42 protein-coding genes and 1 rRNA gene (1 of these 43 running past the window's edge) are annotated in these 45,725 nt (G+C 73.5%); 33 read left to right on the top strand and 10 right to left on the bottom strand.

Annotated elements, in window-relative coordinates; translation table 11 throughout:
- Positions 1-173: 173 nt before the first annotated feature.
- The 3 genes from rrf (at position 174) to IO30_RS0119695 (ending at position 2,828) form a co-directional block, all read left to right on the top strand.
- Positions 174-282: ribosomal RNA gene (gene rrf, locus IO30_RS0119705) — 5S ribosomal RNA — on the top strand.
- A gap of 222 nt (positions 283-504) precedes the next feature.
- Entirely contained in the window at positions 505-1,908 is a 1,404-nt protein-coding gene (locus tag IO30_RS42060; RefSeq protein WP_157853341.1) for a hypothetical protein, read from the top strand.
- Between the two features lie 23 nt (positions 1,909-1,931).
- On the top strand, positions 1,932-2,828 hold the full coding sequence (locus tag IO30_RS0119695) for a tetratricopeptide repeat protein (protein ID WP_202205051.1): 897 nt from the start codon (positions 1,932-1,934) through the stop codon (positions 2,826-2,828).
- A gap of 67 nt (positions 2,829-2,895) precedes the next feature.
- On the opposite strand, the gene IO30_RS0119690 is transcribed toward IO30_RS0119695, so the two are convergent.
- Positions 2,896-4,167, bottom strand: coding sequence for a DUF1015 family protein (locus IO30_RS0119690; protein WP_031144814.1), 1,272 nt, complete (start codon positions 4,165-4,167; stop codon positions 2,896-2,898).
- A gap of 88 nt (positions 4,168-4,255) precedes the next feature.
- On the opposite strand from IO30_RS0119690, the gene IO30_RS0119685 reads away from it, so the two are divergent.
- The 4 genes from IO30_RS0119685 to IO30_RS0119670 are packed head-to-tail and all read left to right on the top strand — an operon-like array spanning position 4,256 to position 8,348.
- Entirely contained in the window at positions 4,256-5,317 is a 1,062-nt protein-coding gene (locus tag IO30_RS0119685) for an HAD-IIA family hydrolase (protein WP_031144812.1), read from the top strand.
- A 48-nt stretch (positions 5,318-5,365) separates the two neighbouring features.
- On the top strand, positions 5,366-6,418 hold the full coding sequence (locus tag IO30_RS0119680) for a FecCD family ABC transporter permease (RefSeq protein WP_031144810.1): 1,053 nt from the start codon (positions 5,366-5,368) through the stop codon (positions 6,416-6,418).
- Positions 6,415-7,500, top strand: coding sequence for a FecCD family ABC transporter permease (locus tag IO30_RS0119675; RefSeq protein ID WP_031144809.1), 1,086 nt, complete (start codon positions 6,415-6,417; stop codon positions 7,498-7,500). Before IO30_RS0119680 ends, IO30_RS0119675 begins: the two co-directional genes overlap by 4 nt.
- Positions 7,497-8,348, top strand: coding sequence for an ABC transporter ATP-binding protein (locus IO30_RS0119670; protein ID WP_202205042.1), 852 nt, complete (start codon positions 7,497-7,499; stop codon positions 8,346-8,348). Before IO30_RS0119675 ends, IO30_RS0119670 begins: the two co-directional genes overlap by 4 nt.
- Here the strand turns inward: IO30_RS0119670 and IO30_RS0119665 are convergent.
- Positions 8,345-8,692 carry an SCP2 sterol-binding domain-containing protein gene (locus IO30_RS0119665; protein ID WP_031144806.1) on the bottom strand — a complete coding sequence of 116 codons (348 nt, stop codon included), beginning with the start codon at positions 8,690-8,692 and terminating at the stop codon, positions 8,345-8,347. The two genes, IO30_RS0119670 and IO30_RS0119665, sit on opposite strands and share 4 nt — an antisense overlap.
- Positions 8,693-8,756: 64 nt before the next feature.
- Between IO30_RS0119665 and IO30_RS0119660 the strand changes: the two genes are divergently transcribed.
- From IO30_RS0119660 to IO30_RS0119640, 5 genes are all read left to right on the top strand, one after another.
- Entirely contained in the window at positions 8,757-9,044 is a 288-nt protein-coding gene (locus tag IO30_RS0119660) for a hypothetical protein (RefSeq protein WP_031144805.1), read from the top strand.
- Positions 9,045-9,051: 7 nt separating this feature from the next.
- Positions 9,052-9,867: a TlyA family RNA methyltransferase gene (locus tag IO30_RS0119655; protein ID WP_031144804.1), complete on the top strand. Its 816-nt coding sequence runs from the start codon at positions 9,052-9,054 to the stop codon at positions 9,865-9,867.
- Positions 9,864-10,820 (top strand): NAD kinase, encoded by a 957-nt coding sequence (locus IO30_RS0119650; RefSeq protein ID WP_031144803.1) that lies wholly within the window; start codon positions 9,864-9,866, stop codon positions 10,818-10,820. Before IO30_RS0119655 ends, IO30_RS0119650 begins: the two co-directional genes overlap by 4 nt.
- Positions 10,821-10,938: 118 nt before the next feature.
- The gene (gene recN / locus IO30_RS0119645; RefSeq protein ID WP_031144801.1) at positions 10,939-12,663 is read left to right on the top strand and encodes a DNA repair protein RecN; all 1,725 of its coding nucleotides are present in this window, start codon (positions 10,939-10,941) and stop codon (positions 12,661-12,663) included.
- 249 nt (positions 12,664-12,912) lie between these two features.
- The gene (locus IO30_RS0119640) at positions 12,913-14,025 is read left to right on the top strand and encodes a glycosyltransferase family 4 protein (protein WP_031144800.1); all 1,113 of its coding nucleotides are present in this window, start codon (positions 12,913-12,915) and stop codon (positions 14,023-14,025) included.
- A gap of 37 nt (positions 14,026-14,062) precedes the next feature.
- Here IO30_RS0119640 and IO30_RS0119635 read toward each other — a convergent pair whose 3' ends face one another.
- The 3 genes from IO30_RS0119635 to IO30_RS0119625 form a co-directional block, all read right to left on the bottom strand.
- Positions 14,063-15,685 carry a PucR family transcriptional regulator gene (locus tag IO30_RS0119635; RefSeq protein WP_031144799.1) on the bottom strand — a complete coding sequence of 541 codons (1,623 nt, stop codon included), beginning with the start codon at positions 15,683-15,685 and terminating at the stop codon, positions 14,063-14,065.
- A 22-nt stretch (positions 15,686-15,707) separates the two neighbouring features.
- Positions 15,708-17,090 (bottom strand): FAD-binding oxidoreductase, encoded by a 1,383-nt coding sequence (locus IO30_RS0119630; protein WP_031144797.1) that lies wholly within the window; start codon positions 17,088-17,090, stop codon positions 15,708-15,710.
- Positions 17,091-17,214: 124 nt separating this feature from the next.
- The gene (locus IO30_RS0119625) at positions 17,215-19,044 is read right to left on the bottom strand and encodes a glycoside hydrolase family 15 protein (RefSeq protein WP_031144796.1); all 1,830 of its coding nucleotides are present in this window, start codon (positions 19,042-19,044) and stop codon (positions 17,215-17,217) included.
- A gap of 435 nt (positions 19,045-19,479) precedes the next feature.
- Here IO30_RS0119625 and IO30_RS0119620 point away from each other — a divergent pair, with 435 nt between their 5' ends.
- The 14 genes from IO30_RS0119620 (at position 19,480) to IO30_RS0119555 (ending at position 35,799) form a co-directional block, all read left to right on the top strand.
- Positions 19,480-21,132, top strand: a complete 1,653-nt coding sequence (locus tag IO30_RS0119620) for a CTP synthase (protein ID WP_031144794.1) — start codon at positions 19,480-19,482, stop codon at positions 21,130-21,132.
- A gap of 82 nt (positions 21,133-21,214) precedes the next feature.
- A complete protein-coding gene (locus tag IO30_RS0119615; RefSeq protein WP_037894600.1) occupies positions 21,215-21,847 on the top strand; it encodes an NUDIX domain-containing protein in 633 nt (210 codons plus the stop codon).
- 127 nt (positions 21,848-21,974) lie between these two features.
- Entirely contained in the window at positions 21,975-23,978 is a 2,004-nt protein-coding gene (locus tag IO30_RS0119610; RefSeq protein ID WP_031144792.1) for a tetratricopeptide repeat protein, read from the top strand.
- Positions 23,979-24,130: 152 nt separating this feature from the next.
- The gene (gene ald, locus IO30_RS0119605) at positions 24,131-25,246 is read left to right on the top strand and encodes an alanine dehydrogenase (RefSeq protein WP_031144791.1); all 1,116 of its coding nucleotides are present in this window, start codon (positions 24,131-24,133) and stop codon (positions 25,244-25,246) included.
- A 368-nt stretch (positions 25,247-25,614) separates the two neighbouring features.
- Positions 25,615-26,733: a ParA family protein gene (locus IO30_RS0119600; RefSeq protein ID WP_078904110.1), complete on the top strand. Its 1,119-nt coding sequence runs from the start codon at positions 25,615-25,617 to the stop codon at positions 26,731-26,733.
- Entirely contained in the window at positions 26,718-27,227 is a 510-nt protein-coding gene (locus IO30_RS0119595) for a hypothetical protein (protein ID WP_078904109.1), read from the top strand. The genes IO30_RS0119600 and IO30_RS0119595 overlap by 16 nt, the downstream gene beginning before the upstream one ends.
- A 942-nt stretch (positions 27,228-28,169) precedes the next feature.
- Positions 28,170-29,345 carry a segregation and condensation protein A gene (locus IO30_RS0119590; RefSeq protein WP_237403315.1) on the top strand — a complete coding sequence of 392 codons (1,176 nt, stop codon included), beginning with the start codon at positions 28,170-28,172 and terminating at the stop codon, positions 29,343-29,345.
- Positions 29,342-29,974 (top strand): SMC-Scp complex subunit ScpB, encoded by a 633-nt coding sequence (gene scpB, locus IO30_RS0119585; protein WP_031144786.1) that lies wholly within the window; start codon positions 29,342-29,344, stop codon positions 29,972-29,974. Before IO30_RS0119590 ends, scpB begins: the two co-directional genes overlap by 4 nt.
- A complete protein-coding gene (locus tag IO30_RS0119580) occupies positions 29,974-31,446 on the top strand; it encodes a pseudouridine synthase (RefSeq protein WP_031144784.1) in 1,473 nt (490 codons plus the stop codon). Before scpB ends, IO30_RS0119580 begins: the two co-directional genes overlap by 1 nt.
- 132 nt (positions 31,447-31,578) lie before the next feature.
- A complete protein-coding gene (gene pnuC / locus IO30_RS0119575; protein ID WP_031144783.1) occupies positions 31,579-32,187 on the top strand; it encodes a nicotinamide riboside transporter PnuC in 609 nt (202 codons plus the stop codon).
- On the top strand, positions 32,184-33,263 hold the full coding sequence (locus IO30_RS0119570) for an AAA family ATPase (RefSeq protein WP_031144782.1): 1,080 nt from the start codon (positions 32,184-32,186) through the stop codon (positions 33,261-33,263). The genes pnuC and IO30_RS0119570 overlap by 4 nt, the downstream gene beginning before the upstream one ends.
- The gene (locus IO30_RS0119565) at positions 33,260-34,003 is read left to right on the top strand and encodes an NUDIX hydrolase (RefSeq protein ID WP_031144780.1); all 744 of its coding nucleotides are present in this window, start codon (positions 33,260-33,262) and stop codon (positions 34,001-34,003) included. The genes IO30_RS0119570 and IO30_RS0119565 overlap by 4 nt, the downstream gene beginning before the upstream one ends.
- Complete coding sequence (locus tag IO30_RS0119560; protein WP_031144779.1) at positions 34,000-35,028, top strand: ADP-ribosylglycohydrolase family protein; 1,029 nt, start codon at positions 34,000-34,002, stop codon at positions 35,026-35,028. The genes IO30_RS0119565 and IO30_RS0119560 overlap by 4 nt, the downstream gene beginning before the upstream one ends.
- A gap of 3 nt (positions 35,029-35,031) precedes the next feature.
- Positions 35,032-35,799: a nucleotidyltransferase domain-containing protein gene (locus IO30_RS0119555; RefSeq protein WP_031144778.1), complete on the top strand. Its 768-nt coding sequence runs from the start codon at positions 35,032-35,034 to the stop codon at positions 35,797-35,799.
- Here the strand turns inward: IO30_RS0119555 and IO30_RS0119550 are convergent.
- From IO30_RS0119550 to IO30_RS0119540, 3 genes are all read right to left on the bottom strand, one after another.
- Entirely contained in the window at positions 35,796-36,485 is a 690-nt protein-coding gene (locus IO30_RS0119550) for a nucleotidyltransferase domain-containing protein (protein ID WP_031144776.1), read from the bottom strand. The genes IO30_RS0119555 and IO30_RS0119550 overlap by 4 nt on opposite strands.
- A 29-nt stretch (positions 36,486-36,514) precedes the next feature.
- The gene (locus IO30_RS0119545) at positions 36,515-36,988 is read right to left on the bottom strand and encodes a Rieske (2Fe-2S) protein (protein WP_031144774.1); all 474 of its coding nucleotides are present in this window, start codon (positions 36,986-36,988) and stop codon (positions 36,515-36,517) included.
- Between the two features lie 81 nt (positions 36,989-37,069).
- A complete protein-coding gene (locus IO30_RS0119540) occupies positions 37,070-37,411 on the bottom strand; it encodes a DUF952 domain-containing protein (RefSeq protein WP_031144773.1) in 342 nt (113 codons plus the stop codon).
- Between the two features lie 137 nt (positions 37,412-37,548).
- On the opposite strand from IO30_RS0119540, the gene IO30_RS0119535 reads away from it, so the two are divergent.
- From IO30_RS0119535 to der, 5 genes are all read left to right on the top strand, one after another.
- The gene (locus IO30_RS0119535; RefSeq protein ID WP_031144771.1) at positions 37,549-37,989 is read left to right on the top strand and encodes a YidB family protein; all 441 of its coding nucleotides are present in this window, start codon (positions 37,549-37,551) and stop codon (positions 37,987-37,989) included.
- Between the two features lie 150 nt (positions 37,990-38,139).
- On the top strand, positions 38,140-39,228 hold the full coding sequence (locus IO30_RS0119530) for a prephenate dehydrogenase (protein WP_031144770.1): 1,089 nt from the start codon (positions 38,140-38,142) through the stop codon (positions 39,226-39,228).
- 151 nt (positions 39,229-39,379) lie between these two features.
- Positions 39,380-40,087: a (d)CMP kinase gene (gene cmk, locus IO30_RS0119525; protein WP_031144769.1), complete on the top strand. Its 708-nt coding sequence runs from the start codon at positions 39,380-39,382 to the stop codon at positions 40,085-40,087.
- Positions 40,088-40,139: 52 nt separating this feature from the next.
- Complete coding sequence (locus IO30_RS0119520; protein ID WP_234321760.1) at positions 40,140-40,727, top strand: lysophospholipid acyltransferase family protein; 588 nt, start codon at positions 40,140-40,142, stop codon at positions 40,725-40,727.
- Positions 40,728-40,802: 75 nt separating this feature from the next.
- Positions 40,803-42,263, top strand: coding sequence for a ribosome biogenesis GTPase Der (der, locus tag IO30_RS0119515; protein WP_031144767.1), 1,461 nt, complete (start codon positions 40,803-40,805; stop codon positions 42,261-42,263).
- Between the two features lie 13 nt (positions 42,264-42,276).
- On the opposite strand, the gene IO30_RS0119510 is transcribed toward der, so the two are convergent.
- Both IO30_RS0119510 and IO30_RS0119505 read right to left on the bottom strand, forming a co-directional pair.
- Complete coding sequence (locus IO30_RS0119510; RefSeq protein ID WP_031144766.1) at positions 42,277-42,714, bottom strand: hypothetical protein; 438 nt, start codon at positions 42,712-42,714, stop codon at positions 42,277-42,279.
- A 198-nt stretch (positions 42,715-42,912) separates the two neighbouring features.
- Positions 42,913-43,725 (bottom strand): hypothetical protein, encoded by an 813-nt coding sequence (locus tag IO30_RS0119505; RefSeq protein ID WP_031144765.1) that lies wholly within the window; start codon positions 43,723-43,725, stop codon positions 42,913-42,915.
- Between the two features lie 295 nt (positions 43,726-44,020).
- On the opposite strand from IO30_RS0119505, the gene IO30_RS47640 reads away from it, so the two are divergent.
- On the top strand, positions 44,021-44,785 hold the full coding sequence (locus IO30_RS47640; RefSeq protein ID WP_078904766.1) for a LysM peptidoglycan-binding domain-containing protein: 765 nt from the start codon (positions 44,021-44,023) through the stop codon (positions 44,783-44,785).
- A gap of 72 nt (positions 44,786-44,857) precedes the next feature.
- Positions 44,858-45,725 carry the 5' portion of a helix-turn-helix transcriptional regulator gene (locus IO30_RS46005; RefSeq protein ID WP_031144762.1) on the top strand. The gene runs 113 nt beyond the window's last position, so 868 of the gene's 981 nt are visible here — the first part of the coding sequence; the start codon lies at positions 44,858-44,860; the stop codon falls past the right edge of the window.

The following is a 45,725-nucleotide window of genomic DNA, read 5'->3' as shown; positions in this document are numbered from 1 at the left end:
AGGCCAGATGTGGAAGCCCGGTAACGGGTGAAGCTGACTGGTACTAATAGGCCGAGGGCTTGTCCTCAGTTGCTCGCGTCCACTGTGTTAGTTCTGAAGCAACGAACGGTTGCTGGTTTCTAGAGCTAGAACATAACTACAAAGTGTGCTTGTTCGCTCGAAACCGATAGGGTTTCGGTGGTCATAGAAACGCCCGGTTACATTCCGAACCCGGAAGCTAAGCCTTTCAGCGCCGATGGTACTGCAGGGGGGACCCTGTGGGAGAGTAGGACGCCGCCGAACAATCTTTCAAAGGACCCCTGGTCCAGCGTTCAACGCTGGACCAGGGGTCTTTTTGTTTTTCACCTCTTTACGCCGAAGCGCGGCCATGGGTTGGTTGCGCGAGAATGACTAGCGGTACCCCGAAGACAGGAGTCACACCCATGTCCAACTCTCCCGACGATCGTCCGGAGCGCGAGCCTCGGCGCAACGACGGCGGTGACAGGGGCGGCTACCGCGGGGGCCGTGACGACCGTGGTGGCGACCGTCCCCCCTTCCGTCGTGACGACCGTGGTGGCCGTCCCGCCGGCGGCGGTGGCGGCGGTTTCCGCCGTGACGACCGCGGCGGCCGCCCGGCCGGTGCCGGTGCCGGCGGCGGTTTCCGTCGCGATGACCGTGGCGGCAGCGACCGTCCGTCCTACCCCCGTCGTGACGACGACCGTGGCGGTCGTCCCACCGGTGGTGGTGGCGGCGGTTTCCGTGGCCGTGACGACCGCGGTGGCGACCGTCCCTCGTACCCGCGCCGCGACGACCGCGGTGACCGTCCTTCGGGCGGTGGCGGCGGTTTCCGTCGCGATGACCGTGGTGGGGACCGTCCGTCCTTCCCGCGTCGCGATGACCGCGGTGAGCGTCCTTCGGGCGGTGGCGGCGGTTTCCGCCGTGACGACCGTGGCGGCAGCGACCGTCCGTCGTACCCGCGCCGTGACGACGACCGCGGTGGTCGTCCCACCGGTGGCGGTGGCGGCGGTTTCCGTGGCCGTGACGACCGCGGTGGCGACCGTCCCTCGTACCCGCGCCGTGACGACCGTGGCGGCGACCGTCCCACGTTCCGCCGCGATGACCGTGGCGGCAGCGACCGTCCGTCCTTCCCGCGTCGCGATGACCGTGGTGGCAGCGACCGTCCGTCGTACCCGCGTCGGGATGACGACCGCGGTGGGTTCCGTGGCGGTCGTGACGACCGTGGCGGCGACCGCCCGTCGTACCCCCGTCGTGACGACCGTGGCGGCAGCGACCGTCCGTCGTACCCCCGTCGTGACGACCGTGGCGGGGACCGTCCGTCCTTCCCGCGTCGCGATGACCGTGGTGAGCGTCCTTCGGGTGGTGGCGGCGGTTTCCGTCGTGACGACCGTGGTGGCAGCGACCGTCCGTCGTACCCGCGCCGTGACGACGACCGTGGTGGGTTCCGTGGCGGTCGTGACGACCGTGGCGGCGACCGTCCCTCGTACCCCCGTCGCGACGACCGTGGCGGCAGCGACCGTCCCTCCTACCCGCGCCGTGACGACGACCGTGGCGGTCGTCCCACCGGTGGCGGTGGCGGCGGTTTCCGTGGCCGTGACGACCGCGGTGGCGACCGTCCGTCGTACCCGCGCCGTGACGACGACCGCGGTGGGTTCCGTGGCGGTCGTGACGACCGTGGCGGCGACCGTCCCTCGTACCCGCGTCGCGACGACCGTGGCGGCAGCGACCGTCCCTCCTACCCGCGCCGTGACGACCGTGGCGGCGGCGACCGCGGCGGTTTCCGTGGCGGCCGTGACGATCGCGGTGGTGACCGCGGTGGCTACCGTGGCGGTCGCGATGACCGTGGCGGCGACCGCGACTTCCGCGCCGACCGGGACCCGGTCAAGCGGCTTCCGATCGACGAGGACGTGACCGGTTTCGAGATCGACGCCGACGTGCGTCAGGAGCTCCTGAGCCTGCCCAAGGGCCTGGCCGAGGAAGTCTCCAAGAACCTGGTCATGGTCGCCCGGCTGATCGACGAGGACCCGGAGCAGGCGTACGCGTACTCGCGCATCGCCCTGCGGCTGGCCTCCCGTGTCGCCGCCGTGCGCGAGGCCGCCGGCTTCGCCGCGTACGCGACGCAGAAGTACAGCGAGGCGCTCGCGGAGTTCCGCGCCGCCAAGCGCATGACCGGTTCCGTCGAGCTGTGGCCCGTGATGGCCGACTGCGAGCGCGGCCTCGGCCGTCCGGAGCGGGCGCTGGCCATGGCCGGCGAGCCCGAGGTGCAGAAGCTGGACAAGGCCGGCCAGGTCGAGATGCGTCTGGTCGCCGCCGGTGCGCGCCGGGACATGGGGCAGCTCGAAGCCGCCATCGTGACCCTGCAGAGCCCGGAGCTGGCCTCCAGCTCCGTCCAGCCGTGGACCGCGCGCCTGCGCTACGCCTACGCCGACGCCCTGCTGGCGGCCGGTCGTGAGGACGAGGCGCGCGAGTGGTTCGCGAAGACCGTCGAGGCCGACAAGGACGGGGCGATGGACGCCTCGGACCGGCTCGCCGAGCTGGACGGGGTCGAGTTCGTCGACGCCGCGATCGACGACGAAGACGACGATGAGGACGACGGCGAGGACGCCGCCGAGGTCGCGGCGGCCGAGCGCGCCTCCGACGTCGCCGAGTACTACGACGAGGACGACGACGAGTACGAGCCCCTGGAGCAGTCCGAGGACGACTCCGAGGACGACTCCGAGGGCGACTCCGACGTCCGGGACGACTTCGACGCCGACGCCGACGCGGACCTCACCGACGAGGGCGTCGTCATCGAGGACGACGAGCTGGACGCGGGCCGCGACAAGGCCTGATCGCCAGTGACATGAGAAAGGGCGGTACCCCCTCGGGGGTGCCGCCCTTTCTCATGTCCGGGTGCGCTCAGTCCAGGCTGCGCAGGACCAGGCCGGTGGCCGGCTTCGGGCCGAAGGAGGTCGACTTGCGCGGCATGGTGACGCCCTGGCGGGCCAGGTCGCGCACGACCTCCTCCCGTACGGGGTGCAGCAGGACGGCGGTGCCGTTGTGGCGCTCGGCCATGGCCACGGTGGCGGCGGCGTCGTGGATGTAGGCGATGTGCTCGGGGGCGTCGGGGACGCCCCACAGGCCGTCGAGCAGGCTGGCGTGCAGCACGGTGGCGTCCAGCCGTCGCCAGGCCTCGGGGCGGTCGCGTCGGACGGTGCGCTCCAGGAGGGCGGGAGCGGGGTCGGTGACCAGGTGGAAGCTGCCGTCACCCGTGAGGAGGAAGGCGTTGCCGCGTTCCGACGCGTCCGCGAGGGCCTCCAGGGCCAGCGGGAGCGGCCCTTCGACGGGGCGCACCCGGAAGTGGCCGTCGAGGGCGGCGAGGGCGTCCGCGACGGGCAGGCGGCGCAGCATCCGGTGGATGGCGCGGACCTGGAGGGGGTAGCGGGCGGTGTCGACGAGGAGGACCAGGCCGAAGTCCCAGGCGGTGGGGGAGGCGTGCTCCTCCTGGAGGCGCAGGTACGTGGCCCAGCGGTGGTGGCCGTCGGCGATGAGGGCCTGGCGGTGGCCGAGGTCGGCGGTGACGGCAGCCAGTTCGGCGGGGTCCGTGACGGCCCACAGGCGGTGGCGGAAGCCGTCCTCGGTGGTGGTCTCCAGCAGCGGGGCGCGCCGGGCGGTGTCCGCGACGACGCGGGCCGCGGCGGCCTCCGGCTCCTCGCTGCGGTAGGTGAGGAGCAGGGGTTCCAGGTTGGCGGAGGTGGCCCGCATCAGGCCGGCCCGGTCGGTGACCACGTCCGGCATGACGTCCTCGTGGGGGAGGACGATGCCCGCGTCGGCGGTGGACAGGGCGAGGGCTCCGATGACGCCGCGCTGGAGCAGGCCGGCCTTGTACTGCTCGTAGACGTAGAGCGCGGGTTCCGGGTCCGCGCTGAGGACGCCGGTGGCGAGCCAGTCGCGCAGGGTCTGCGCGGCCTGCTCGTTGCGTGCGGCGGGGGTGTCGGCCTGCGGGAGGATCAGGCGGACGATGTTGTGCGGGTCGGCGGATTCGAGGTAGTCGACTCCGTCGGGGCGTACGACCACGTCGTAGGGCGGCGAGGTGACGGCCGCCAGACTGCCGACACGCTCGGGGACATAGCGCAGGCCGTGGAAGGGGATCAGGCGCAGCCCATGGTCCGCGGTGCCAGATGTGGTCATTGCTGCATGGTAAGACCCGCATTGCGGTGCGCGATGATCGGGGGAGTACGGAAATCGGACAAGATCGATCCCCTGAGGAGCGGCCAGGATGACCCGGCAGAGCAGGACCAGTCCCGCGGCGAGTGAGCGGAATCTTCACCAGGCGTACGACACGGCCCTGCTGGACCTCGACGGGGTGGTGTACGCGGGGGGCGAGGCGATCGCGCACGCGGTGGAGTCCCTCGCGACGGCCCGGGCGGACGGGATGCACCTGGCGTACGTGACGAACAACGCGCTGCGGACCCCGGACGCGGTCGCCGGGCACCTCACCGAGCTGGGCATCCCGACCGAGGCGGGCGAGGTGATCACCTCGGCGCAGGCGGTGGCCCGGCTGATCGCGGAGCAGGTGGCGCCGGGTTCGAAGGTGCTGGTGATCGGCGGGGAGGGGCTGCGGGTCGCGCTGCGCGAACGCGGGCTGGTGCCGGTGGAGTCGGCCGAGGAGGAAGGGCTCGCCGCGGTCGTGCAGGGGTACGGGGGGCCCGATCTGGCGTGGGGGCGCTTCGCGGAGGCCTCGTACGCGATCAACCGGGGGGTGCCGTGGTACGCGTCCAACACCGACCTGACGATCCCGGGGGCGCGCGGGATCGCTCCGGGCAACGGGGCCGCGGTGGAGGTCGTACGCATCGCCACGGGTGCGGAGCCGCAGGTGGCGGGGAAGCCGCTGCCCCCGATGCACCGGGAGACGGTGCTGCGGACCGGGGCCCGGCGGCCGCTGGTGGTGGGGGACCGGCTGGACACCGACATCGAGGGTGCCTTCAACGGGGAGGTGGACTCGCTGCTGGTGCTGACCGGGGTGACGGACGCGGCGCAGCTGGTGGTGGCCGAGCCGCGGCACCGGCCGACGTACGTGGACCGGGATCTGCGGGGCCTGCTGACCGGGCAGCCGCCGGTGCTGGAACGGGCCGGGGAGTGGCAGTGCGGTGGCTGGATCTCGACGGTGGCCGGTGATGCGCTGAGCCTGCGGACCCTCGTCGAGGAGGGCGGGGCGCAGCCGGATCCGGTGGACGGGCTGCGGGCGCTGTGCGCGGCGGCCTGGACGGCGGCCGGGGACGGGGTCTGCGGACTGGACGCCCGGGAGGCGCTGGCGGCGCTGGAGGCAGCGGGCCTCTGAGCCGTCCGGAGGACCGAAAACCAGACAAGGTAGGTTAGCCTAACCTTCGTGTTGGTCGACAGTCCCCCCGAATCCGAACCGAGCGCGGCGCCGGACACCGGCGCCCGCCCGCGGCATGCCCTGCGCTCCGCTGGCCTGCTGGCCGCCCTGCTGGTGCTGGCCCTGGTCGCGATCGCGAGCATCGCGGTCGGTGCCAAGCAGATGCCCCTCGACCAGGTCTGGCACGGCCTGTTCGCCTACTCGGGGACCACCTCCGACGTGGTGGTGCGCGACCTGCGGGTGCCGCGCACCCTCCTCGGGCTGATGGTGGGCCTGGGCCTCGGCCTGTCCGGTGCGGTGATGCAGGCGCTGACCCGCAACCCGCTGGCCGAGCCCGGCATCCTCGGCGTCAACGCGGGCGCCGCGGCCGCCGTGGTCTCCGCGATCAGCTTCCTCGGCGCGTCCACCCTGAGCGAGTTCGTGTGGTGGGCCTTCCTCGGCGCCGCCGTCGTCTCGGTCGTCGTGTACGTGCTCGGCGGTAGCCGCAGCGCCACCCCGGTGCGCCTCGCCCTCGCCGGTACGGCGGCCAGCGCGGCCCTCGTCGGCTACATCAACGCGGTCCAGTTGATGGACAGCACGGCCCTGGACAAGCTGCGCTTCTGGACGGTGGGCTCGCTGGCCTCGGCCAACATGGACACCGTCCGCCAGGTGGCGCCCTTCCTGCTGGCCGGCGTCGTCCTCGCCCTGTCGCTGGGCCGGCCGCTCAACGCGATGGCCCTGGGCGACGACACGGCGCGGGCCCTGGGCGCGCACCTGACGCGGACCCGGATCGCCGCCATGGCCGCCATCACCCTGCTGTGCGGAGCGGCGACCGCCGCCTGCGGGCCGATCGTCTTCATCGGGCTGATGATCCCGCACCTGGTGCGGGCCTTCACCGGGCCGGACATGCGCTGGGTGCTCGCGTACTCGGCGGTCCTGTCGCCCGCCCTGCTGCTCGGAGCGGACGTGGTGGGGCGGGTCGTGACCCGGCCGGCCGAGCTCCAGGTCGGCATCGTCACCGCGCTCATCGGCGGCCCCGTCTTCATCTACCTCGTCCGGCGCAAGAGGATGGCCCAGCTGTGACCGCGACCGCCGCACCCGGCAAGGAAGCCACGCCCCGCACCCGCCGCCCCGCCGCCCGGCCGCTGCGCCTGCCCGGCGGGCGGTCGCTGAGGGTGGAGCGGCGCGCGCTCGCCGTCGGAGTGCTGGTGGTGCTCGCCGCGCTCGCGATGTCCGTCCTCCTCATCGGTACGGGCGACTTCCCGATCGCCCCCTGGGACGTCGTGCAGACCCTGCTCGGCAACGGCACCCCCGCCCACGAGTTCGTCGTCAACGACCTGCGGCTGCCGCGGGTCCTGGTCGCGCTGCTCGTCGGCGCGGCCCTCGGGACGGCCGGAGCCGTCTTCCAGTCCGTGTCCCGCAATCCGCTCGGCTCCCCGGACCTGCTCGGCTTCGGCCACGGTGCGGCGGTCGGCGCCCTCGTCGTGATCATCCTGTTCAAGGGAGAGGCCACCGAGGTGGCCGTCGGTGCGCTGTTCGGCGGGCTGCTGGCCGGGGTCGTCGTCTACCTGCTCGCGTACAAGCGGGGCATCCAGGGCTACCGGCTGGTGCTCGTCGGCATCGGCGCCTCCGCCGTGCTGATCGCCGCCATCCAGTACCTGCTCACCAAGGCGGAGGTGGTGGACGCCACCCGCGCGATGGTCTGGCTGACCGGCTCGCTGGCCGGCCGCGACTGGGCGCAGGTGCAGCCGCTGTTCCTGCTCTGCGCGGTCCTCTTCCCGCTGGTCCTCGCGCACGGCCGGGCCCTGCGGATCATGGAGATGGGCGACGACGCCGCGTACGCACTGGGGGTACGGGTGGAACGCACCCGGCTCCTGCTGATGCTCGCGGCGATCCTGCTCACCACCGCCGCGGCGGCCGCGGCCGGGCCCGTCAGCTTCGTCGCGCTGGCCGCCCCGCAGCTGGCGCGGCGCCTCACCCGCTCGCCCGGGGCGAACCTGGTGACCGCCGGGCTGATGGGATCGGTGCTGCTGCTGGTGTCCGACTGGGCCTCGCAGCGGGCCTTCGGCGCCGACCAGCTGCCGGTGGGCGTGGTGACCGGGCTGGTCGGCGGTGTCTACCTGCTCTGGCTGCTCGTCACCGAGCGCAGGGCGGGACGCATATGACCGTGCCGCAGAATCCGATGCAGAACCCTACGAGGAGTACCGAAGTGCAGCGGCTGACCGCGCAGAACGTGACCCTCGGCTACGACCAGCGGGTCATCGCCGAGAACCTGTCGGTGGAGATCCCCGACCACTCCTTCACGGTGATCGTGGGGCCCAACGCCTGCGGGAAGTCCACCCTGCTGCGCGCCCTGTCCAGGATGCTGAAGCCCGCCGGGGGCCGGGTGCTGCTGGACGGGCAGGCCATCTCGTCGATGCCGGCGAAGAAGGTCGCCCGCACCCTGGGGCTGCTGCCGCAGTCCTCGATCGCGCCGGACGGCATCACGGTCGCCGACCTGGTCTCGCGGGGCCGGTACCCGCACCAGGGGCTGCTGCGCCAGTGGTCGTCCGAGGACGAGCGGATCGTGAACGAGTCGATGGCCTCCACCGGGGTCGCCGAACTCGCCGACCGGGCCGTGGACGAGCTGTCGGGCGGCCAGCGCCAGCGCGTGTGGATCGCCATGGCGCTCGCCCAGCAGACCCCGCTGCTGCTCCTCGACGAGCCGACGACCTACCTGGACATCCAGCACCAGCTCGACGTACTGGACCTGTGCGCCGAACTGCACGAGAACCAGGGCCGGACCCTGGTCGCGGTGCTGCACGACCTCAACCACGCCGCCCGGTACGCCACGCACCTGATCGCGATGCGCGGCGGCGAGGTCGTCGCCGAGGGGCCGCCCGCCGAGGTGGTCACCGCCGAGCTGGTGGAGGGGGTCTTCGGGCTGCGCTGCCAGATCATCGACGACCCCGAGACGGGTACGCCGCTGGTGATCCCGGCGGCCCGCAGGGCCCGTACGAAGGCCTCGGTCTAGAGGAGGCTCTTGAGCCGCAGCAGGTCGCGGAAGCCCGCCTCCAGCCGGACCCGGCCCGAGGCCCAGGCCTTGGCGAACTTCAGCTCGCCCGCGACCAGCGCGACCAGGTCGTCGCCCGTCATGGCCAGCCGGATCTCGGCCTTGGCCGCGGGCGGGCCCGGGGTGAGCGAGTCCACCCGGATCCGGCCGCCCTCCAGGCGGCCCGTGAAGGTCTGGTCCAGATCGGTGATGTGGCAGCTCAGGGAGCGGTCGAGGGCGGCCGCGCCGTGCGCGCCGCCTTCGGCTCGCGCGAGGTTGCCGGAGAGTCGGTCGAGTGCTTCGCGGCACTCCTGGATCGTAGCCATCGTGATCACGACCGTACCGCAGAGCCGTACGTGGTCGCGGAGCGCTTCGGGGTAGCGTCGGGGCATGAGCGACGAAGTGCCCGACGCGGGACCGCACGACACCCCGGAGCCCGCCCCGGAAGCAGCCGCGCCGGATCCCGCGGAGCCCGCCGGGCCGGTGGCACTGGGCCTCGTACGCACCCCGACCGGCGACGCCGCGGTGGACGTCCACCTGGCGCGGCTGGCCGACGCCGACCACCTCACGGCGGACGGACACCTCCAGGTGTACGAGGATGTCCACAGGGGGCTGCGCTCCGCGCTGACCGCGCTGGACGCACCGCCCGTCCCTGGTCCGTACGAAAACAGGAGCTGAACCGAACGTGGCAGGAGTGGCACGCCGCCGCCTGGACGCCGAACTGGTACGCCGCAGCATGGCCCGCTCGCGCGAGCACGCCGCGCAGCTGATCGCCGCGGGCCGGGTCACCGTGGGCGGCAGCACCGCGACCAAGGCGGCCACCCAGGTCGAGACCAGCGCGGCGCTGGTGGTCCTCAAGGACGACAGCGACCCGGACTACGTCTCGCGCGGGGGCCACAAGCTGGCGGGTGCGCTGGCCGTCTTCCAGCCGCAGGGGCTGCGCGTGGAGGGCCGCCGGGCGCTGGACGCCGGGGCCTCCACGGGCGGGTTCACCGACGTGCTGCTGCGCGCGGGCGTGGCCCACGTGGTGGCGGTGGACGTCGGCTACGGGCAGCTCGCCTGGGCCCTGCAGAGCGACGAGCGGGTCACCGTCAAGGACCGCACGAACGTGCGCGAGCTGACGGTCGAGCAGATCGACGGAGTCCCGGCCGACCTGGTCGTCGGCGACCTGTCCTTCATCTCGATCGGCCTGGTGCTGCCGGCCCTGGTCCGGTGCACGGCGCCCGACGCCGACCTGGTGCTGATGGTGAAGCCGCAGTTCGAGGTCGGCAAGGACCGGCTGGGCAGCGGAGGGGTGGTGCGCAGCCCGGAGCTGCGGGCCGAGGCCGTGCGCGAGGTGGCGGCGCAGGCGGGCAGGCTGGGGCTGGGCGTGCTCGGCGTGACCGCGAGTCCGCTGCCGGGGCCCTCGGGCAACGTCGAGTACTTTCTGTGGCTGCGGGCGGGGGCACCGGCACTCGACCCGGGGGATGTTGACCGTGCCGTGGCGGAGGGGCCGCAGTGACTGATTCATCGGGTTCAACGGGTTCAACGGGTTCGACGGAATCGGCGAGTGCCGAGGGTTCGGGGCGGACCGTCTTCCTCCTCGCGCACACCGGGCGGCCCGCGGCCATCCGCAGCGCCGAGCTGGTGGTGAAGGGGCTGCTCCGGTGCGGGCTGGGGGTACGGGTCTTCGCGCACGAGGCGGTGGACCTGCCGTTGCCGCCCGAGGTGGAACTGGTCACCGGGTCCACCCCGGCGGTGCTCGACGGCTGCGAGCTGCTGATCGTGCTGGGCGGGGACGGGACCCTGCTGCGGGGCGCCGAGTTCGCGCGGGCCTCGGGCGTGCCGATGCTCGGCGTCAACCTGGGCCGGGTGGGCTTCCTCGCCGAGGCCGAGCGCGACGACCTGGACAAGGTCGTGGACCGGGTGGTGACGCGTGCGTACGAGGTCGAGGAGCGGATGACCCTCGATGTGATCGTGCGCACCAACGGCGACGTGGTCCACCAGGACTGGGCGCTGAACGAGGCCGCCGTCCAGAAGGTGTCCCCCGAGCGGATGCTGGAGGTGGTCCTGGAGATCGACGGGCGTCCGGTGTCCGGCTTCGGCTGCGACGGGATCGTCTGCGCGACCCCGACGGGCTCGACGGCGTACGCGTTCTCCGCCGGCGGGCCGGTGGTCTGGCCCGAGGTGGAGGCGCTGCTGATGGTGCCGATCAGTGCGCACGCACTGTTCGCGAAGCCGCTGGTGACCTCGCCGGACTCGGTGCTGGCGGTGGAGGTGCAGACCGGGACCCCGCACGGGGTCCTCTGGTGCGACGGGCGGCGCATGCTGGAGCTGCCGGCCGGGGCCCGGGTGGAGGTCCGGCGCGGTGCGGTGCCCGTGCGGCTCGCCCGGCTGCACCACGCGTCCTTCACGGACCGGCTCGTCGCGAAGTTCGCGCTGCCGGTGTCCGGTTGGCGTGGGGCGCCCCATTAGCCCTCGCTCCGGGCGTCCCGTACGGCACCCTAATAGCACATCCGTTCGGAAAACTCGGGGCGGGTGACGTCGCATGGCACCCGTGAAACCTCGGTATCGTCGTCCCGTGCTTGAGGAGATGCGGATACGGTCGCTCGGGGTCATCGACGACGCGGTGGTCGAGCTGTCGCCCGGTTTCACCGCGGTGACCGGCGAGACCGGCGCGGGCAAGACGATGGTCGTCACCAGCCTCGGGCTGCTGCTCGGCGGTCGTGCCGACCCGGCCCTCGTACGGATCGGGGCCAAGGCCGCGGTCGTCGAGGGCCGCCTCGTCATGCGCCCGGACGCACCGGCCGCCCTGCGCGCCGAGGAGGCCGGGGCCGAGCTCGACGACGGCGCCCTGCTGATCAGCCGCACCGTGTCCGCCGAGGGCCGCTCGCGGGCCCACGTGGGCGGCCGCTCCGTGCCCGTGGGACTGCTCGGCGAGCTCGCGGACGACCTGGTCGCCGTACACGGCCAGACCGACCAGCAGGGGCTGCTGCGGCCCGCCCGGCAGCGGCAGGCCCTCGACCGGTACGCCGGGGACGCGGTCGCCGTCCCGCTGGAGAAGTACGGCTCGGCCTACCGCAGGCTCCGCGCGGTCGCCGTCGAGCTGGAGGAGATCACCACCCGGGCCCGGGAACGCGCCCAGGAGGCGGACCTGCTGCGCTTCGGGCTGGACGAGATCGCCGCGGTGGAACCGGTGGCCGGCGAGGACACCGAACTGGCGGCGGAGGCCGAGCGCCTCGGGCACGCCGAATCGCTGGCTTCGGCCGCCCAGATGGGGCACGCCGCCCTTGCGGGCAACCCCGAGGACCCGGAGTCCATCGACGCGAACAGCCTCGTCGCCGGCGCCCACCGGGCCCTGGAATCCGTACGCTCCCACGACCCGGCCCTCGGCGCGCTCGCCGAGCGGATCGGGGAACTGGGCATCCTGCTGGCCGACGTGGCCGGGGAGCTGGCGGGCTACGCCGACGACCTGGACGCCGACCCGCTGCGGCTCGCCGCGGTGGAGGAACGGCGCGCCGCCCTGACCCAGCTGACCCGCAAGTACGGCTCCGCGGGCACCGTGGACGCCGTCCTGGAATGGGCCGAACAGGGCGCGGCACGGCTGCTCGAACTCGACGGCGACGACGAGCGGATCACGGAGCTGACCGCCGAACGGGACGGGCTGCGCTCCGAACTGTCGCTGCTGGCGCAGGCCCTGACCGACGCCCGGGTGGAGGCCGCCACGCGGTTCGCCTCTGCGGTGACCGAGGAACTGGCCTCCCTCGCGATGCCCCACGCACGGGTGACCATCGACATCCGGCAGGCGGAGGACCCCGAGGGGGTGGAGGTGGACGGCCGCCCGGTCGCCTACGGCCCCTCGGGCACGGACGAGGTGGAGCTGCTGCTCGCCCCGCACCCCGGCGCCCAGCCGCGCCCCATCGCCAAGGGCGCCTCGGGCGGTGAGCTCTCCCGGGTGATGCTGGCCGTGGAGGTCGTCTTCGCGGGCTCCGACCCCGTGCCCACGTACCTCTTCGACGAGGTCGACGCGGGCGTCGGCGGCAAGGCGGCGGTCGAGGTGGGCCGGCGCCTGGCCAAGCTGGCCAAGTCGGCGCAGGTCGTGGTCGTCACGCACCTGCCGCAGGTCGCGGCCTTCGCGGACCGGCAGCTGCTGGTCGAGAAGACCAACGACGGCTCCGTGACGAGCAGCGGGGTCACCGTCCTGGAGGGCGAGGCCCGCATCCGAGAGCTCTCGCGCATGCTCGCGGGACACGAGGACTCCGTCTCGGCCCGGGCCCACGCCGAGGAACTGCTGGCGGCGGCGCGCGCGGACGCGTGAGCGGTGCGGCGGGAACCCGGACGCCGCCGCCGCACGGCGGTGCGCCCGGACCCGCCGCACGGCCGCAGTACCGCCCCGCCACGGGTCCGGGGACCGGTTCCGGGCCGTCGGGGGTAGCCCGTGTGGGTGAGCCTTGGGGGCGTCCGGTGACTTCTCGCACGGGATCCGCACCCGTATGGTCCCGGAACGCGCGTGCGGACTGGCATCCTTGGCGACGTCTCTGACTCCCTCCCCCAGGAGCTTCGGCCCGTGAGCAGCTCCCCGGTCTCCCCTCCGGTCCCGGCACAGCCCTACGGGCGGCCGCCCCTCCGTACCGTCCAAGTCCTCGGCGGTACGGGCGCGGGCAGCAGCGCGCACGTACGGTCGCTCGCGACCGGCCTCGCCGCGCGCGGGGTACGGGTCACGGTGTGCGCTCCGGTCGCGGCGGAGGGGGAGTACGACTTCACCGGAGCCGGGGCGCAGTTCGCCCCCGACGCGGTGAGCGCCCTGCGCGCCGCCTGCGCCGGGGCCGACGTCGTGCACGCGCACGGCGTACGGGCCGGGATGCGGGCCGCGCTGGCCCTGCGCGGGCACCGGGCGCCGCTCGTGGTGAGCTGGCACGGCGAGGGCCCGGTGGCCGGCGGTGCGCTCGGACGGCTGAGCAGGCTGCTGGAACGCCACGTGGCGCGGACCGCCGCGGTGGTCCTCGGCGCTTCCTCGGACCAGGTCGACCTCGCACGGCTGCGCGGCGCGCGGGACGCGCGGCTGGCGCCGGTGGCCGTACCGGCGGGCCCGGAGGCGGCCACGGACGACGCGGGCAAGGCGCGGGCTGAACTCGGGGCGGTGGGACGGCCCTTGCTGATCGCGGTCGGCAGCCTGGTCCCGCACCGCGGGTACTCCCTGCTGCTGGACGCGGCGCGGGAGTGGCGGACCCTGGAGCCCCTGCCGCTGCTGGTGATCGCGGGCGAGGGCCCGCTGCGGGCCGGCCTCTCCCGGCGGATCGAGGCCGAAGGACTGCCGGTGCGCCTCCTCGGGCGGCGCCGGGACGCGGCCCAGCTGCTGGCGGCCGCCGACGTGGCGGTCCTGCCGAGCCGCTGGGAGGCACGGGCGCTGCTGGCCCAGGAGGCGCTGCGGGCGGGCGTACCGCTGGTGGCCACGGCGGTCGGGGGAGTGCCGGAGCTGGTGGGGGAGGGGGCCGTGCTGGTGCCGTACGGGGACCCGGGGGCGCTCGCCTCGGCCGTGACGGGCCTGCTGGCGGACCCGGACCGCCGGGCCGCGCTGGCCGCCGCAGGCCGGGCCCAGGCCGCGACGTGGCCGTCGGAGGACGACACCGTGGCGCAGGTCCTGTGCGTCTACGACGAACTGATGGAGCGGGCCCGCTAGGAGGCTCCCCCTCCCGGGGCCCGGTGCACCCGGGGTGTCACGAGCCGGTGGTGTGGCGGCGGGCGCGCAGGGCCAGGCTCAGGGACAGGACCGTCTCCGGGTCGTCGAGGTCCGTGCCCAGGAGCTCGGAGATGCGGGCCAGGCGGTTGTACAGGGTCTGCCGGTTCAGGTGCAGTTCGCGGGCCGTCTCGGCCTTGCGGCCCGCGTGCGCCAGATAGGTCTCCAGGGTGGGCAGCAGCGGCGGCCGCGAGTTCAGGTCGTGCGCGCGCAGCGGGCCGATCGCACGCTCCACGAAGGCCGCGAGGTCCGGGTGCTCGCGCAGCCGCCACAGCAGCAGGTCGATGTCCAGGCGCCGGGCGTCGTACCAGGGGCGCGCCGGGAGACCGTGGGCCGCGGTCGCCGTCTCCGCGGCGTGGCGCAGACCCGCAGAGGCCGCCGCCCAGCCGCCCGCGACACCGACGACCACGGCGGGCGGGGCGGCGGCCCGGTCCAGCCCGGCCCGTTCGACGCCCGCCCGCAGCGCGGTCGCGACCCGGTCGGCCACCGCCGTGCGCTCCGACTCCGCGCGCAGCGAGACGAGCAGCGGGACCCGGCCCTCGACCGGACGCACCCCCAGCAGCACCGGCACCCCGACGGACGACAGCTCCTCCAGGACCGCGCGGGCCAGGACGGCCCAGTTCCCGGACGGGCCCAGGTCCGACGACAGCCGCATGACCACCGGCAGCAGCGGCCCCGCGCCCGGCTTGAAACCCAGCACCCGGGCCTGCGCCGGGGCGTCCTCCGCCGAGATGCGGCCCTCGGCCAGGTCCGTGAGGAAGTCGCCGCGGCCGCGCGCCGCCAGCTCGTCCTCCTGCCGCGCCTGCATCAGCACCACCGCGAGCACGCCCGCGGTGCGCTCCGCCGCCATCCGGTGCACCGGGAGCAGGGGGGCCGAGACGCCCAGGAGGACCAGCCGCGCCCGGACCGAGCCCGTGCCGTGTCCGCCGCCCGGTACGTCGACCACCACCGCGTGGCCCGAGGGCTCCGCCTCGCGCTGGCCGCGCAGGCCCTCCCACACCTGGAGCGGGTCCGCGCCCGGGTCCCCGGCCGAGCTGCCGGCCGCGTACAGCAGCTGCCCGTCCGGGGTCTCCAGGAACACCGGGTTCCCGGTGAAGTCGGCCAGGATGTGCAGCACCTGGGGGATGCCCCCGCCGCCGAGCAGGGCCTCGGTACAGCGCCGGTGGACCTCCTCCGCCCGCTGGAGCAGCGCGTAGTGGTGGTTGACGATCTCGGTGTGGACCTCCTCCGTCACGGTGACGAAGGGGACCTCCCGGTGGAGCTGGACCAGGGGCAGGCCCGCCGTGCGGGCGGTCTCCACGATCGTGGCGGGCAGTCTGCTGAAGCGCGGGCCCAGTTCGACCACGAGCGCGGCGATCCCCCGGTCCGCGAGGCGGCGGACGAAGGCACGCTGCTCGGCGGGCCGGGTGCCGAGGCCCAGGCCGGTGGTCAGCAGGAGCTCGCCGCCCTTGAGGAGGGAGGCGATGTTCGGGACCTCGCCCGCGTGCACCCAGCGGACGGTCCGGCCCAGCCGGTCGGCGCAGGCCACCACCTCGGGCAGCCCGCTGCGCAGCCCCGGCAGCTCCAGTGCCCGCTGAACCGTGATCCCGCCCTGGTTGTCCATATCGCGGGACGCTATCAGGGGGTCAGACGGGCTGGATGTTGTGGTTGAAGCGGAAGACGTTGTCGGGGTCGTACCGCTGTTTCACGGCCCTCAGCCGCCTCAGGTTCTCCCCGCCCAGGCCCGCCGCCACCCGCTCCGAGCCCTCGTCGCCGGTGAAGTTGAGGTACACCGCCCCGCTGCTCCAGGGGCGTACGTCGGCCCGTACCTCCTTCACCCACCGGATGCACCGCTCGTCGTCGGCGGGGTCTTCCCAGATGCCGAACGGGTGCACCGCCCAGGGCGAGTCCCGGTAGGGGACGGGGTACTCCGAGGGGCCGTCAGCGATCGCCCCGCCCAGCGGGAAGAGGATGTGCTGGGTGCCCGTCGGGACCGGCATGGTGAGCGCGCGGGCGCAGAACACCTCGACGAGCTCGTCCGGCAGCCCGGTCAGGTACTCGGCGGACCAGTAGTTCCGCATCCCCGGCGGGTCGTCGATCATGCACTGGAGGTCCGCGTACGGGATGCCGGTGACGATCTCCACCTCGTGCGGCAGTTCCAGCAGCGGCGCCGCCAGCTTGCGCATCGGCTCCTCCGGCCCGGCGTAGGTCAGCAGGACGCCGCAGAGCAGCGTGCCGACGAGGTGCGGCGGGACGAAGGGCTCGGGCGGGGCGGTCAGGTAGAGGATGCCGCCACTGGCCTCGACGGGGCCGCCCTCGACGATGTCCCGGAAGCGGCGGGCCGCCTCCGGCCCGTGCTCGGGGGCGTACATGAGCATCGCGATCGACATGGCGGGCAGGTCGTGCAGACGCAGCGTCAGGGAGGTCGCGACGCCGAAGTTGCCGCCGCCCCCGTGCAGGGCCCAGAACAGCTCCGGATTGTCCTCGGCGGTCGCGGTGACGGTCTCCCCGTCGGCGGTGACCAGGTCCACGCCCAGCAGGTTGTCGACGGCCAGCCCGCACCTGCGGTCCAGCCAGCCGGATCCGCCGCCCAGGACGAAACCGCCGACCCCGGTCGTGGAGGCCCGTCCGCCGGTCGTGGCGAGGGCGTACGGCTGGCAGGCCCGGTCCAGGTGGCTCATCGTGGCCCCGCCCTCGACGTGCACCGCCTTCGCCGCCGGATGGACCGTCACTTCATGCATCCGGCGCAGGTCCACGACCAGGCCGCCGTCGTTGAGGGACATCCCGGCGACGCTGTGCCCGCCGCCGCGGACCGCGATCTTCAGGTCCAGTTCCCGGGCGAAGCGCACGGCGGTCACCACGTCGGCCGTGCTCTCGCACTGGGCGATGACGGCCGGCCTGCGGTCGATCATCCCGTTGAAGACCGTCCGGGCCCCGTCGTACCCCGCATCGTCCGGGGTGAGGACCTCACCGGCCAGATCCTCGCGGAGCGCGGCCAGGGCCGTGCCCGCCTTCGAGAGGGGCGCCATGGCTTCCCCCTTCCGAGAAGGGCGTAGGACCCTTCCAGGGTAGGCGGAGGCGATCACCGGGGCACGGCGGCGGAAACCCGCACCGCGCCCCGGTGGCGCAAGGCCCGCGCCGCCCCGGGGCCGACTAGCCGCCGTACGCGCCGCTCGCGGTCAGCCGCAGGGCCGTGTCGATCAGCGGGACGTGGCTGAACGCCTGGGGGAAGTTGCCGACCTGCCGCTGGAGCCGCGGGTCCCACTCCTCCGCCAGCAGCCCGAGGTCGTTGCGCAGCGAGAGCAGCCGCTCGAAGAGCCGCCGCGCCTCGTCGACCCGGCCGATCATCGCCAGGTCGTCGGCCATCCAGAACGAGCACGCGAGGAAGGCGCCCTCGTCGCCCTCCAGCCCGTCCACTCCGGCCTCGTCGCCGCTCGTCGGGTAGCGCAGGATGAAGCCGTCGGGGGTGGACAGTTCGCGCTGGATCGCCTCGATGGTGCCGATGACCCGCTTGTCGTCCGGTGGCAGGAAGCCCATCTGCGGGATCAGCAGCAGGGAGGCGTCGAGCTCCTTCGACCCGTAGGACTGGGTGAAGGTGTTGCGCTCCTTGTCGTAGCCCTTCTCGCAGACGTCCTGGTGGATCTCGTCGCGCAGCTCGCGCCAGCGGTCCAGCGGACCGTCCGCGTCCCCGCTCTCGATCAGCTTGATCGTGCGGTCCACGGCCACCCAGGCCATCACCTTGGAGTGCACGAAGTGGCGGCGCGGGCCGCGCACCTCCCAGATGCCCTCGTCCGGCTGGTCCCAGTGGGTCTCCAGGTAGCGGATCAGCTTCAGCTGGAGCAGCGAGGCGTAGTCGCTGCGGGCGAGTCCCGTCATGTGGCCCAGGTGCAGGGCCTCGGTGACCTCGCCGTACACGTCGAGCTGGAGCTGGCCGGCGGCGCCGTTGCCGACGCGGACCGGGCGGGAGTTCTCGTACCCGGGCAGCCAGTCCAGTTCGGTCTCGCCGAGCTCGCGCTCGCCCGCGATGCCGTACATGATCTGCAGGTTCTCGGGGTCGCCGGCCACCGCGCGCAGCAGCCACTCGCGCCAGGCGCGGGCCTCCTCGCGGTAGCCGGTGCGCAGCAGCGAGGACAGGGTGATGGCCGCGTCCCGCAGCCAGGTGTAGCGGTAGTCCCAGTTGCGGACCCCGCCGATCTCCTCCGGGAGGGAGGTGGTGGGCGCGGCGACGATCCCGCCCGTGGGGCCGTACGTGAGGGCCTTGAGGGTGATCAGGGAGCGGACCACGGCCTCCCGGTAGGGCCCGTGGTAGGTGCACTGCTCGACCCACTCGCGCCAGAACTCGGTGGTCGACTCCAGGGCCGCCTCGGCCTCGGGTGCCTCCGGCGCCCCGCGGTGGGAGGGCTGCCAGCTGATGCTGAAGGCGATCCGGTCGCCCGGGCCCACCGTGAAGTCGGAGTAGGTCGTCAGGTCCTTGCCGTAGGTCTGCGCGTCGGTGTCCAGCCAGATGGAGTCAGGACCGGCCACGGCGACGGTGCGCCCGTCGACCTGGTGCACCCAGGGCACCACCCGCCCGTAGCTGAAGCGCATGCGCAGCGCGGAGTGCATCCGCACGCGTCCCGAGACGCCTTCCACGATGCGGATCAGCTGCGGTGCGTGGTCCTCGCGGGGCGGCATGAAATCGATCACGCGGACTGTGCCGCGCGGCGTGTCCCACTCCGATTCCAGCACCAGCGAGTCGCCGCGGTAGCTGCGGCGGGTGGCACGAGGGGCTTCCGTCCCGGCCGGGAACGCCGGGCCGATCCGCCAGAACCCGTGATCCTCGGTGCCGAGAATGCTGGCGAACACGGCATGGGAGTCGAAGCGTGGCAGGCACAACCAGTCCACCGCCCCGTCCCGGCAGACCAGTGCCGCGGTCTGCATGTCCCCGATCAGTGCGTAATCCTCGATGCGCCCGGACACGTTGCTCTCCAGTCGAACGGCCACGTCCGCCCCGAAGGGCGCTTGCATTGCGCGGTTGCGCGGTCTCCTGTGGTGGGGGATCCCCGCGTCGAGCCCATGATTCCGTATGCGGCGGTGTGCGGCCGTCTGCCGGACTGCTCGGCGGCGATGTGTGCAATATCCGAGCAGGATATGACGGCACCCTAGTGATCTCGTCGAGGCCCCGGAGAATGCGACTCCGCCAAACGGGTGACCAGCGGGCATGAGGCCCGGCGACCCCCGCCGCTCCGGCCGCGCCGCGTGGCCGGAGGCGGACCGGCCCGGGCGCTGATAGGCTGGTACCCCGTGGACCGGTGGTCTGCCTGTGCGAATCAGGAGCCCCGAAACCGCAGCTTCGGCGCCCCCTGAGACCCTTCCGGATCGACGGTGGCCGGCGCCGGACGCACCTCACCTCGCGACCACGGGAGCCCCCTCTTGGCGATGCCGCCCAAATCCATGACGACCAAGCACATCTTCGTCACCGGGGGTGTCGCTTCCTCCCTCGGCAAGGGCCTGACGGCCTCCAGCCTGGGTGCGCTGCTGAAGGCGCGCGGCCTGCGGGTCACGATGCAGAAGCTCGACCCCTACCTGAACGTCGACCCGGGCACGATGAACCCGTTCCAGCACGGCGAGGTGTTCGTCACCAACGACGGCGCCGAGACCGACCTGGACATCGGCCACTACGAGCGCTTCCTCGACGTCGACCTCGACGGCTCGGCCAACGTCACCACCGGCCAGGTCTACTCGCAGGTCATCGCCAAGGAGCGGCGCGGCGAGTACCTCGGCGACACCGTCCAGGTCATCCCGCACATCACCAACGAGATCAAGCACCGCATCCGCCGCATGGCGACCGCGGACGTCGACGTGGTCATCACCGAGGTCGGCGGCACCGTCGGCGACATCGAGTCGCTGCCCTTCCTGGAGACGGTCCGCCAGGTCCGCCACGAGGTCGGCCGCGACAACGTCTTCGTCGTGCACATCTCGCTGCTGCCCTACATCGGTCCCTCCGGCGAGCTGAAGACCAAGCCCACCCAGCACTCGGTCGCGGCGCTGCGCAACATCGGCATCCAGCCCGACGCCATCGTGCTGCGCGCCGACCGCGACGTCCCCACCTCCATCAAGCGCAAGATCTCGCTGATGTGCGACGTGGACGAGGCGGCCGTGGTCGCGGCCATCGACGCCAAGTCGATCTACGACATCCCCAAGGTCCTGCACACCGAGGGCCTGGACGCGTACGTCGTGCGCAAGCTCGACCTGCCCTTCCGCGACGTCAACTGGACCGTCTGGGAGGACCTGCTGGACCGGGTCCACAACCCCGACCACGAGGTCAAGGTCGCGCTCGTCGGCAAGTACATCGACCTGCCCGACGCCTACCTGTCGGTGACCGAGGCGCTGCGCGCCGGCGGCTTCGCCAACCGGGCCCGCGTACAGATCAAGTGGGTCACCTCCGACGACTGCAAGACCCCGGCCGGCGCGGCGGCGGTGCTCGGCGACGTGGACGCGATCTGCGTGCCCGGCGGCTTCGGCGACCGCGGCGTCAACGGCAAGGTCGGTGCGATCACCTACGCCCGCGAGAACAAGATCCCGCTGCTCGGCCTGTGCCTGGGCCTGCAGTGCGTGGTCATCGAGGCCGCACGCAACCTCGCGGGCATCGAGGACGCGAACTCCACCGAGTTCGACGCCTCCACCCCGCACCCGGTCATCTCGACCATGGAGGAGCAGCTGGCCTTCGTCGAGGGCGCGGGCGACCTGGGCGGCACCATGCGCCTGGGCATGTACCCGGCGAAGCTCGCCGAGGGCTCCATCGTGCGCGAGGTGTACGGGGACCAGGCGTACGTGGACGAGCGCCACCGCCACCGCTACGAGGTCAACAACGCCTACCGCGGCGAACTGGAGAAGAAGGCGGGCCTCGTCTTCTCCGGCACCTCCCCGGACAACAAGCTCGTGGAGTACGTCGAGTACCCCCGCGAGGTGCACCCCTACCTGGTGGCCACCCAGGCCCACCCGGAGCTGCGCTCCCGCCCGACGCGCCCGCACCCGCTCTTCGCGGGACTGGTCAAGGCGGCCGTGGAGCGGCAGCAGTCCGCGAAGTGAGCGCCTGACCGCATAACGTAGACAGCCGGGGCACGGATCGTGCCCCGGCTGTCGCGTCATTGGGGAAGGTACGGCCATGGCCATGCGCAACGACATCGTGGACACACCGGAGTCGTGGGAGGTCGTCGCCTCGCGCACGCCGTTCGAGGGTGCGAAGACATCGGTGAAGTCGGACCAGGTCCGGATGCCGGACCGGGCGGTGGTGCGCCGGGACTACCAGGTGCACCCCGGCTCGGTGTGCGTGCTCGCCCTCGACGAGGAGCAGCGGGTGCTGGTCCTGAAGCAGTTCCGCCACCCGGTGCGCCACCGGCTGTGGGAGCTGCCCGCCGGGCTGCTGGACGTGCCGGGGGAGAACCCGCTGCACGCCGCCCAGCGCGAGCTGTACGAGGAGGCGCACGTCAAGGCGGAGGACTGGCGGGTGCTCGCCGACTTCTACACCTCGCCGGGCGGCTCGGACGAGGCGGTACGGGTCTTCCTCGCCCAGGACCTCGCGGAGGCGGAGGGGGAGCGGTACGCGGTCTCCGAGGAGGAGTCCGACATGGAGACCGCCAGGGTCCCCCTCCAGGACCTGGTGGCCGGGGTGCTCGCGGGACGGCTCGGCAACCCGGGCCTGGTGACCGGCGTCCTGGCCCTGTCCGCCGCGCTGGCCACCGGCGGGGTGGAATCGCTGCGCCCCGCGCTGGCCCCGTGGCCGGCCCGCCCGTACGAGGCGTAGCCGCCCGCCGGATCCGCGCGTGGGGCCCGGAACCCGATAAAGCGGACCATCCGCTGATCCGATTGGGGGATTTGCCCGCCGCGCTCCACCCGGGTCGTCGCTCTGCGTGAACTACGCTCGCAACCCGATGGCAGGGAGAGGAGCGGATTCCGTGACGGATTTCGTCGGGCGGCGGCGCGAGCTCAAAGAGCTGCGCGAGGACATCGCACGGACCGGGCTCGACACCCTCTCGGGACGCAAGGCCAAGGCCCCCAGGGCGCGCGTGCTGCTCGTCGCGGGGCGGCCGGGGTCGGGTCGTACCGCCCTCGCCGAGGCCTTCGTGCGCGAGATCGCCGACCAGTACCCCGACGGCGTGCTCCGGACCCGGCTCACCGCCCCCGGCGGCGCGACCGTGGCCACCGAGCGCGCCGTCAGGGGGCTGCTGGAGGACCTGGGGCACACCACCCCGCCCGGGGCCGGTGAGGACGAGCTGAGCGCCGCCCTGCGGGACGCCCTCGCCGGGCGGCGGGCGGTCATCCTCGTCGACGACGCGGCCGACCCGCACCAGGTCGACGCCCTGCTGCCGGACACCCCCGAGTGCCTGGTCGTGGTCACCGCCGAGGGCCCGCTCACCGGGATCCCCGACGTACGCCCCTGCACCCTCGGCGGGCTGGACACGCCGTCCGCCGTCGAGCTGCTGGTCCAGCGCATCGGGGACACCCGGGTCACCGCCGACCCCCGCGCCGCGGAGGCCCTCGCCGAGGAGTGCGGGGGCCAGCCCGCCGCGCTCGGCCTCGTCGGCGGCTGGCTCGCCGCACATCCCAAGGAGGGCGTCGCGGACGTGGCCAAGCAGCTGCACGACATGCCCGCCGCCACCGGCGGGCCGCTCGCCCGGGGCTTCCGCCTCGTCTACGAGTCCCTGCCGCAGCCCGCGCAGCGGACCCTGCGGCTGCTGCCGCTCGCCCCGGCCGGGATCGTCGACTCGCACACCGCCTCCGCCCTGGTCGGCTGCTCCGTCGCCGCCGCCCAGTCCACGCTGGACGATTTCGCCGGGCTGGGTCTCGTACACCCCTCGCACGACGGCCTGTACCTGCTGCCCGGCTGCCTGACGCCGCTGCTCCAGGCCCTGCTGGAGGCCAAGGAGCGCCCCGCCGAGGTCCAGCTGGCCCGGGCCCGGATGCTGGAGCGCACCGTACGGCTGCTGCACTCCTGCCGGGCCATGGCCGCGCCCCCCGAGGAGTCCGACGGCCTGCTGGACCCGCGGGAGAAGCTGGACGGCACGCCGCGGGCCCTGCGCTTCCCCGACCGGCGGTCCGCCGCCACCTGGCTGGACACCCGGCTGCCCGCGCTGTCCGCGGCCGCCTCCCTGGCCGTGGCCGACGGGGAGCTGGACACCCTGGCCCGCCGGCTGGTCGCGGCCCTGGTGCGGGCGCTGGCCGACCACCGCGGCACGGCCGAGGCCGCACCCGAGCTGTACGGGCTGCACCGCCTGGTCCTGGACGTGGCCGAGCGCCGGAACCTGCACCGGGAGCAGGCCGCCGCACTGCTGAACCTGGCCGACCTGGACGCCGAGACCGGCCGCACCCAGGAGGCGCTGGAGCGCTACCGGGCCGCGCTGGACGCCGGACGCGCGGCGAACGACCCGTACGCGACGGGCCGCGCGATGGAATCCGTAGGCGGCGCGTACCAGGAGCTGACCGACTGGCACCGGGCCTCCGACTGGTTCGGCCGGGCCCTGTCCCAGGCCCTCGCGCGGGGGGAGCGCGCGGACGAGGCCCGGCTGTACGGACGGCTGGGCAACGTGCACACCTACGCGGGCCGCTACGGGGACGCGCTGCGCAGCTGGCGCGCCGCCGCGGCGGGGTACCGGAAGCTGGCCGATGTCCCCGGGCAGGCAAAGGCGTTGAGCGAGATGGCGCGGGTCCAGGAGTACGCCGGGCACCCGGAGGAGTCGCTGCACACCTGCCGGGAAGCGGTGGAGCTCGCGCGCCGGGCCGGGGACCAGCGACTTCAGGCCGCGCTCCAGGTCCGGCTGGCCGACACGCTGGACCGGCTGGGTGACCCCGCGGCTGCCAGGCTGCACCGGTCTGCGGCTGATCGATTGCTGGGAGATGACCCCGCAGCCTGCGAAATCCGTAGTGGTTCCGACTGAGATTATTGGTTTGCAAGGCTAGACAGCGACTCATCCTTCATTAGACTGGCTCCACCACACCATCTTGTGGTGCATCCCGTTGCGCGTTCTTGTGGGCGGGTATGTAAGTAAGTGCCCCGTATCATCCCCTGAGCCAAGGACCGTGATCGACGATGAAGGTCGGCATCCCCCGCGAGGTCAAGAACAACGAGTTCCGGGTCGCCATCACGCCTGCCGGCGTGCATGAGCTGGTCCGCAACGGCCACCAGGTCTTCATCGAGCAGAACGCCGGTGTCGGCTCCTCGATCACGGACGCCGAGTACGTCGGCGCCGGCGCGGAGATCCTCGCCACGGCGGACGAGGTCTGGGCGACCGCCGACCTCCTGCTGAAGGTCAAGGAGCCGATCGCGGAGGAGTACCACCGCCTCCGCAAGGACCAGACCCTCTTCACGTACCTGCACCTGGCGGCCTCCCGCGAGTGCACGGACGCCCTGCTGGAGTCCGGTACCACCGCCATCGCGTACGAGACGGTCGAGCTCGCCAACCGCGCGCTCCCGCTGCTCGCCCCGATGTCCGAGGTCGCGGGCCGGCTGGCCCCGCAGGTCGGCGCCTACCACCTGATGCGCTCGGCCGGCGGCCGCGGCGTGCTCCCGGGCGGCGTGCCCGGCACCCACGCCGGCGAGTGCGTGGTCATCGGCGGCGGCGTCTCCGGCTGGAACGCCGCGCAGATCGCCATCGGCATGGGCTTCCACGTGACCCTGCTGGACCGCGACATCAACAAGCTCCGCGAGGCCGACAAGATCTTCGGCACGAAGATCAAGACGATCGTCTCCAACGCCTACGAGCTGGAGAAGGCGGTCGTCGAGGCCGACCTCGTCATCGGCGCGGTGCTGATCCCGGGTGCGAAGGCCCCGAAGCTGGTCACCAACGAGCTTGTCGCCAAGATGAAGCCCGGAAGTGTCCTTGTCGACATTGCGATCGACCAGGGCGGCTGCTTCGAGGACTCCCGTCCGACCACCCACGCCGAGCCGACCTTCCAGGTCCACAACTCGGTCTTCTACTGCGTCGCCAACATGCCGGGCGCGGTGCCGAACACCTCCACCTACGCGCTGACCAACGCCACGCTGCCCTACATCGTGCAGCTCGCGAACCTCGGCTGGGTCGAGGCGCTGCGTCGTGACCCGGCGCTCGGTCTGGGCCTCAACACCCATGACGGCCAGGTCGTTTACGGCCCCGTCGCCGAGGCCCACGGCCTCGAGACCCTTGAGCTGAACACGCTGCTCGGCTGACGCGTCAACGACTGACGTCAATCTCACGTATCCGGCCGGACCTTGCTCGCGAGGTCCGGCCGGAGGCGTTTGCGGCGGGCCCCGGGATCCCGTTCAACTCGCCTCGAACGTAACCCTTTAACCCTTTCGCACACCCGCGAAACTTCGCGGCGACAGTCCGTGCGCCCTTGACAGAGTGGTGTTCGGTTGCCGACACATCGTGCCGGGTCCGGTGGATTGTGTTGCCGCTGAGTGGTGACACGCCATAGAGTCGCCAACCGTCGGCATGGTGCCACGCTGACCTATCGATAAGTGTCCTGGTCGCGTCCGAGGAGGTAAGACGACTTGTGAATGAGTCGACATTTGCTCCTGGAGGTGGTCGGGCAGAGATGCCTGAGCGGGGCCAGGGCCCTGCCGGGCTCGAAGCCGTCGGCTCCGTCGCAGTACGCACCTTCGCAAACCACCAGCACATGACGACGCCCCGAAAGAGCATGGACGGCCTAGACGTGAACTCCAGGGCCGGCGACCTGAGCGGCGAAAAGCCCGTGGGTTTCGCCGACTACGAAAACGTGCCCGAAGGGCACTTCTACGACCCCGACGCGGAGTACGAACCGGACCCCGAGTACGCGGCCACCCTCGCCCCCGACGCTGCCCGCCAGCGCCGTGAGCGGATCGGCCCGACCGGACGCCCGCTCCCGTACTTCCCCATCCCGGGTCCGCTGACCGATCACGGTCCGGCGAAGATCATCGCGATGTGCAACCAGAAGGGCGGCGTGGGCAAGACCACGTCGACCATCAACCTGGGTGCCGCGCTCGCCGAGTACGGGCGCCGCGTGCTGCTCGTCGACTTCGACCCGCAGGGCGCACTGTCCGTGGGCCTCGGCGTGAACCCGATGGAACTCGACCTGACGGTCTACAACCTGCTCATGGAGCGGGGCATGTCGGCCGACGAGGTGCTGCTCAAGACGGCGGTCCCCAACATGGACCTGCTGCCGAGCAACATCGACCTGTCCGCTGCGGAAGTGCAGTTGGTCAGTGAGGTCGCGCGCGAGTCCACGCTGCAGCGGGCCCTGAAGCCCCTGATGGCCGACTACGACTACATCGTGATCGACTGTCAGCCCTCGCTCGGTCTGCTGACCGTGAACGCCCTGACGGCGGCTCACAAGGTCATCGTCCCGCTGGAGTGCGAGTTCTTCGCGCTGCGCGGCGTGGCGCTGCTGACCGAGACCATCGAGAAGGTGCAGGAGCGGCTCAACCCGGAGCTGGAGCTCGACGGCATCCTCGCCACGATGTACGACTCCCGTACGGTGCACAGCCGTGAGGTGCTGGCGCGCGTCGTCGAGGCCTTCGACGACCACGTCTACCACACGGTCATCGGCCGCACGGTGCGCTTCCCGGAGACCACGGTCGCCGGTGAGCCGATCACGACGTACGCCTCCAACTCCGTCGGGGCCGCCGCCTACCGCCAGCTGGCCAGGGAGGTGCTCGCCCGGTGTCACGCCGAGTGAGTCTGCCCGGAGCCGACGAACTGTTCCGTACGACCGGGGGGATGGCCCTCCAGTCGTCCTCGTCGCGGCGAGGGGCCGAGGAGGCGTCCGCCGCGGAGCACTCGGCCACCTCGGCCGAGGGCACGGCCGGGGAGGGCCGCAGCCGGGAGGCTGAGGCCGCCGCCGGGCCCGGGAGCCCCGTGGTGGGGCAGCCGCGCAGGCCGCAGGAAGGTTCTGTCAGCCCGGGCGCCCAGGCGGGCGGCCGCGGCAAGGGGCAGGGCCGGGGCGCGAACCGGCGGCCCAGCGGACGCGAACGGCACGACGAGAAGATCACGGTGTACGTCTCCGCCGAGGAGCTCATGGACCTCGAGCACGCGCGGCTGGTGCTGCGCGGGGAGCACGGCCTGGCGGTCGACCGCGGACGCATCGTCCGCGAAGCGGTGGCGGTCGTCCTCGCCGACCTGGAGTCCCGGGGCGACGCGAGCATCCTCGTCCGAAGACTCCGCGGCCGCTGACGACCCCGCGGGCCCCGACGCATGGAGCCCACGCCGGACCCCCGGCCCCGGCACCGCAGTCCCGGGCGGGGGTCGCCAGTCCCGCCCCACCGGCCCAGCCGGACCCCAGGCCCCGCCGGCTCCGGCACCACGGTCCCGGGCGGGGGTCGCCAGTCCCGCCCCACCAGCCCCGCCGGACCCCGGCCCCGTCGGCCCGCGCCGGACCCCCAGCCCCGACACCGCAGTCCCGGGCGGGGGCCGTCATTCCCGCCCCGCCGGCCCAGCCAGGCGCGCACGACCGGCCCGGGCGGTAGCCGCGCGGGAGCCGCGCGGGAGCCGACGGGGCCGCCGGGCCCGTACGCCCGGCCCGCGCAGAAGCCGACGCGCCGCCAGGCGCGCCCCACCGACCCGGCCTCGACCACCTCCGCCCGCCACGGCCTGGCCGGGCCTCGGAGGCGCCGTCCGGCAGCTGCCCGTCCTGCCGGGGCGGGGTCGGGGCGAGGGCGGTGCACAGGGCCGGGCTGACTCCGTCCCACCCGTACCTCCGCCCACTGCCGCGCACTCGCCCGCCGCCGTGCGCGTGGCCTGGCCGGCGCTCGGGGCACCGTGCCGCGGCTGCCCGGCCCGCCGGAGCGAGGGCTAGTGCGGGCCCGCGCCCGCCCGGGCCCCCGGCGGGGGCGCCGTGGCCGGAGCGCGGGTGTGCTGCCGGGCCGCGGCTGATCCGCGCGGCGCCAGACGCCGAAGCCTGATCCGGCCTGATCGGGGGGACACCCCCTAGGCTGCTCGGGACGCCCCGCCCCCTCCGCACCACCCTGGACCGCTATGCCCTCCTCCGCCGACACCGGCCGACCGCCCCGCCGCTCGCTGGGACGCGGGCCGGGTGCGTCCGGGCCGATCGGTGGGGCGCAGGGCCCCGAAGCCCCTGAGTCGCCCGCTGAGGGCCGTACGGGAGGCGGGGGCGGGGTGAACCCCGAGGAGGCCTCCGAGGCCGTACGGACCCCCGCAGGCCGCCTCCAGGCCCCGGCCACTTCGCACGAGCCCGACCCGGACCCGCTCCTGCCCCCTGCCGCAGTCCCTGCCGCGGCCGAGGACGCCGTCCGGGCCCCGGTCCGGCGGTCGGCCACCGGCGAAGATGCCGCCTCCGCCCCGCACGTCGCCGTCGTCGCCGAGGGCGCTGGCCACACGCGAGTCGCGCAGTCGGCCGAGGTCGTCGTCCGGGCCCCGGTCCCTCATGCGGCCGTCGTCGCCGAGGGTGCCGACCACCACACCCCAGCCCAGCGGGCGGCTGCCGCCGAGGGCGGTGTCGGCCCCGTGCCGGGGGAGCAGGCGCAGGCCGCGGTCGGCGGCGGGCGGTTCACGTTGCGGCTCGACAACTTCGAGGGGCCGTTCGACCTGCTGCTCCAGCTGATCTCGCGGCACAAGCTCGACGTCACCGAGGTCGCGCTGTCCCGGGTCACCGACGAGTTCATGGCGCACATCCGGGCCATGGGGCCGGACTGGGACCTCGACCAGACCACCGAGTTCCTCGTCGTCGCCGCCACCCTCCTGGACCTGAAGGCCGCCCGGCTGCTCCCGGCCGCCGAGGTCGAGGACGAGGCCGACCTCGCCCTCCTGGAGGCCCGGGACCTGCTCTTCGCCCGGCTGCTCCAGTACAAGGCGTACAAGCAGATCGCCGAGATCTTCGAGCAGCGGGCCGAGGACGAGTCCCGGCGCTACCCGCGCACCGTAGGCCTGGAGCCGCACCACGCCGAACTGCTGCCCGAGGTGGTCATCAGCATCGGCCCGGAGGGCTTCGCCCGCCTCGCCGTGAAGGCGATGCAGCCCAAGGCCCGGCCGCAGGTGTACGTGGACCACATCCACGCGCCCCTCGTCAGCGTGCGCGAACAGGCCGGGCTCGTCGTGCGCCTGCTCAAGACCCGCGGCGAGGCCACCTTCCAGGAGCTCACCGAGGACGCGGCGGACACCCTCACCGTGGTCGCCCGCTTCCTGGCCCTGCTGGAGCTCTACCGCGAGAAGGCGGTGGTCCTCGACCAGGAGGAGGCCCTGCAGACCCTGACCGTGCGCTGGAGCGGCGGGGACGGCGACGGCATGCCGACCGTGACCGACGAGTTCGACCAGATCGTGGAGGCGAAGGAATGAGCGACGCGAGTGCGGTGGCCGCGCTGGAACTGAAGCCCGCGCTCGAGGCCGTGCTGATGGTCGTGGACGAGCCCGCGACCGAGGCGCACCTGGCCAAGGTCCTGGAGCGCACCCCGCGCGAGGTCGCGACCGCGCTGCGTGAGCTCGCCGAGGAGTACACCGCCGCGGGCCGGGGCTTCGAGCTGCGCCTGGTCGCCGGCGGGTGGCGGTTCTACAGCCGGGCGGAGTGCGCCGCGGCCGTCGAGGCCTTCGTACTGGACGGTCAGCAGGCCCGCCTCACCCAGGCGGCGCTGGAGACGCTCGCCGTCGTCGCGTACCGCCAGCCGGTGAGCCGTTCCCGGGTATCGGCGGTCCGCGGCGTCAACTGCGACGGGGTCATGCGGACCCTCCTCCAGCGCGGTCTGGTGGAGGAGGCGGGGACGGAACCCGAAACAGGTGCGATCCTGTACAGGACGACGAACCACTTTTTGGAGCGGATGGGCCTGCGCGGCCTGGACGAGCTCCCGGAGCTCGCGCCCTTCCTCCCCGAGGCGGACGCGATCGAAGCCGAGACGCAGGAAGGTGTTCCGTCGTTCGATCCGGATGCACCGGACCCTGATGTAGACGACGACAAGACGACGGAACTTTGATGCGAAGCAGCGGCAACGGCAACGGTGGCGGCAACAGGAACAGCAGCGGCGGCGGCGGGCGCGGTAACGCCCGCGGCGGCAGCTCCGGCGGCGGTGGTTACCGCGGCGGCGGCTCCGGCGGTGGCAGCGGCTCCGGCGGCGGCGGTGGCTACCGCGGCTCCGGCGGCGGCAGCTCCAGCGGTGGCGGCGCCCGCGGCGGCAGCTCCGGTGGCGGTGCCCGCGGCGGCTCGGGCGGCGGCGCCCGCGGCGGCAGCTCCGGCGGCGGCTACCGCAGCACTGGCAGTGGCAGCGGCTCCGGCGGCGGCTACCGCAGCGGCGGTGGCAGCGGCTCCGGCGGCGGCTACCAGGGCGGCTCCGGCGGCGGCTACCAGGGCGGCTCCGACTCGCGTGACCGCGAGCAGGCCCCCCGCATCCGCAACCCGCGCCCCGAGGAGCGCCGCTACGACGTGGGCCCCGAGGGCGAGCGCAACGGCCGCGGCGGAGCCAAGGCGGGCGGCGGCGGTGCCCGCGGCGCGGCCGACGGCAACCGGGGCGGTGCCCGCGGCGACGCGGCCCGCGGCGGTGCCAAGGGCGGCCCCAGGACCCCCAAGACCCCCGGCATCGGCGGGGCCGGCGGCCCGCGCCGCGGCCCCGGCAGCCGCAGCGGCCAGTCCCGTCCCCGTGAGCTGGACGCGCGGATCGAGGAGCGCGTGCGCGACCGGTACGCCGACAAGCCCGTGATCAAGACCCCGAAGACCTTCCCGGGTGCCGAGGAGGAGGGGGAGCGCCTGCAGAAGGTGCTCGCCCGGGCCGGCATGGGTTCGCGCCGCGCGTGCGAGGAGCTCATCGAGCAGGCCCGCGTCGAGGTCAACGGCGAGATCGTGCTGGAGCAGGGCAAGCGCGTCCAGCCGAAGGACGAGATCAAGGTGGACGGCCTGACCGTCGCCACCCAGTCGTACCTCTTCTTCGCGCTGAACAAGCCCGCCGGTGTCGTCTCCACCATGGAGGACCCGGACGGCCGCCAGTGCCTCGGCGACTACGTCACCAACCGTGAGACGCGTCTCTTCCACGTCGGCCGGCTCGACACCGAGACCGAGGGCATCATCCTGCTCACCAACCACGGTGAGCTGGCGCACCGCCTCACGCACCCGAAGTACGGCGTGAAGAAGACCTACGTCGCGGCCATCACCGGCCCGCTGCCGCGCGAGATCGGCAAGCGGCTCAAGGACGGCATCGAGCTGGAGGACGGGTACGCCCGCGCCGACCACTTCCGTGTCGTCGACCAGGTCGGCAAGAACTACCTGGTGGAGGTCACCCTCCACGAGGGCCGCAAGCACATCGTCCGCCGCATGATGGCGGAGGCGGGCTTCCCCGTCGAGAAGCTCGTCCGGACCTCCTTCGGTCCGATCGAGCTGGGCGACCAGAAGTCCGGCTGGCTGCGCCGCCTGACCAACACCGAGGTCGGCATGCTCATGCGCGAGGTCGGTCTGTAGCACCCCGCAGGGGCCCGTTTCCCCTGCCGAAAGCCCGCAGTGCCCACGGCACTGCGGGCTTTTCGCTTGTCCGGGACCCCCCTTCCTGTTTATAGTCAACCTGACTATTAAAGGGAGTGAGGGGGTCCCGGTATGAACTGGACCTTGAACTGGACCGAGGTGCCCGGGTTCGTCACCGGCGCCCTGTGCGTCTGGCTGGTGGCCCGGCAGCACGTCGCCAACTGGCCGGTCGGCATCGCCAACAACGTCTTCTTCGTCGTGCTCTTCGTCCAGAGCGGCTTCTACGCCGGCGCCGGGCTCCAGGTCGTCTTCGTGGCCCTGGCCGCGTACGGCTGGTGGTCCTGGACCCACGGGGGTGGACCAGGAACCGCGGAGGCCCTGCCGGTGCGCCGCACCACGCGCGCCGAATGGGCCGGGCTGGCCGCGGCGGGGGCGGTGGTGGTGCTCGCCCTGACGCTGCTGCTCAGCCGCGCCACCGACTCGACCGTGCCCTTCTGGGACGCGGCCACCACCGGCCTGTCCCTCGCCGCCACCTACGGCCAGTGCCGCAAGCTCGTCGAGTGCTGGTGGCTGTGGATCGCCGCCGACCTCGTCTACATCCCCCTCTACGCCTACCAGGGGCTCCACCTCACCGCGGTCCTGTACGTCGGCTTCCTCGCCCTGTGCGTGGCCGGCCTGCGCGCCTGGTCGCGCGAGCTGCCCGCCCCGGGCACCCGTACGGCCGCGGAGGCGACGGCATGAGGCGCTTCGGCCACGGGCTGGTGCTCGGCAAGTTCTACCCGCCGCACGCCGGCCACCACCACCTGGTGCGCACCGCCCAGGACCGCTGCGAGCGGCTGACCGTACTGGTCTGCGCGGCCTCCGTGGAATCGGTGCCGCTCGCCGACCGCGTCGCCTGGATGCAGGAGGCCCACCCGGGCGCGCGGGTGATCGGCGCGGTGGACGACATCCCTGTGGACCTGCACGACCCGGCGGTGTGGGAGGCCCACATGGAGATCTTCCGGACCGCGGTCGGCGAGCCCGTCGACGCCGTCTTCACCTCGGAGGAGTACGGGAGCGAGCTGGCGCGCAGGTTCGGGGCCGAGGAGGTCTGCGTGGACCCGTCCCGGACGCTCTTCCCGGTCTCCGGGACGGCCGTGCGGGCGGACCCGGCCGCCTGCTGGGAGTTCCTGGGACCGGCCGTACGGGCCGCGCTGGCCCGGCGGGTCGTCGTCCTCGGCGCCGAGTCCACCGGGACGACCACCCTGTCCCGGGACCTGGCGGCCCACTACAGGGCGCGCGGCGGGGTCTGGGCGGCGACCGGCTGGGTCGCCGAGTACGGACGCCGCTACAGCGAGGAGAAGCTCGCCGCGGCCCGGGCCGCCCGCCCGGGCGCCACCTGGGCGGACATCTCCTTCACCTCGGCGGAGTTCCCCGTCATCGCCCGGCGCCAGGACGCCGAGGAGGAACGGGCGGCCCGGACCGGCTCCCCGGTCCTGATCTGCGACACCGACTCCTTCGCGACCGGCATCTGGCACGAGCGCTACCTCGGCGCCCGCAACACCGAGGTCGAGAGGACGGCAGCCCTGACGCACCGGGACCTCTACCTGCTGACGGACGACGCCGACGTGCCCTTCGAGGACGACGGCCTCCGGGACGGGCCCCACCTCAGACCCTGGATGACCGGCCGGTTCCGCGAGGAGCTGGAGGCCACCGGCAGGCGCCACCTGCTGGTGCGCGGGGACCGCGAGACCCGCCTGGCCACCGCCGTGGCGGCCGTGGACGGACTGCTCGCCGAGGGCTGGCAGTTCGCCGATCCCCTGCCGGAGGCACGATGACCGCGCGACCGGCGCCGGGCTACGACCCGCACGCCTTCGAACCGTTCGCGGTGACCGTCGACCTCGCCGTGTTCACCGTCCGCGCCGGAGCCCTGCACGTGCTGCTGATCCGGCGCGGCCAGGAACCGTACGCGGGGGACTGGGCGCTCCCCGGCGGCTTCGTCCTGCCCCGCGAGTCCGCGGAGACGGCCGCCCGCCGGGAGCTCGCCGAGGAGACCGGCCTCGCCCCGGACCTGGTCGCCGCCCTGCACCTGGAGCAACTGCGCACCTACAGCGAACCGGACCGGGACCCCCGGATGCGGGTGGTCTCGGTGGCCTTCGCGGCACTGGTCCCCGACATGCCGGAACCGGCGGCGGAGGGCGGCGGCGACGCCGACCGGGCCCGCTGGGTCGCGGTGGGCACGGCCGGCCGCCTGGCCTTCGACCACGCGCTGATCCTGGCGGACGCCCGGGAGCGGGTGGGCTCGAAGCTGGAGTACACCTGCCTGGCCACCGCCTTCTGCCCGCCCGAGTTCACCCTCGGGGAGCTCCAGGCCGTCTACGAGACCGTCTGGGACACCTCGCTGGACCGCCCCAACTTCCGCCGCAAGGTCCTGGCCACGCCCGGCTTCGTCGAGGCCGTGCCCGGCGCGGCCAGGCTCACCGGGGGCCGCGGCAAACCGGCCGCGCTCTACCGGCCGGGACCGGCGAACACCCTGCACCCGCCCCTGCTCCGCCCCTCGGAAGGACACCCACGATGACGACGCCGCCGACCTCACCGAAGCGCGCTGCGACGGGCGCCATGACCGGCCTGGCCCTGGGCGACGCCCTCGGGTTCCCGACGGAGTTCAACGACGTGCCGTCGATCCTGGCCAAGACCGGGCCGTGGCGGGAGATGTCCCTGCCGCGACCGGCGATCGTCACCGACGACACCCAGATGACCCTCGCCCTGGCCCGCGGCATACGGACCGCCGGTGAGCGGGGCCGCGTCGGCCCGCTGCGGCTCGCCCGGCCCGTCCGGGAGGAGTTCGTCGACTGGTACCACTCCCCGGAGAACAACCGCGCGCCCGGCCGCACCTGCCTGACGGCCTGCGGACTGCTCGACCACCCGCAGCGGGACTGGCGCGACGCGAGCCAGATCGGCTCCAAGGGCTGCGGCGCGAACATGCGGGTCGTCCCCGTCGGTCTGGTCCCCGGCTGGACCGAGGAGGAGCGGGCGGGCGCCGCCCAGCTCCAGTCCGCCCTCACGCACGGCCACCCCACCGCGCTGGCCGCCTCCGACCTGACCGCGCGGGCGGTGCACCTGCTGGCGCAGGGGACCGAGGTGACCGGCCTGGTCGGCCGGCTGCGCTCGTACGCGCTGGACAACCGCACCCGCTACCACGAGCGCTGGCTCGGCGACCTGTGGATGCGCACGGCCTCCGACGCCTCGCCGGAGTCCTTCATCGCCCGGGGCTGGGACGAGTGCCTGGCCGTCCTGGACCGGCTCGCCGCAGCCCTGCGGACCCCCTCCCCGGAGACCGACCCCTGCCTGACCACCGGCGACGGCTGGATCGCCGAGGAGGCCCTCGCCACCGCCCTCCAGTGCTTCCTGCTCTTCCCGGAGGAGCCCCTCACCGCCCTGCGCCGAGCGGCCTGCACCAGGGGCGACTCGGATTCCATCGCCTGCCTCGCGGGCGCCTTCGCGGGCGCCCACCTCGGCGCGGACGCCTGGCCGCGCGACTGGGAGGGCCGCATCGAGTACCGGGACGAGCTCCTGGCCTTCGGCGCCCTCTGGGATGCTTGATCCATGCTGGATGCACTGAGTCTCGACCTCACCCCCGTCGTCGCCGGACAGCCCGACCCGCTCGTCTTCGCCACGGTCTCGGGCGCCCACCTGTACGGATTCCCGTCCCGGGACTCCGACGTCGACCTGCGCGGCGCCCACCTGCTCCCGGCCGAGTCCCTGTTCGGGCTGGGCGAGCCGGAGGAGACCCGCAGCCGCATGTGGGACGAGGACGGCGTCGAGATGGACCTCGTCACGCACGACCTGCGCAAGTTCGTCCGGCTGATGCTCAACCGCAACGGCTACGTCCTGGAGCAGCTGCTGTCCCCGCTGGTGGTGCACAGCACACCGGCCCACCAGGAGCTGATCGCGCTGGCCCCCGGCGTCCTGACCTCCCACCACGCCCACCACTACCGGGGCTTCGCCAACACCCAGTGGCGGCTCTTCGCGAAGGCGGCCGAACTCAAGCCGCTGCTCTACGCCTTCCGGGCGCTGCTCACCGGCATCCACCTGATGCGGTCGGGCCAGGTGCAGGCGCACCTGCCCACCCTGCTGGCCGAGGTCCCGGAGGCGCCCGCCCACCTCGCGGCCCTGATCGAGGCCAAGGTCGCCGCCGAACACGGGGCGTACGCGGGGCCGCCCGTGGAGCGGGTGCGGGAGGAGTTCGAGGCCCTGCACGGGGTGCTCGACGCGGCGCAGGCCGCCTCCGCGCTGCCGGAGTACGGGTCGGCGTACGAGGCTCTCGACGCCTTCGTCGTCCGGCAGCGCACCTCCCCGCAGAGCGCTGCCTAGCCGGCCTGGGCCGCCGAGGCGCGGCGTGCGCGGAGCAGGAAGTCCTCGACGCGGGCCTCGTCGGGCTCCTCGGGAAGGACGGTCGTGCTCAGGGCGACCGCGGTCTCCTCGGCGAGCAGGGTCATCCAGGCGTCCACCTCGTCCCAGGTGAGCTCGCCGCGCCGGACCGCGAGCAGGCGCTCGCGGTGCGGGCCCGCGTCGATGGCCAGGTGGCCCGTGCGCAGCAGGTCGCGGCAGGACAGGAGCAGGCGCAGCAGGTGCATGGCGTGCTTCCAGCGGGGGGCTCCGTGGACGCGGACGTCCGCGAGGAGCTTGTTGCGCTGGGAGACCGCGTACCGGCTGAAGCTGGTGTGCGCCCGGCGGGAGAGGAAGGCCGGGCGCAGCGACAGCAGTTCCTCGCCGACCGGGGTGACCTGCTCCACGAGCGGCGAGTGCAGGCACTCGAGGACGTTCGGGTTGGCCCGCAGGGCGAGCGAGCAGAAGCGTTCGAGCTCCCAGGAGAACTCCTCGTCCCGAGGGCCCTCCACGTGCGTGGGGGGCTTCTCGAAACGCCAGAACAGCGGCGTCGGGGCGAGGTAGACACCGCGCCGGTCGGTGTCGCTCGCCTCCGTCGCCAGCCCGAACGCCCGGGAGCCCATCACGCACTGGTAGACCGTGTGGTCCCGTACCAGCGTCAGATCGTCCATCCGGCGGATCGTAGGCGGCGGGAGTGCCCCTACGCGAGCGAGATCGCGCCGTCCGCCGAGACGGTGATCTTCTTCTCGGTCAGCGGGCGGGTGGCCGGGCCCTTGGTGGGGGCGCCGTCGGTGACCTTGAACTTGCTGTCGTGGCAGGGGCAGTCGATGGTGCCGTCCGCCACCTTGTTCACGAGGCAGCCCGAGTGGGTGCACACCGCCGAGAAGCAGCGGTAGTTGCCGGCCGTGGGCTGGGTGACGACCAGTTTCTGGTCCTTGAGGACGGTGCCGCCGCCCACGGGCACCTCGGAGGCCCGGGCGATGGCCTTGGCGGGCGCCGCGGGAGCGCGCGAGGCGGGTGCGGAGTCCGCCGTCGAGGGGGTGGCGGCGCTGCCCGCCTCGCTCGCGGGCTTCTGCTCGGCCGCACCGCCGCAGGCGGTGAGCACTCCGCCCGCGAGGGCGGTTGCGCCTGCTGCCAGTACGGTGCGGCGGGCGGTGCGCGTGGGGTCGCTCATGTGTGTCTCCTCGCTGTCTGGCCGGATGACGTGCAGCATCCTGGCCCGCGGAGGGCTCCGGGAGAAGCCCGCCGCGCCGGTTCATGCACCCGGCTGCCATGGGACCAGTGAGGCGGGAGCGCCGGGTGTGCGTACGACTTCCCACACGCGGACCACGGCCTCGCGGTTCAGCGGACCGTGTACGTGCGGGTAGCGGCCCCCGGATTCACCCGCCCGGCGGACTTCCGCGGTCAGGGCTTCCTCGTCGAGTTCCACCGCGAGCAGGGTCCCCCGTACCCCGCGGTAGTGCGCGTCGGCGATCGCCAGGGCGGTCGGGCCGTCGGCCGAACAGTGCACGAAGCCCTCGGACCCGAGGGAGGAGGGGGCGTACGGGGAGCCGGGCGCGGCGGCCCAGTCGGCGAGCGGGACGATGTGGAAGATCATGCCGATCGTTCTACCGCAGCCGTTCCGCGGGCGTGCGCCAAGTGGCGGCACCATCCGGTTCGGGCGACATTGTCCGTGTCTCGCAGCCGGGTACGCCGTCGTCCGCGCGGCCCGGTCCCTCTTCGAAAGGCATGACCATGGCGGGTAACGACCTCGGCTCTCTTCTCGGCGGCCTCCTCGGCGGCAGCAGCGGCGGCGGCCAGGGCGGTGGCGGCAACATCCTCGGCTCGCTCCTCGGCGCCCTGCTGGGCGGCGGCGGTGCGGGCGGCGCCCAGGCGGCGGGCGGAGCGAACAACCCGCTGGGCGGCCTGATGGACATGCTGACCAAGTCGGGGCTGGCCGACCAGGCCCAGTCCTGGGTCGGCACCGGCGAGAACAAGCCCGTCAGCGCCGACCAGATCAAGGAGGCGCTGCCGGCCGACACCCTCCAGAAGGTCGCCGAGGACGCCGGCGTCAGCCCGGAGAAGGCCGCCGACGAGATCGCGCAGGCGCTGCCCACCGCCGTCGACAAGCTGACCCCGGACGGACAGGTGCCCTCGGGCTCCCTGGAGGACATCATCAGGCAGCAGAACCTCTGACGGGTTCCCGCAGCAGCCGGCGAGCACAGCAGCCGGCGAGGGCCCGGCGGCCCGTCCCACCGGACGGACCGCCGGGCCCTCGCGCCGACCGCGCTGGATACCCTGGGCGGACCGTCCGTGACCGCCGCGTACGCAACCCTGGAGCGCACCTTGAGAACCGCCGTCGTCATCGGAACCGGACTGATCGGCACCTCCGCGGCGCTCGCCCTGTCCTCCCGCGGGATCACCGTCCACCTCGTGGACCACGACCAGGCGCAGGCCCGGACGGCGGCCGCCCTCGGCGCCGGTTCCGACGAGCCGCTGGAGGGCCAGGTCGACCTGGCGATCGTCGCCGTGCCCCCGGCCCACGTCGCGGCCACGCTGGCCGACGCGATCGGGCGCGGGCTGGCGCGCGCGTACGTGGACGTGGCCAGCGTCAAGGGCGGCCCGCGGCGGGAGCTCGCCGCGCTGGGCGTGGACGTCACCGCGTACATCGGCACCCACCCCATGGCGGGCAAGGAACGGTCGGGCCCCCTCGCCGCCACCGCGGACCTCTTCGAGGGCCGCCCCTGGGTCCTCACCCCGACCCGGGACACCGAACACGAGGTCCTGAACCTGGCGCTGGAGCTGGTCGCCCTGTGCCGGGCGGTCCCCGTCGTGATGGACGCGGACGCCCACGACCGGGCGGTGGCGCTGGTCTCGCACACCCCGCAGCTCGTGTCGAGCATGGTGGCGGCGCGGCTGGAGGAGGCCGACGAGACGGCGGTGCGCCTGTGCGGGCAGGGCATCCGCGACGTCACGCGGATCGCCGCCTCCGACCCGCGGATGTGGGTGGAGATCCTCTCGGCGAACCCCGGCCCGGTGGCCGACGTCCTCAGCGGGATCGCCGCGGACCTGGAGGAGACCGTCGAGGCCCTGCGCGGTCTCCAGTCGGCCGACGAGGAGAAGCGCCGCGGCGGCGCGGCGGGCATCGAGGACGTGCTGCGGCGCGGCAACGCGGGCCGGGTACGGGTCCCGGGCAAGCACGGCGCGGCGCCGACCGTGTACGAGACGGTGGCCGTGCTCATCAGCGACCAGCCGGGCGAGCTGGCCCGCATCTTCGCCGACGCCGGCCGGGCCGGGGTCAACATCGAGGACGTACGGATCGAGCACGCGACGGGCCAGCAGGCCGGCCTGGTCCAGCTGATGGTGGAGCCCAGGGCCGTGGCCGCGCTCACCGCCGAGCTGCGCGAACGGGGCTGGGCACTGCGCCAGCAGTAGCCCCGCGGCCCGAGGTGAGCCCGCCCCCGGGCCCGCGGCGTACGGCCGGGCGGCCGGGCGGGGCCGGGGGGTGCCGGAGGCCGGTAACCTTGGGGAGGGGCGCTTTTGGCGCGCCCGGACACGTACGCGCAACCAGGAAGGTGCCCGCACCGTGGAAACCGCAGCTCCGTCCGCCGTGATCGTCGCCATCGACGGTCCCTCCGGCACGGGCAAGTCCAGCACCTCCAAGGCCGTGGCCGCCAAGCTCGGGCTGCGCTACCTGGACACCGGTGCCCAGTACCGGGCCATCACCTGGTGGATGATCGTCAACGGCGTCGACACCGACGACCCGCAGGCGATCGCCGTCGCCGCCGGCAAGCCCGGCATCGTCTCGGGCACCGACCCGGCCGCCCCCACCATCACGGTGGACGGCCAGGACGCCTCCGGCCCCATCCGTACCCAGGAGGTCACCTCCAAGGTCAGCGCCGTCAGCGCCGTCCCCGAGGTGCGCACCCTGATCACCGAGCTCCAGCGCTCCATCGCCGCCGAAGCGGCAGCGGCGGGCGCCGGGATCGTCGTCGAGGGCCGGGACATCGGCACCACCGTCCTGCCCGACGCCGACCTCAAGGTCTTCCTGACGGCCTCGGCCGAGGCCCGCGCCGCCCGCCGCAGCGGAGAGCTGCGCGGCAAGGAGGCCGCCGACCTGGCCGCCACCAAGGAAGCCCTGATCAAGCGTGACGCGGCCGACTCCGGCCGCAAGACCTCCCCGCTGGCCAAGGCGGGCGACGCCGTCGAGGTCGACACCACCGAGCTCACGCTGGACCAGGTCATCGAGTGCGTGGTCACGCTGGTGGAAGAGAAGCGGACCGCAAGTGAGTGATACGCCCTCCCTCAGGGGTGCGGCGGTCGGCAGGCGCATCGGCATCGGGCTCATGTACGGGTTGTGGAAACCGCGCGTACTGGGAGCCTGGAGGGTGCCCGCCACGGGCCCCGTGATCCTCGCCGTGAACCACTCGCACAACATAGACGGCCCGATGGTCATGGGCACCGCGCCCCGGCCGCTGCACTTCCTGATCAAGAAGGAAGCCTACGTCGGCCCGCTCGGCCCCTTCCTCGAAGGGATCGGACAGGTCAAGGTGGACCGCAGCGGAGCCGACCGGACGGCGATAGGCCGCGCCCTCGGCGTGCTCGAGAACGGCGGGGCCCTGGGGATCTTCCCCGAGGGCACCCGGGGCGAGGGCGACTTCGCCTCGCTGCGCGCCGGACTCGCGTACTTCGCGGTCCGCGGCGCCGCACCGATCGTGCCCGTCGCGGTCCTGGGCAGCGGCGACACCCGGGGCCGGGTCGTCAAGGGCCTGCCCGCACTCAAGAGCCGGGTCGACGTCGTCTTCGGCTCGGCATTCGACGCCGGGGACGGCAGTGGCCGCCGTACCCGTACCGCGCTGGACGAGGCCACCGTACGCATCCAGGACCGGCTGACCGCCCACCTGGCCGACGCCAAGCGCCTCACCGGGCGCTGAGCGAGACTTGACCTAGTAGTGGAACCGCGCTGCGCGGGTGCCACCGATCACCACGAACGACGAGGAACGGACTTCATGAACGACCAGCACGACCAAGGAGCACTTGGCGACGCCGAGTACGCGGAGTTCATGGAGCTCGCCGCGGAAGAGGGCTTCGACATCGAGGACGTCGAAGGCGCGATCGAGGCGGCCGCTTCCGGCCCCCTCCCCGTCCTCGCCGTCGTCGGCCGGCCCAATGTGGGCAAGTCGACCCTGGTGAACCGCATCATCGGCCGCCGCGAGGCCGTCGTCGAGGACAAGCCCGGCGTCACCCGCGACCGCGTCACGTACGAGGCCGAATGGGCCGGCCGCCGCTTCAAGGTCGTCGACACGGGCGGCTGGGAGCAGGACGTCCTCGGCATCGACGCCTCCGTCGCCGCCCAGGCCGAGTACGCCATCGAGGCCGCCGACGCGGTCGTCTTCGTCGTGGACGCCAAGGTCGGCGCCACCGACACCGACGAGGCCGTCGTCCGGCTGCTGCGCAAGGCGAACAAGCCCGTCGTCCTGTGCGCCAACAAGGTCGACGGCCAGAGCGGCGAGTCCGATGCGGCCTCCCTGTGGTCGCTGGGCCTCGGCATGCCGCACCCGGTCTCCTCGCTGCACGGCCGCGGTACCGGCGACATGCTCGACGCGGTCCTGGAGGCCCTTCCCGAGGCCCCCGCGCAGACCTTCGGCGGCGCCGCACCCGGCGGCCCGCGCCGCATCGCGCTGATCGGCCGTCCGAACGTCGGCAAGTCCTCGCTCCTGAACAAGGTCGCGAAGGAGGACCGCGTCGTCGTCAACGAGCTGGCCGGCACCACCCGCGACCCGGTCGACGAGCTGATCCAGCTCGGCGGCATCACCTGGAAGTTCGTCGACACCGCGGGCATCCGCAAGAAGGTGCACCTCCAGCAGGGCGCCGACTACTACGCCTCCCTGCGGACGGCCGCCGCCGTCGAGAAGGCGGAGGTCGCGGTCATCCTGATCGACACCACCGAGACGATCAGCGTCCAGGACCAGCGCATCATCACCATGGCCGTCGAGGCGGGCCGCGCGATCGTGATCGCGTACAACAAGTGGGACGAGCTCGACGAGGAGCGCCGCTACTACCTCGAGCGTGAGATCGAGACCGAGATGCAGCAGGTCGCCTGGGCGCCCCGGGTGAACGTCTCGGCGCTCACCGGCCGCCACATGGAGAAGCTGGTCCCGGCGATCGAGACCGCCCTCGCCGGCTGGGAGACGCGCGTCCCCACCGGTCGCCTGAACGCCTTCCTCGGCGAGGTCGTCGCCGCGCACCCGCACCCGATCCGCGGCGGCAAGCAGCCCCGCATCCTGTTCGGCACCCAGGCGGGCAGCAAGCCGCCGCGGTTCGTCCTCTTCGCCTCCGGCTTCCTGGAGCACGGCTACCGGCGCTTCATCGAGCGCCGGCTGCGCGAGGAGTTCGGGTTCGAGGGCACTCCGATCCACATCTCGGTGCGGGTGCGCGAGAAGCGCGGCGCCCAGCACAAGAAGAAGTAGTCGGGCCCGGGGGTCAGTACCCCCGGCGCGGAGCGGGCGGCAGAGCCGCCGGGATGTGCGTCATCCCGGTCTGGTTCTGCCGCCCGCCGGCGTATCCGGGGCTGTCGGCGCCCTGGCCCGCGTAGGCGTAGGAGTACGACGGCTGCGGGGTGTACGAGGGCTGCCAGCTGTCGCTCTGCTGCCACGCGGAACTGTTCCATCCGCTCCCGCCGGTGTACGAGGACCCGCCGGCGCCGTACCCGCCGCCGTACGAGAACGCCGTGAAGCCGAGGTCCTCCTCGCCCGTGCGGTCGCCCGGCAGGGCCCGGAAGGCGCGCAGGTACTCCGAGTACAGCGTGTCGTAGATCGGGGTGTGCGAGGCGGCCGCAGCGCTGTCCCGGTCCCGTGCGGGGCGCATCGGGGGGACGGCACTCGGATAGGACGGGGCGCGGGAGGAGTCGTATGGATGCACGTATCAGCCAACGAAACCGGCGCGCTGCGGATGCGGGGTGAGCGGGCCGAAAACGCAGATCGCCGGGGGTGCGCGGGACGGACCGCGCACCCCCGGCGCACGCCGCCCGGCTCCCTTGGACAGGAGGCCGGGCAGCAGCTGGGAGGGAGGGTGAAGTACGGGGGAACGGGGGCCGGCCCGGCCCCGCCGGTGGACGGCTCAGGCGCCGGGCGTACCCGCCAGCGGCATCGAGGCGGCGACCAGCTTGCCCCCGGCGGCGGCCTTGTCGAGGGCGTCCCGCAGCAGGTCCTCGCGGGGCTGCTGGCCGATGGAGCCGACCGGGGCGGCGTAGATGAGGACGCGCTGGGTCTTGTTGACGGCGGCCCGCCAGCCGTCGGTGACCGACAGGGCCTGGTGCGCCTGCCACCAGGCGACCGGGCTGCCGCCGTCGGCGCCCGGCTGGAGCACGGCGTGCAGCTGTCCGGCGGCGAGCAGGACCGACCAGCCGTTCAGCGGGGAGGGCAGCTCGGCCGTGTCCGTGACCGGGATGAAGCCCTGCTCGATGAGCAGCGGCAGGAAGTCGTCGCCCGGCCCGGTGCTGCCGGGGCGGGCGATCGGCGCGGTCGGCTCGACGACCAGGGCCGGGTGCAGGGCCCCGTCGATCAGGACCAGCCCGCTGGTGATGCCGAGCACGGCCTGGCCGCCGGGCACGTTCTGCGGGCCCTCGCCGGGGGCGGGCACCTGGGGGGCGGGGCTGTCGCCGGTGATGCTGCGGACCGCGCCCTGGAGCTGCTCCTCGGAGACGGAGACGACCTGCGAGGGGATGCAGGTGGCGTGGGCGAAGGCGAGGACGGCGGTCTCCTCGCCGACGAACAGCACCGTGCTGGTGCGGTCGTTCTCGGGATCGCCGGGGGTGCGGCAGGAGGTGCAGTCGTAACTGCGCGGCGCGTCCTCGCCGACGAGCAGCCTGTCGGCTTCTTCGTCACCGATCTCGGCACGTACCTCATCACTGACGTCGAGCATGCGCGGCACGGGGTGGCTCCTCGGCATAGGTGCGTGGGCCGGGGTGTTCCCGGCTCGCCGGGATCAACGGGCAAGTGGCGGCCGGGGTCACGCCGATCGAGGGAACGGAATCGAACCGGGCCCCCGGGAGGGTGAACGGTGTGCCCGGGGCGCCGATTTGTGCCAACTCTTTTCCTCTTGTGCGCAGTTGCTGGCCGCGGATGGCCGTTTGGCCGGAGGCCGCCGGTCGGCCGACCGGGTGGGGCCCGCGGGCGCGCCGCGTGGCGGGCCGGAAGGGGCGCGGGCGGCTGCGTAGCGTGACCCGATGCCCATGATCCGGATCCGGCGGGCCCTCGGTGCCGTGGCCGCTGCCGGCGCCGCCGCAGCAGCGGCCCTCGTCCTCACCTCGGGTGCGGCCGGTGCGGCCGGTGCGGCGCCGCCGCCGCCCGCACCCGGGCCGGCCGGGGCCGCGCATCCCGGTTCGCCGGGCCTGATCGGGGACGGGCCGGGGGACTGCGGGCCGGGCGGGCAATGGCCCTGGGACTGCGTGGCCGACTGCGAGAGCAGCGGCCGGTGGGCCGTCAACACGGGCAACGGCTTCTACGGCGGCCTGCAGTTCTGGCAGTCGACCTGGGAGGAGCACGGCGGGCTGGGCTTCGCCCCGCGGGCCGACCTGGCGAGCCGGGAGCAGCAGATCCGGGTGGCGGAGGAGGTGCTCGCCACCCAGGGGTGGGACGCGTGGCCCGCGTGCTCGAAGAGGTACGGGCTGGCGGGACGGATGCACGTGGTGCGGGCCGGGGACACGCTGGTGTCGATCGCGCGCACGCGCCGGGTGCAGGGCGGCTGGCGGGCGCTGTACGCGGCGAACCGGGCGGTGGTCGGGGAACGGCCCGGGGCGATCGCGGTGGGCATGCTGCTGACGCTGCCCCCGGTCGACCCGACCCTGCCGGTGCCGGTGCCGAGCCCCGTCCCGGTGGTTCCCGCATCACCGTCCCCAGGTCCGTCCCAGGCTCCTGCCCCGGCGGCGTCCGCCGGTCCGGTCGGGCCGGTGGCTCCGGGCCCGGTTGCCGGTGGTGGGGCCGGGGGCTGAGCGTGGGCCCGGGGGTGTGCGTACCGTGCGGGCCCGTTCGGAAGGCGTCCGGGTGACCGGCACACTGCTGCCATGCTCGAGACCTCCGCACGACTCCTGCGCCTGCTGTCCCTGCTGCAGGCCCACCGCGACTGGACCGGGGCCGATCTCGCGGAGCGGCTCGGAGTGACCCCGCGCACGGTCCGGCGGGACGTGGACCGGCTCCGGGAGCTCGGGTACCCGGTGCACGCGAGCCCCGGCACCGGCGGCGGTTACCAACTGGGCGCCGGGGCCGAGCTGCCGCCCCTCCTGCTGGACGACGACGAGGCGGTGGCCGTCGCCGTCGGGCTGCGGACCGCCGCCGGGAACGGGGTCGAAGGGATCGGGGAGGCCTCCGTACGGGCCCTGGCGAAGCTGGAGCAGGTGCTGCCGTCGAGGCTGCGGCGCAGGGTCTCGGCGCTCAACGAGTTCACCGTGCCGATGCTGCGCGGGCCGCTGCGCTCCACCGTGGACGCCGCCGTGCTGACCGAGCTCGCCGCCGTCTGCCGGGACGGCGAGCGGCTGCGCTTCGGCTACCGGGACCACGAGGGCGGAGCCAGCCGCCGCACCGTCGAGCCGCACCGGCTGGTCTGCACCGAACGGCGCTGGTACCTGGTGGCCTGGGACCTGGACCGGGAGGCGTGGCGGACGTTCCGGGCCGACCGGATCGAGCCGAGACCGCCGCACGGCCCGCGCTTCGTCCCGCGTCCCGCACCGGCCGAGGACCTCGCGGCCTACGTGTCCCGGGGCGTGGCCCAGCAGGCGTACGCGGCCCGCGCGGTGCTGAGGCTGAAGGTTTCCGCGGAGGCGGCGGCGGGGGTCATCGGGCCGAGCGACGGGGCCCTGGAAGCCGTCGACGCGGACAGCTGCCTGCTGCGCACCGGAGCGGTGAACCTGGACGTTCTCGTGATTCACGTCATGC

Source organism: Streptomyces xanthophaeus, assembly GCF_000725805.1.
GTDB classification, from domain to species: domain Bacteria; phylum Actinomycetota; class Actinomycetes; order Streptomycetales; family Streptomycetaceae; genus Streptomyces; species Streptomyces xanthophaeus.
This window is presented reverse-complemented; position numbering and strand designations above follow the sequence as displayed.

Bases quoted from the DNA above. Each gene is read 5' to 3' on its own strand.
- IO30_RS0119550 (WP_031144776.1), bottom strand. From the start codon at position 36,485: ATGGACGATCTGACGCTGGTACGGGACCACACGGTCTACCAGTGCGTG.
- ald (WP_031144791.1), top strand. From the start codon at position 24,131: ATGAAGGTCGGCATCCCCCGCGAGGTCAAGAACAACGAGTTCCGGGTC.
- IO30_RS0119660 (WP_031144805.1), top strand. From the start codon at position 8,757: ATGAGCGACGAAGTGCCCGACGCGGGACCGCACGACACCCCGGAGCCC.
- IO30_RS0119630 (WP_031144797.1), bottom strand. From the start codon at position 17,090: ATGGCGCCCCTCTCGAAGGCGGGCACGGCCCTGGCCGCGCTCCGCGAG.
- recN (WP_031144801.1), top strand. From the start codon at position 10,939: ATGCGGATACGGTCGCTCGGGGTCATCGACGACGCGGTGGTCGAGCTG.
- IO30_RS0119620 (WP_031144794.1), top strand. From the start codon at position 19,480: ATGCCGCCCAAATCCATGACGACCAAGCACATCTTCGTCACCGGGGGT.
- IO30_RS0119560 (WP_031144779.1), top strand. From the start codon at position 34,000: ATGACGACGCCGCCGACCTCACCGAAGCGCGCTGCGACGGGCGCCATG.
- IO30_RS0119580 (WP_031144784.1), top strand. From the start codon at position 29,974: ATGCGAAGCAGCGGCAACGGCAACGGTGGCGGCAACAGGAACAGCAGC.
- IO30_RS0119555 (WP_031144778.1), top strand. From the start codon at position 35,032: ATGCTGGATGCACTGAGTCTCGACCTCACCCCCGTCGTCGCCGGACAG.
- IO30_RS0119615 (WP_037894600.1), top strand. From the start codon at position 21,215: ATGCGCAACGACATCGTGGACACACCGGAGTCGTGGGAGGTCGTCGCC.
- IO30_RS0119690 (WP_031144814.1), bottom strand. From the start codon at position 4,167: ATGACCACATCTGGCACCGCGGACCATGGGCTGCGCCTGATCCCCTTC.
- IO30_RS0119670 (WP_202205042.1), top strand. From the start codon at position 7,497: ATGACCGTGCCGCAGAATCCGATGCAGAACCCTACGAGGAGTACCGAA.
- IO30_RS0119600 (WP_078904110.1), top strand. From the start codon at position 25,615: ATGCCTGAGCGGGGCCAGGGCCCTGCCGGGCTCGAAGCCGTCGGCTCC.
- IO30_RS0119520 (WP_234321760.1), top strand. From the start codon at position 40,140: ATGTACGGGTTGTGGAAACCGCGCGTACTGGGAGCCTGGAGGGTGCCC.
- pnuC (WP_031144783.1), top strand. From the start codon at position 31,579: ATGAACTGGACCTTGAACTGGACCGAGGTGCCCGGGTTCGTCACCGGC.
- IO30_RS0119665 (WP_031144806.1), bottom strand. From the start codon at position 8,692: ATGGCTACGATCCAGGAGTGCCGCGAAGCACTCGACCGACTCTCCGGC.
- der (WP_031144767.1), top strand. From the start codon at position 40,803: ATGAACGACCAGCACGACCAAGGAGCACTTGGCGACGCCGAGTACGCG.
- scpB (WP_031144786.1), top strand. From the start codon at position 29,342: ATGAGCGACGCGAGTGCGGTGGCCGCGCTGGAACTGAAGCCCGCGCTC.
- IO30_RS0119570 (WP_031144782.1), top strand. From the start codon at position 32,184: ATGAGGCGCTTCGGCCACGGGCTGGTGCTCGGCAAGTTCTACCCGCCG.
- IO30_RS47640 (WP_078904766.1), top strand. From the start codon at position 44,021: ATGCCCATGATCCGGATCCGGCGGGCCCTCGGTGCCGTGGCCGCTGCC.
- IO30_RS0119635 (WP_031144799.1), bottom strand. From the start codon at position 15,685: ATGGACAACCAGGGCGGGATCACGGTTCAGCGGGCACTGGAGCTGCCG.
- IO30_RS0119610 (WP_031144792.1), top strand. From the start codon at position 21,975: ATGGCAGGGAGAGGAGCGGATTCCGTGACGGATTTCGTCGGGCGGCGG.
- IO30_RS0119535 (WP_031144771.1), top strand. From the start codon at position 37,549: ATGGCGGGTAACGACCTCGGCTCTCTTCTCGGCGGCCTCCTCGGCGGC.
- IO30_RS0119685 (WP_031144812.1), top strand. From the start codon at position 4,256: ATGACCCGGCAGAGCAGGACCAGTCCCGCGGCGAGTGAGCGGAATCTT.
- IO30_RS0119545 (WP_031144774.1), bottom strand. From the start codon at position 36,988: ATGAGCGACCCCACGCGCACCGCCCGCCGCACCGTACTGGCAGCAGGC.
- IO30_RS0119540 (WP_031144773.1), bottom strand. From the start codon at position 37,411: ATGATCTTCCACATCGTCCCGCTCGCCGACTGGGCCGCCGCGCCCGGC.
- IO30_RS0119565 (WP_031144780.1), top strand. From the start codon at position 33,260: ATGACCGCGCGACCGGCGCCGGGCTACGACCCGCACGCCTTCGAACCG.